The sequence below is a fragment of the Wolbachia endosymbiont (group A) of Rhinocyllus conicus genome (assembly GCF_947250775.1).
Lineage (GTDB): Bacteria > Pseudomonadota > Alphaproteobacteria > Rickettsiales > Anaplasmataceae > Wolbachia.
In genome coordinates, this window is record NZ_OX366349.1 from 1,557,128 (window position 1) to 1,614,798 (window position 57,671).

General features: G+C 34.2%; 43 protein-coding genes, 1 tRNA gene and 5 pseudogenes (2 of these 49 running past the window's edge). 20 read left to right on the forward strand and 29 right to left on the reverse strand.

Features of this window, described 5'->3' with window-relative positions; genetic code table 11:
* Positions 1 to 1,315: pseudogene (gene mutL, locus OOK92_RS07735) on the reverse strand (DNA mismatch repair endonuclease MutL) (it extends 531 nt beyond the left edge of the window).
* A pseudogene (gene rnhA / locus OOK92_RS07740) lies at positions 1,306 to 1,834 on the reverse strand (ribonuclease HI). The pseudogenes mutL and rnhA overlap by 10 nt, the downstream one beginning before the upstream one ends.
* 435 nt (positions 1,835 to 2,269) lie before the next feature.
* On the opposite strand from rnhA, the gene OOK92_RS07745 reads away from it, so the two are divergent.
* Both OOK92_RS07745 and tnpC read left to right on the forward strand, forming a co-directional pair.
* Positions 2,270 to 3,223 (forward strand): Rpn family recombination-promoting nuclease/putative transposase, encoded by a 954-nt coding sequence (locus OOK92_RS07745; RefSeq protein WP_264735766.1) that lies wholly within the window; start codon positions 2,270 to 2,272, stop codon positions 3,221 to 3,223.
* 148 nt (positions 3,224 to 3,371) lie between these two features.
* Positions 3,372 to 4,727 (forward strand): annotated as a pseudogene (gene tnpC, locus OOK92_RS07750) (IS66 family transposase).
* Positions 4,728 to 5,114: 387 nt separating this feature from the next.
* Here tnpC and OOK92_RS07755 read toward each other — a convergent pair.
* From OOK92_RS07755 to OOK92_RS07795, 9 genes are all read right to left on the reverse strand, one after another.
* Positions 5,115 to 8,558: an ankyrin repeat domain-containing protein gene (locus OOK92_RS07755; protein WP_264735767.1), complete on the reverse strand. Its 3,444-nt coding sequence runs from the start codon at positions 8,556 to 8,558 to the stop codon at positions 5,115 to 5,117.
* A 383-nt stretch (positions 8,559 to 8,941) separates the two neighbouring features.
* Complete coding sequence (locus OOK92_RS07760; protein ID WP_264735768.1) at positions 8,942 to 16,462, reverse strand: ankyrin repeat domain-containing protein; 7,521 nt, start codon at positions 16,460 to 16,462, stop codon at positions 8,942 to 8,944.
* 29 nt (positions 16,463 to 16,491) lie between these two features.
* Entirely contained in the window at positions 16,492 to 17,787 is a 1,296-nt protein-coding gene (locus OOK92_RS07765; protein WP_264735769.1) for a hypothetical protein, read from the reverse strand.
* A 97-nt stretch (positions 17,788 to 17,884) separates the two neighbouring features.
* Positions 17,885 to 18,085, reverse strand: a complete 201-nt coding sequence (locus OOK92_RS07770; RefSeq protein WP_264735771.1) for a hypothetical protein — start codon at positions 18,083 to 18,085, stop codon at positions 17,885 to 17,887.
* Between the two features lie 378 nt (positions 18,086 to 18,463).
* A complete protein-coding gene (locus OOK92_RS07775) occupies positions 18,464 to 19,588 on the reverse strand; it encodes a hypothetical protein (protein ID WP_264735772.1) in 1,125 nt (374 codons plus the stop codon).
* Positions 19,561 to 19,986 carry a hypothetical protein gene (locus OOK92_RS07780; protein ID WP_264735773.1) on the reverse strand — a complete coding sequence of 142 codons (426 nt, stop codon included), beginning with the start codon at positions 19,984 to 19,986 and terminating at the stop codon, positions 19,561 to 19,563. The genes OOK92_RS07775 and OOK92_RS07780 overlap by 28 nt, the downstream gene beginning before the upstream one ends.
* 112 nt (positions 19,987 to 20,098) lie before the next feature.
* Positions 20,099 to 20,557, reverse strand: a complete 459-nt coding sequence (locus OOK92_RS07785; RefSeq protein WP_264735774.1) for a hypothetical protein — start codon at positions 20,555 to 20,557, stop codon at positions 20,099 to 20,101.
* 16 nt (positions 20,558 to 20,573) lie between these two features.
* Complete coding sequence (locus OOK92_RS07790) at positions 20,574 to 20,828, reverse strand: DUF1016 N-terminal domain-containing protein (protein ID WP_264688114.1); 255 nt, start codon at positions 20,826 to 20,828, stop codon at positions 20,574 to 20,576.
* A gap of 163 nt (positions 20,829 to 20,991) precedes the next feature.
* Positions 20,992 to 21,678, reverse strand: a complete 687-nt coding sequence (locus OOK92_RS07795) for a TerC family protein (RefSeq protein WP_253309112.1) — start codon at positions 21,676 to 21,678, stop codon at positions 20,992 to 20,994.
* A gap of 351 nt (positions 21,679 to 22,029) precedes the next feature.
* Between OOK92_RS07795 and OOK92_RS07800 the strand changes: the two genes are divergently transcribed.
* Together OOK92_RS07800 and OOK92_RS07805 are read left to right on the forward strand one after the other, a co-directional pair.
* Entirely contained in the window at positions 22,030 to 23,172 is a 1,143-nt protein-coding gene (locus OOK92_RS07800) for a Fic family protein (protein ID WP_264735776.1), read from the forward strand.
* A 185-nt stretch (positions 23,173 to 23,357) separates the two neighbouring features.
* Entirely contained in the window at positions 23,358 to 24,191 is an 834-nt protein-coding gene (locus tag OOK92_RS07805) for an ankyrin repeat domain-containing protein (RefSeq protein WP_264735777.1), read from the forward strand.
* A gap of 219 nt (positions 24,192 to 24,410) precedes the next feature.
* Here OOK92_RS07805 and OOK92_RS07810 read toward each other — a convergent pair whose 3' ends face one another.
* Entirely contained in the window at positions 24,411 to 25,367 is a 957-nt protein-coding gene (locus OOK92_RS07810; protein WP_264735778.1) for an IS5 family transposase, read from the reverse strand.
* Positions 25,352 to 25,546 carry a hypothetical protein gene (locus tag OOK92_RS07815; RefSeq protein WP_264735779.1) on the reverse strand — a complete coding sequence of 65 codons (195 nt, stop codon included), beginning with the start codon at positions 25,544 to 25,546 and terminating at the stop codon, positions 25,352 to 25,354. Before OOK92_RS07815 ends, OOK92_RS07810 begins: the two co-directional genes overlap by 16 nt.
* 335 nt (positions 25,547 to 25,881) lie before the next feature.
* On the opposite strand from OOK92_RS07815, the gene mutS reads away from it, so the two are divergent.
* Positions 25,882 to 28,395, forward strand: a complete 2,514-nt coding sequence (gene mutS / locus OOK92_RS07820) for a DNA mismatch repair protein MutS (RefSeq protein WP_264735780.1) — start codon at positions 25,882 to 25,884, stop codon at positions 28,393 to 28,395.
* A gap of 186 nt (positions 28,396 to 28,581) precedes the next feature.
* Here mutS and OOK92_RS07825 read toward each other — a convergent pair whose 3' ends face one another.
* Positions 28,582 to 29,745 carry a porin gene (locus OOK92_RS07825; protein WP_264735781.1) on the reverse strand — a complete coding sequence of 388 codons (1,164 nt, stop codon included), beginning with the start codon at positions 29,743 to 29,745 and terminating at the stop codon, positions 28,582 to 28,584.
* A gap of 62 nt (positions 29,746 to 29,807) precedes the next feature.
* Complete coding sequence (locus OOK92_RS07830) at positions 29,808 to 30,623, reverse strand: hypothetical protein (RefSeq protein ID WP_253309117.1); 816 nt, start codon at positions 30,621 to 30,623, stop codon at positions 29,808 to 29,810.
* Positions 30,624 to 31,062: 439 nt separating this feature from the next.
* Between OOK92_RS07830 and OOK92_RS07835 the strand changes: the two genes are divergently transcribed.
* From OOK92_RS07835 to dnaJ, 3 genes are all read left to right on the forward strand, one after another.
* Positions 31,063 to 31,263 (forward strand): hypothetical protein, encoded by a 201-nt coding sequence (locus OOK92_RS07835; RefSeq protein WP_264735782.1) that lies wholly within the window; start codon positions 31,063 to 31,065, stop codon positions 31,261 to 31,263.
* Positions 31,264 to 31,469: 206 nt separating this feature from the next.
* Positions 31,470 to 31,547 (forward strand) — tRNA-Arg (locus OOK92_RS07840).
* A gap of 82 nt (positions 31,548 to 31,629) precedes the next feature.
* Complete coding sequence (dnaJ, locus tag OOK92_RS07845) at positions 31,630 to 32,748, forward strand: molecular chaperone DnaJ (protein WP_264735784.1); 1,119 nt, start codon at positions 31,630 to 31,632, stop codon at positions 32,746 to 32,748.
* Positions 32,749 to 32,895: 147 nt separating this feature from the next.
* On the opposite strand, the gene OOK92_RS07850 is transcribed toward dnaJ, so the two are convergent.
* A protein-coding gene (locus OOK92_RS07850; RefSeq protein WP_264735405.1) for an IS630 family transposase occupies positions 32,896 to 33,898 on the reverse strand; the annotation gives its coding sequence in 2 pieces (ribosomal slippage) (positions 32,896 to 33,387 and positions 33,389 to 33,898; 1,002 coding nt in all).
* 170 nt (positions 33,899 to 34,068) lie between these two features.
* On the opposite strand from OOK92_RS07850, the gene OOK92_RS07855 reads away from it, so the two are divergent.
* Both OOK92_RS07855 and OOK92_RS07860 read left to right on the forward strand, forming a co-directional pair.
* Entirely contained in the window at positions 34,069 to 35,703 is a 1,635-nt protein-coding gene (locus tag OOK92_RS07855; RefSeq protein ID WP_253309120.1) for a ribonuclease J, read from the forward strand.
* A 9-nt stretch (positions 35,704 to 35,712) separates the two neighbouring features.
* On the forward strand, positions 35,713 to 36,975 hold the full coding sequence (locus OOK92_RS07860; RefSeq protein ID WP_264735785.1) for a Tol-Pal system protein TolB: 1,263 nt from the start codon (positions 35,713 to 35,715) through the stop codon (positions 36,973 to 36,975).
* Here OOK92_RS07860 and OOK92_RS08505 read toward each other — a convergent pair.
* Positions 36,966 to 37,262: a hypothetical protein gene (locus tag OOK92_RS08505; RefSeq protein WP_386086839.1), complete on the reverse strand. Its 297-nt coding sequence runs from the start codon at positions 37,260 to 37,262 to the stop codon at positions 36,966 to 36,968. The two genes, OOK92_RS07860 and OOK92_RS08505, sit on opposite strands and share 10 nt — an antisense overlap.
* On the opposite strand from OOK92_RS08505, the pseudogene OOK92_RS07870 reads away from it, so the two are divergent.
* Positions 37,224 to 37,493: pseudogene (locus OOK92_RS07870) on the forward strand (IS66 family transposase); the annotation flags it as partial. The gene OOK92_RS08505 and the pseudogene OOK92_RS07870 sit on opposite strands and share 39 nt — an antisense overlap.
* A 60-nt stretch (positions 37,494 to 37,553) precedes the next feature.
* Here OOK92_RS07870 and OOK92_RS07875 read toward each other — a convergent pair.
* The 4 genes from OOK92_RS07875 to OOK92_RS07890 form a co-directional block, all read right to left on the reverse strand.
* Positions 37,554 to 38,147: a Maf family nucleotide pyrophosphatase gene (locus OOK92_RS07875; RefSeq protein WP_064125248.1), complete on the reverse strand. Its 594-nt coding sequence runs from the start codon at positions 38,145 to 38,147 to the stop codon at positions 37,554 to 37,556.
* Positions 38,125 to 38,388 (reverse strand): translation initiation factor IF-1, encoded by a 264-nt coding sequence (gene infA / locus OOK92_RS07880; RefSeq protein WP_264735786.1) that lies wholly within the window; start codon positions 38,386 to 38,388, stop codon positions 38,125 to 38,127. The genes OOK92_RS07875 and infA overlap by 23 nt, the downstream gene beginning before the upstream one ends.
* A gap of 146 nt (positions 38,389 to 38,534) precedes the next feature.
* On the reverse strand, positions 38,535 to 41,456 hold the full coding sequence (locus OOK92_RS07885) for a coiled-coil domain-containing protein (protein ID WP_264735788.1): 2,922 nt from the start codon (positions 41,454 to 41,456) through the stop codon (positions 38,535 to 38,537).
* 247 nt (positions 41,457 to 41,703) lie between these two features.
* Positions 41,704 to 42,981, reverse strand: a complete 1,278-nt coding sequence (locus OOK92_RS07890) for an adenylosuccinate synthase (RefSeq protein WP_264732549.1) — start codon at positions 42,979 to 42,981, stop codon at positions 41,704 to 41,706.
* 180 nt (positions 42,982 to 43,161) lie between these two features.
* On the opposite strand from OOK92_RS07890, the gene OOK92_RS07895 reads away from it, so the two are divergent.
* Positions 43,162 to 44,829, forward strand: a complete 1,668-nt coding sequence (locus tag OOK92_RS07895; RefSeq protein WP_264735789.1) for a hypothetical protein — start codon at positions 43,162 to 43,164, stop codon at positions 44,827 to 44,829.
* Between the two features lie 67 nt (positions 44,830 to 44,896).
* Here OOK92_RS07895 and OOK92_RS07900 read toward each other — a convergent pair whose 3' ends face one another.
* Positions 44,897 to 45,064: a hypothetical protein gene (locus OOK92_RS07900; protein ID WP_264688104.1), complete on the reverse strand. Its 168-nt coding sequence runs from the start codon at positions 45,062 to 45,064 to the stop codon at positions 44,897 to 44,899.
* 71 nt (positions 45,065 to 45,135) lie between these two features.
* On the reverse strand, positions 45,136 to 45,846 hold the full coding sequence (ccmC, locus tag OOK92_RS07905) for a heme ABC transporter permease CcmC (protein WP_264735790.1): 711 nt from the start codon (positions 45,844 to 45,846) through the stop codon (positions 45,136 to 45,138).
* Between the two features lie 150 nt (positions 45,847 to 45,996).
* Here ccmC and OOK92_RS07910 point away from each other — a divergent pair, with 150 nt between their 5' ends.
* The 4 genes from OOK92_RS07910 (at position 45,997) to OOK92_RS07925 (ending at position 47,640) form a co-directional block, all read left to right on the forward strand.
* Positions 45,997 to 46,815, forward strand: coding sequence for a pyruvate, water dikinase regulatory protein (locus tag OOK92_RS07910; RefSeq protein ID WP_253309258.1), 819 nt, complete (start codon positions 45,997 to 45,999; stop codon positions 46,813 to 46,815).
* Positions 46,816 to 46,884: 69 nt separating this feature from the next.
* Positions 46,885 to 47,013, forward strand: a complete 129-nt coding sequence (gene ykgO, locus OOK92_RS07915; protein ID WP_006279631.1) for a type B 50S ribosomal protein L36 — start codon at positions 46,885 to 46,887, stop codon at positions 47,011 to 47,013.
* Between the two features lie 49 nt (positions 47,014 to 47,062).
* Entirely contained in the window at positions 47,063 to 47,377 is a 315-nt protein-coding gene (locus tag OOK92_RS07920; RefSeq protein ID WP_253309259.1) for an FtsB family cell division protein, read from the forward strand.
* Positions 47,378 to 47,493: 116 nt separating this feature from the next.
* A complete protein-coding gene (locus OOK92_RS07925; RefSeq protein ID WP_264735791.1) occupies positions 47,494 to 47,640 on the forward strand; it encodes a hypothetical protein in 147 nt (48 codons plus the stop codon).
* A gap of 326 nt (positions 47,641 to 47,966) precedes the next feature.
* Here OOK92_RS07925 and OOK92_RS07930 read toward each other — a convergent pair whose 3' ends face one another.
* The 4 genes and pseudogenes from OOK92_RS07930 to OOK92_RS08570 all read right to left on the reverse strand — a co-directional run.
* Positions 47,967 to 48,923, reverse strand: coding sequence for an IS5 family transposase (locus tag OOK92_RS07930; protein ID WP_264735792.1), 957 nt, complete (start codon positions 48,921 to 48,923; stop codon positions 47,967 to 47,969).
* A complete protein-coding gene (locus tag OOK92_RS07935) occupies positions 48,908 to 49,036 on the reverse strand; it encodes a hypothetical protein (protein WP_264735793.1) in 129 nt (42 codons plus the stop codon). Before OOK92_RS07935 ends, OOK92_RS07930 begins: the two co-directional genes overlap by 16 nt.
* Positions 49,037 to 49,104: 68 nt before the next feature.
* Positions 49,105 to 50,034, reverse strand: coding sequence for an AEC family transporter (locus OOK92_RS07940; protein WP_253309260.1), 930 nt, complete (start codon positions 50,032 to 50,034; stop codon positions 49,105 to 49,107).
* 306 nt (positions 50,035 to 50,340) lie between these two features.
* Positions 50,341 to 50,484, reverse strand: a pseudogene (locus tag OOK92_RS08570) (N-acetyltransferase); the annotation flags it as partial.
* Between the two features lie 97 nt (positions 50,485 to 50,581).
* Between OOK92_RS08570 and OOK92_RS07945 the strand changes: the two are divergent.
* On the forward strand, positions 50,582 to 51,559 hold the full coding sequence (locus tag OOK92_RS07945) for a multidrug effflux MFS transporter (protein WP_264736414.1): 978 nt from the start codon (positions 50,582 to 50,584) through the stop codon (positions 51,557 to 51,559).
* 133 nt (positions 51,560 to 51,692) lie between these two features.
* Here the strand turns inward: OOK92_RS07945 and prfA are convergent, their stop codons facing one another.
* Positions 51,693 to 52,772 carry a peptide chain release factor 1 gene (prfA, locus tag OOK92_RS07950; RefSeq protein WP_264735794.1) on the reverse strand — a complete coding sequence of 360 codons (1,080 nt, stop codon included), beginning with the start codon at positions 52,770 to 52,772 and terminating at the stop codon, positions 51,693 to 51,695.
* 103 nt (positions 52,773 to 52,875) lie between these two features.
* Between prfA and yihA the strand changes: the two genes are divergently transcribed.
* The 3 genes from yihA (at position 52,876) to OOK92_RS07965 (ending at position 56,894) form a co-directional block, all read left to right on the forward strand.
* Complete coding sequence (yihA, locus tag OOK92_RS07955; protein ID WP_375316731.1) at positions 52,876 to 53,472, forward strand: ribosome biogenesis GTP-binding protein YihA/YsxC; 597 nt, start codon at positions 52,876 to 52,878, stop codon at positions 53,470 to 53,472.
* Positions 53,473 to 53,476: 4 nt separating this feature from the next.
* Positions 53,477 to 54,388, forward strand: coding sequence for an acetylglutamate kinase (gene argB / locus OOK92_RS07960; RefSeq protein ID WP_319803924.1), 912 nt, complete (start codon positions 53,477 to 53,479; stop codon positions 54,386 to 54,388).
* An 826-nt stretch (positions 54,389 to 55,214) separates the two neighbouring features.
* Positions 55,215 to 56,894, forward strand: coding sequence for a recombinase family protein (locus OOK92_RS07965; protein WP_264735796.1), 1,680 nt, complete (start codon positions 55,215 to 55,217; stop codon positions 56,892 to 56,894).
* Positions 56,895 to 57,021: 127 nt separating this feature from the next.
* Here the strand turns inward: OOK92_RS07965 and OOK92_RS07970 are convergent, their stop codons facing one another.
* Positions 57,022 to 57,671, reverse strand: the 3' portion of a protein-coding gene (locus OOK92_RS07970; protein WP_253309764.1) for an IS5 family transposase. It continues 307 nt past the right edge of the window; only the last 650 of its 957 coding nucleotides appear in the window; its start codon lies off the right edge, out of view; the stop codon is at positions 57,022 to 57,024.

Below are 57,671 nucleotides of genomic sequence, written 5' to 3' on the forward strand. Positions count from 1 at the left end.
ACAGCGTGCATATCCTAGAGGATGATCCGCTATTAAATCAATTTGCTTCCTTTCTAAAACCATCGTTCCCTTTTGGGGTGGAGATTCTCCATATTTAAACGTTTCTGGTAAGCTTTGCCTCCTTTCATCTGGTGCATTGAATTCTTTCATTAGACGATTTTCTAAAAGACTTGGCCTCCTTTCGTAAAATTCTTTTTGACCCTTTACTTCTCTGCTTTTTCCATTATTAACACGCTCATTATTCCTTTGACTTTCACTAACATCAAAAGGCGAACCACCCAGTTCTTCCCCAATACCTTGACACCTAGATCCATCAATATCACTCACTGAAGAGGTACCTATTCTCATTGACAACGCTTTTATTAGCCCTCTTCTCACTATTTCATATATTAACCTCTTATTTTGAAATCTTACTTCCGATTTATTTGGATGCACATTTACATCTACTTGGTCATATGGTACTTCTAAATGCAACACTGCAAAAGGATACCTATTGTCTGGAATAAAATCGTGATACGCATATCTAATTGCACCAACAAGTAGATTGTCTTTTATTGGCCTTCCATTAACAAACGTATAAATCTGAGTTGAGTTGCCACGATTGACATTAGGTTTACAGATGTGTCCCTTAAGTTTGATGCCTTCTTCTTCCTCTTTAACTTCCAACGAATTGCTCTGAAATTCTTCTTCTGTTTCACATAATCTGTTAAATAATGAAGTTTGCTTAACATATTTTAAGAGCTTTTTATTGCCGGAAGTGAGAGTAAACCCAATACTATAATTAATTATTGCTAAGTTATTTACAATATCAACTATAGCTTGTGTTTCTGCCCTCTCGGTTTTTAGAAATTTTAGTCTATTTGGTGTAGCAAAAAATAAGTCACGAACTTCAATATATGTACCCTGTAGCAAAGAACAAGGGATAACCTCTCCTATTTTTTCTCCTCCTTCATAACTTATAGACCATGCTTCCTTTGCTCCACTTGCCTTAGACGATAATTTCATTCTACTTACTGCTGCAATTGAATTCTCCTCTAAACCCAAGGTGCTTGATTTCTATTAACTCACTATCGCTTAATTTTGAAGTAGCGTGGCGCATAAACGCAAGTTGCAAATCTTCCTTTTCTATTCCATTTCCATTATCTGTCACAGTTATAAGATTGCGCCCACCACTTTCTATTTTGATCTCTATTTCTGAACTTCCAGCATCTATTGCATTTTCTACTAATTCCTTTACTACACTTGCTGGCCTCTCTATTACCTCTCCCGCTGCTATACGATTTATAGTTTTTGTGTCTAAAAGAATTATTGCCATAATACTCCACCCAATCTATGAAACTTAGAGTTCCCTCTATTTTTTGGTGATTTCTTGACCTCACAATCTCTATATTTTAGCTTTTTAGATTCCTTTCTAGCAAGTCTATCTGCCTCCTCATTGTACATATTATCGTTGTGAGCTCTAACCCACTTCCAATTAATATCATGCTGCAAAGCAACTTCATCTAGTTCCTGCCATAATTCTCTGTTCTTCACTGGCTTTTTATCGGCTGTCTTCCAACCATTTACCTTCCATTTATTGATCCACTCTGTTATACCTTGCTTAATATATCGACTATCAGTGTGTAAAATAACTTTGCAAGAAACTTTCAACATCTTTAGCCCGTTAATCACAGCCTTTAACTCCATTTTGTTATTCGTTGTGTTTTCTTCACCTCCAGAGATACGTTTTTTCACTTTTATTTTCATACATCACCACGGCTGCCCATCCACCAGGCCCCGGATTTCCGGAACATGCTCCATCTGTATATATTGTAACCTTCTTTTTTTCGCCCATACTTACAGGATATAGATTCAACGTAAATTTGCTACCGAAATATGTTGATATTATTTTTTGAATATTTTAAAATGTAAGGTGTGAGAGATTGACAAACCTGTCCTCACGATGTTAGGTAAATCGTAATTGAGCTTTTAGGCTCGTATTTTTATTAGGAGGTTAGTCTCTCACAATGAAAATAAATATTTTTAAGCTCTTAATAGCTCATCAATTCATTTGCTGGGGTTTTAAGGTGTTTTATAAGGCAATTATAAAAAGATGATCATCTCTTCATCTAAAGCCTAAAATGCAATTCTCAGGTCATCTCTAACAGCCGTTCTTTCTTTAACATATCCTAAAGTTTAAAAAAGTAAGGTTTTATAAACTGAATGTAAAAAACTTGAATATTTCTTCACAATTGTGTATAATTACCAATGCTTTTTAAGTGGATTTCTTATGGCTATTTCTAAGTTTCTCGATCCTAAAAATGATATATCGTTCAAGCGCATCTTTGGCACTGAAAAAAATAAGGACATTCTTATTCACTTCCTTAATGATATCCTTGGCTTCACTGGCAAAAGTACAATAAAGGATATAGAGTTCTTAAGTACTATTCAAGACCCTGATATTGCTTCTAAAAAACAAAGCATTGTTGATGTTCTTTGTAGAGATGAAAATGGGCTGCAAGTGATAGTCGAAATGCAGGTCGCTAAAACTAAAGGCTTTGAAAAACGTGCCCAATACTATGCTGCTAAAGCTTATTCAAGACAGGCTGACAAAGGTGATCAATATCATGACCTTAAGGAAATTATCTTTATTGCTATAGCAGATTGTATTTTATTTCCTGATAAGTCTGAGTATAAGTCAAAGCATACCATTCGCGATGAAGATACTAATGAACATGATCTAAAAGATTTTTACTTTATATTTATTGAGTTGCCTAAATTTCCAAAAACCAAAGAAGATCAGCTTTCAAGTATAGTTGAAAAATGGGTCTACTTCTTTAGATATGCAGATGAAACTAGTGAAGAAGAGCTAGAGAGAATAATAGGAAGTGATCTAATAATTAAAAGAGCATATGAAGAACTAAATAGGTTCAACTGGTCAGAAAAAGAATTTATTGCATATGAACAAGAGATCAAGCGTATTCGTGATGAACAGGCTGTCCTTGCTCAAAAACTCGATGATGCTACTCAAAAAGGTAGACAAGAAGGTAGACAAGAAGGCATCTTAATTGGTGAAGAACGCGGTATCAAAATTGGTGCAGAAAAAGGGAGAGAAGAGGGCGAAAAACAAGCTAAAATATCTGTAGCCAAAAACTCACTTAAGGCCGGTGTTTCTATTGATGTTATAGCTCAAATTACCGGCCTCTCTCATTCTGAAATTTTACAACTCAGGGAAAAAGCATAAATATTCCAGCCTATTCACTTCACTTTTCAACATTTATGAAAATCTTTCCTAAGTTAGACATACCCCGTAACCGTTCACGGAGATAAGGTGGTTTACAAAGTAAGTATAAAAGTGTAAAGAGATAGGAAGCTAAATATGGAATGGGTAAATGACAACAGTGCTGCAAGAAAAGGTTGTAGCAGAAAACGCTAATCTCAAGGAAGAAATAAAAGCACTGATCAGAGAAAATGATAGCTTGAAAGCAAAAATAGTTGAATTAGAAGACAAATTGGGCTTAAATTCGCAAAATTCATCGCTGCCACCATCACGAGATATATATCGTAAGAAAGCAAAAAAGAAAAGTGATAAAAAACCAGGAGGTCAGCCAGGACATAAGGTGCATAAGCGTGAATTAATGGCTGCAGAAGAGGTAGTGAGATGCACAATTGATACAATTTGTATGTGTGGAGGTAAGATTACTTTAGAAGATGAAATTATTCATCAGAAGGCAGAGTTGCCAGAAATTAAGCCAATTGTAACTGAGTACAGGTTGCAAAGAGGACATTGTAGAGTATGTAATAAAAGAATTACAGCAAATTTACCCGAAGGTGTTGCAAGAGATTTTCTAGGACCCAATGCTAAAACAGTTATAAGCAGCCTTAGCGGCTTTTTTATTAACTCAAAAAGAGAGGTACAGCAAATTTTGGGCAGTATTTTTAATCTAAATATAAGCCTTGGTTTAGTCTCAAATACTGAACGCAGGGTATCGAAGAAGTGTGCATCTGAATATGAGAAAATGAAGGAAGAGTTGCAAGGAAGCGAGTATTTGCATATAGACGAAACAGGGCACAGAAATCAAGGAAAGAGAGGCTGGAGTTGGGTAATAACAAACAAAGCGTTGACACTTCTGAAGGTAAGCGAGTCTCGTGGTAAGAAGGTGTTGAAGAGTTTACTGCCAGAATATGATGGTATAGTTGTGAGCGATAGATACGCTGTATAAAATTACTTCAATCGTGAAAATAGACAGATATGTTGGGCACATCTGGCAAGAGATTTTGAGAGATTTGCCCATAGTAAAAATGTTGAAGTGAGCAAAATTGGCCAAGCACTAAAATCGCTCAGCAATAAGGTGTTTGTAGTAGATAAGGCAAAAAAACAAAATTTGATAGATAATTTGAGATTTTATCGACTGGTGCGAAAAATTCGGAAAAGGGTAAAACATTTTTTACGTAAAATGACGAGGGTTGCAAATAGCACTCAAGCTTCAAGAATGGCCGCTAAGATGTTACGATCTGAGGATATGATGTGGAAGTTTTTAAGAAAACCTGAAGTGATAGAAACAACTAATAACCTTGCAGAACGGCAAATTAGACGGTACGTAATTTATCGTAAAAACAGCTTTTTCACCTGGTCAGAACGTGGAGAAAGATTCGTGGAAAGAATGTTGTCGATATTTTTGACATCACGTCTAAATGGCCAGAACCCCTTTCAAAAGCTACAGAATCTAGTAGCTGTCACTGCTTAGTTCTTTAATTCATTCTCACAATCCGTGAACGGTTACCTTTCAAAAGCTACAGAATCTAGTAGCTGTCACTGCTTAGTTCTTTAATTCATTCTCACAATCCGTGAACGGTTACCATACCCCTAATCAAGAGTCTAGTGAACTATCTAAAATAGCTATAAAGATTACACATAGAATTACATAGATTACTATCATAACGAAACCCTCCTATTCAGCCTTCCATATCAAAAATACATACTGTAAGTTAACATGGAGAGTACATTACCACTTATTTCCTAATCTCAGTCTTGTACCTCTAATTTCTACTTTATCTATCTATAACCCTCAAACTTGCTACTGATCTCCCTTCTGATAAAATTAAAGAGTTAAAAGAGTGACATCCTTTTTTACCTATTTGGTAAACCATAAAGTACCTTCAATTCTTTCTCCAACTTTTCTTCCTAAAGCCTCAGCTCTAACTTTTTCAGCATGCAGCATTCCCTTTTGAATTTTCTTAGGTAATGGCGTATTGTTAAATTTCTGATTTGTCGCTTTCATGGCCAACATGTTCAATGCAAACAATGTACTTGGTACATCAACTTGCGCCGTAGCTCTTGTTAAATGCGCATGTTTAGAATTATGAGAACTTTGCTGGTTTTGATGAAAACCTTGTTGTTTTTGATTTGCACCACCTATCATTTTTCTACTATCTATTCTCTCATTACTAATCCTTTCAGACCATTTATTGTTTGCACTAATCGTTGGTTTGTGTTGGTTACTATGTTTATAGGAGCTGTCATCACACCGTTTATAATTTACTATGTGCTCCTTTCTTTCACTAATTTTTTTAGGTTGACCATCAAAGTAACTATGATTTTTATTGCTATGGTGAGATAAAGTAGGTTTTGGTCCATTATGTAAAACTCCTAACTTCTGCTGTTTTTCATTACCTACAACTCTCGATTGATTAACACTCTGCTCATTGCCCATTTTGCTTCCATATTGTTGTTTTGCTTGCCTGTCATTGCCACGTTTTTTGCTGTAGGCACCGGCATTCTTATCATTACTTTTACGAGCATCATACTTTGACATATATTGAAATTCCATCTCTTGTGCTTGATCATAGCTAGGCTGTTTTGATTTCCATTGATTGCTTGAGTCCATTTGAATATCTGTAAGTTTAGAATCTTTTAATTCTTTAGCTGTACCTCTGTATAACCCATTTACTAAATCTGATGCCAATTTTCCACCTTTTTCTTTTGCCCAACCACACAAACCATTTATCCATGAAGATGATCTTGTGCCACTACTTGCTACTGAATTTAGGGATTCACTTGGCAAATGACGGCGTTCGCGTCGTGCAGATCTTTCTTCCTCGAGTCTTTCTTTTAAATAGTTCACAATACTACTATGTCCTTTATCTTTAGCAATATCTAGTGGTGTTTTACCGTAATCATCTGTAGCACTGAGATTAGCACCAGCATCTACAAGAGACTTCACTATATCAAGTCTATCGGTGCCAGCAGCATAGTGTAAAGGTGTCCAATGACCTTTGTCTTCAGCATTAACATTAGCATCATGACTAAGAAGTAACTTGACTGCATCTAGCCTGTAGTTTGCAACTGCTCCATGTAAAGGAGTTGCTTGATATTCCCCATTTTCAGTTTCAATATTAGAACCATTGTCAAGAAGGAACCTTATTCTATCTAAATCACCTATTTCAGCAGCTGAATACAGTAGTGTACTGCCGTCCTCGTCCTTAGTATCAATGTTAGCACCCTTGGCAATGAGACCTTTAGCTTCATTAAAACCACCACCTTGCACTGCAGCTAACAATTGTCTATTTAGACTTGACTGTGTTTGTTGTAAGTACTCTACAACATTATTATGTCCTTTATCTCTAGCAATGTCTAGAGATGTTTTACCACTATTATCTTTAGTATCAACATTAGCTCCACTATTTATAAGATATTGCAGCACATCTAAATGACCACCCCAAGAAGCCAAGTGTAGTGGCGTCTCGCCATTTCTATCAGCCTCATTAATACTCGCTCCTTTCATGAGGAAAAGTTCTATAATTTCTTTATCATTGTTCTCAGCAGCAGTATACATAGGCCCCCTACCATAGACACCTTGAATATCCTTGTGATTATTCATAACAGCAAAGTGCATAGGAGTTCTGCCAAGTATATCTTTAGCATTCACATTAGCTCCCTTATCAACTAAAAACTTAGCGATATCTGAATGACCTTTCAATGCAGCCCAGTGTAGTAATGTGCAGCCATATTTATCAGTCGCATTAACACTCACATCTTTACTAACAAGAAACTCCACTGTGCCTAAGTTACCACTCCAAGTATAATAAAACCCGCCATGCGTTCTGTCGTCAATATCTTTAGCAATAAGATCATTGATTGTCTTTAGATCCTTTTCATTTTTTACAGTAAGTAACAATTCTTTATCTAAGCGTGTTTGCATAAAAACTTCCATCATTGTATTAGAATTAGTATCATCTGCCTCATTTTCGGGAGTTCTACCACTGTTATCCTTGACATCGATGCCAGCTCCTTTACTTATAAGATACTTTACCATACCTAAACGATGATAAGACTGTGAAGCATAATGTAGAGGAGTTTTACCATCCTTATCTTTAATATTAACATTAGCACCCAGATTTATGAGATCTTTTACTTTACTAAAATCACTATCTTGCACTGCAGCCAGTAATTGCTCATTTAATTGAGCTTGTTTTAAGTATTTTACGACGCTATCATACTTTCGGTTGATGGCGATATCTAGCGGTGTTTTACCATCCTTATCTTTAGCTTTGATATCTGCTCCCTTACTTGCAAGATACCCCACTACATCCAGATGGCCGCCACCAGAAGCCATGTGCAATGCTGTCTGCCCATCACTATCTTTTAGATTAACATCAACTTTCTCCTCATCTATAAAATACTTTACCACATCTAGCTTACCATTGTAAGCAGCATAGTGCAGGGGAACTCTACTGCCATTATCTTTAATTTCTAAGCTATTTTTTGCATCTGCTACAAAATATTTTACTATATCCAGATTACCACCATAAGCAGCAGAATGCATAACAGTTATCCCATTACTATACTTAGTATTCAAGCTAGCCCCTTGACTTACAAGATCTCTAACTTCATCAAAATTACCATATTGTGCTGCAATAAGTAATTCTTGATTTAGCTGCACTTGTTTTAAATACCCTACAACATCGTCATGTTTTTGATCAGTAGCAGCATCCAGCGATGTCTCACCACCTTTGTCCTGAGCATTAATGTCAGCTCCCTTTTCTACAAGGTACTTCACTACACCTAAGTGACCATTCCAAGAAGCACAGTATAGTGGCATTCTACCATACCTATCAGTATCATCAACGTTCATTCCCTTACTGAGAAAAAACTCTATGATGTTTGTATTATTACTTTCAGCAGCAACATGTATAGGTTTTCTACCAAATATATTCTCAGCATTAATATCAGCTCCCTTCTCTATTAATAATCTAGCATTGTCTAATTGACCTTTCCATGCAGCTAAATGTAGCGGTGTCCAACCATTTTCATCTGTTGAATTAACATCAACACTTTCTTCAAAATGATTATTCACAGAAATATTGCAAACAGGAGGCTCTATTAGGCTTTGATTAAAACTAAAAGCTCCACCAGTATTGTCCACAGCGCTTGTACCTTCAACCCGACTTCTACCTTTTCTTACAGTAGATCCACAATCTTCTATTCTCCATACACCTTGTGTAACCTTGCCCCCCGGAACCCAAGTAAATACTCTTCTCCTATCTTTGTCATATTTAGCATAATCAGCAGCATACAAATACTCATTATGCTTAACATTCCTTATATTACATTTATCACCGTTAGGCTCAATCTTCCATACACCTTGCGTAACTTGTCCCCCTGGAATGGCTTTGTTGCATCGCTACTTATGAAAGGCTAACTATAGCTAGGATTATAAGCAACCTATTGAAAATCTTGTTTTTTTGCAATCAATCTGATCAAATTTAAGAATAGTAATTTATTATTTATATTAATAAACTTAATTCTATTGAAAATAGCTAAAGCATTGAAATTCTTGAATTTTAGCCGGATTAGTGAGTGGTAGTGAAATTTCTTTTACTCAAATTTAGGTATTCACTGACCGTTCTTGTTATAAATACCAGAATAATAAGCTACTGATATTCTCCATCTTTTTTATCTTTAATCCATCATAGCTAGCGATGCAACAAAGCCCCCTGGAATCCAAGTAAATACCATTCGTCTATCATTATCATAATTAAAATAATTACTAGCAGCATATAAATGTTCATTAAACTCAACATTTACTATACGAAAGCTATCACCATCAGGCTGAATCTTCCACACACTTTGTTTATCATTTTTCCCAGGAACCCAAGTAAACGCTCTCCTCCTTTCTGTGTCATAATTAAAACAATCAACAGCAGCATATAAATATTCATTTTGATAAGTATTTTTAATACATACTTTTGATGCAAATACTATATTCTTTACTGATTCTGGTAATTTACTTTTTAGCCTTTCAAGATCAGATCTTTTTTCTGAATCGAGACTAGAATATTTATCAAAACTCATTGCCTCTTTAATAGAGTAAGCTAACTTAAATATTGCACTATTATTTAAATCATCATTTCTTTGCATTGCATCAAACACAGCTACATAACCTGATATACGCTGACCAGCATTATTATGACTGCGTACATAACTTAATGTTTCTTTCGTATCTACCCTCCCATACACATCATTTATAACTCCTTTAATTATATCATCAAACAGCTTTCCATCTGATTTATAAATTTCATTAGCAAGTTCATTAACTGAACTATACCTATTACGCAACATGCCATCCTTTAGCTTCTCTTTTGCTACACTTTTTATTGAATATCTTAACTTCTCTACAAAAAACTCTGCCCATCTTTTTACATTAGGTGCAGTATCTGCTTGGTTAATAATTTCCTTCTTTACGCCCTCAACTACTCCCATCATCTTATATGGGTCGTTACCTTTAGCTTCAATACTAGCATTCTTATCAAGGAAGAATTTGACCATATCTAGATTACCATTGCAAGCAGCTACACGTAGAGGTGTTCTACCATTATTATCTTCAGCAATAATATTAGCACCTTTATCAACAAGAAGCTTAGCTATATTTAACTTGCCTTCTTGAGCAGCCCAGTGTAAAGAATTACAACCATGAATATCTTTGTCTTTAACATTAACGGATCCTCTATTAAAAAGAAGTTTAACCAGATCTAATCTACCTTCTTGAATAGCTACATATAAAGGTGTTAATTCGTGCTTATTTTCGGTATCAACACTTCCAATTCTTCTGATTAAGTCTTCAGCTTCACTGATATTATTTTGTACTATAGCGTTAAACATCTGATTTTTTAATACAACCACTTTTTCTTTATTAAGGTCCCCTATAATATCCTCTGGGTTACAAGTAGAAATTATGCATTTTGAGTTAGAGAGCATTGTATCGTTAAAAGCAAATATCATCTCTCTTGCTGGCTGGTAGGTATTCCAATTCTCTACTTTTATTAGAGTATTATTTTTGTGTAATAGAACTAAGCTATCATTAATAACTTCTGCATCAAAACCTAATATAGACTTATCTCTGAAATCGACTAAACCAATATCATTATTATTAATTGGCTGATTATGGTAAATCTGTAATCCTTGTTCATCTGGTTTGTAATATCTGAAAAAATTAGGATTTGTTTCTATATGTTTAAGTTCTAGATTTGCACTATCGATTTTGTAAAATTTATTGTTTATCCGCAATACAATATATTGATATTCTGGACTTTTTAAGTAATCAATTAAACCAATAGATAAAGACCATTTGATACCATTACTATCTAATACTGTAATATTTTGTATCTCTAAACTGTCTTCCGTAAGATCAGAAATTGGTTTGTTATAGCATTCGTTTATATAATTCCTTTCACCTTCCCTTATATTTATACTATTAATATCCATTACATTTAATTCAGCAAAATCGATAATGTCATAAGATATACTTTGATGAAGCACTGCTCTGTTTTTTATTTTTAAATTAAGCCTTATAGTAGATGAAAGGGTATCATACTTTAATGTATGATTATATTCTGGTAGTTTGATAACATACTGATGTTGTCCTTTTCCCCCTTCTACCATGATGTCTTGATAGTGATTACATTCTATCATATAGCGATTATAATCATACTTTCCTTTATTGTCGTGGTATTTTTGATAACTACTACTAAGATCGGAACTATTGTAACTAAAATCAACAATTATCTGATCTGAATATACACCACCAATTATCACTTTTTCTGCGGGTATTCCCATGTAATTTCTAGTGACTTCTATTTTAGATAATGGAATGTTTAAATTATTATTGTTAGCAATATCTTTTGTAATTTGGTATGCATTAGGTAACTCTAGATTTAAAATATTTGCTTGTATAAATGCTTTTAACTTTTTTTCACCATTTTGTACAACTTCTCCATCAATATCCTTTCCTAAACCATTTAACTCTTGATACCAGATATCCTTTACTATATCAGATAAAGACTTATCTTGTATTACTACAGATTCTGTTATTCCCTGATATTTTGCTTGAATTACTAAGTTTTTAAAATCATCTATTTTAGTACTCGAAACAATACTTTCCATATCATCAGCTAAAAGATTTAAACTATAGCCACCTTTTCCTATATCTTCACTTATCTCCAACTGTGTAATATTAGCACCTTGAATATCTATTACATCAAAGTTTTCTTTTCCTGTATCACTTAAATCACTCACTATCTTAGCGTTATCACTATTCTCATTAACAATAAATACTGTTTGTTTTAACCCTCTATAATGCACATTTTCTTTATTTACTACTCTGACTTCATAATCTTGACCTTGACAATCAAATGAACCCTGATGCACTTCTGTATTTTTTACGTTAATTAACCTTGTTTTACAGTGAGTAGTAATATTTTGTTTGCTATCAGAGTTTGACACATAGTTATACGTGTTAACTAGTTTTATATTACTACTACCATAATGTATCACTCCTTCATGCAAATCTACAGCAACATTATTAACTTTAACATTCATTACTAGAGTATTTTCTTTTCCTGCTCCACCTTCAAGAGCACCAGATATAGAACTATTAACAATAAAAATAGTTTCATTATTTTTAGAGCCAATATAACGTATATTACTGCCCTCTGGAATATGCATTACTGCTGGATAATTTACAGCTGCTGTTAATGTCCTAGGCCCTGAAATATATAACACCGAATCCTTGGGAAACATTTTGTCTTTTTTACTGTTAGAATTTTTTCTTGTTGGATTAGTAAAAATAAAAGGCTCTCCTGAGAGTGTAAAGGTTTCTTGACACTTCTTATGAATCTTACCAGTATTACATGGAAAATGTAGATCATAGATACCTCCATATCCTTTCGATACTTTACTAATTTCATTGCATTGAAATTTTTGTAGCGGGTTTCTTAATGGTGCATCTACAATTCTTAAACCAAGGTTTTCATATTCATATTTTGTTAGATGAGGGATGTGTTTTGCATCTGTATTAACAATGTAAACTTTCTTTTCATCTATATCTTGATGACATTGAGAACTACTTTTTACATTACAGATAAATCTTTCCCAACCTTCATTCATGACCAAAGTATAAGGCCTTGTAGGCAGTGTTTGAGATATATTGAGGGAAGATAAATCACTCTTCAAATTAGAAGCTAGGTCGATTTTACCAAAAAAAATATCATCGTACCTCTTTTCTAAACCACACTCTTCCGTCACCATGCCTCTACAACCTAAAAATGCTTGCCTCTTACACATAGACCTTGTTCCAAAGCTTTTAATCACCTCACTATATTTCTCTTCAATGGAGATTACGTATTGTACAACTGCAGCTATATTATAATTATCATTTAACAACTGAATAGCTACTTCTTTTACATGATTTAAGTAACCTTTTACTCTAATCTTATCTTCATATTCCTTTTCTACATCTCTCCCTGTAAAAAACCTAATTACCTTTGCAAAAAAGACTTCTGCCTGCTCATTACCAGGTAACAGAGGTATTTGCTCTGCTATTGCTTTGGTATACTCTACTCTCTCATGAATTTCTACGCCAATTGTTATTAATATATCAGCAACCATAGTAACTGTTGCCACTTTGCTTAAAACTTTGCTTGCAGCAGATAGTCCTCTTAAAATCTTAGTAGTAGCACTTACACCCTTCATTGTAGAACTAATTCCTATACTTATAGGTTTTATACTCATGCTTGCTAACTTTACACCACTGCTAGCTGCCCAATAATAATTTAATGGATGATGATTACCTTTAGTTATTTCATCTACACTATATCCAAACTGATAAGCAATAGTTGCAAATGTAATACCCTGAACTACTGGATTACTAATAACCTTAATAAAAGCCTGACGTATAGGTTGTGGTATTTTACTGACCAATTTTCCTATTTTACTATTATGAGAAATACTTATACTCTCTCTAACATCATCCATAGCATCTAGTATGCCATTGATACCAAACACTTGCTTCAGAGCATCATTATCATGCCGTCCAAGTGTTGTTGCATCACTTATGCTATCAAACAAGTCATATATGGCCATGAGGGAGAAAAATTTTCCACTTTTAGCCCCTTTTATCTTTGCTGAATCAAACTTATTATGATCAAATTCAATTCCTCGCTGCTCAAGATTTTTTCTTACATCGTCAATATATTTTGCAAAAACTTTTTTGTTAATGTCACTAAAGTGATTTTCAAATTGGTTAAAAGTATTCTCTCTAACTCCTTTTTCCAATAAATTCCGTTTAATCTCACTTATAACATTATCATAATTTTGATTAGCTATTTCAATACTACCTACATCTTCAATGTATTTTTTATTCTCTAACAACTGCTTATCATTTGATAGTTGATGTAATTTATTATGAATTTTCTCTCTTTCTGGATCTGTAATAAAATCTTTAATTATACTATCAAGTTTTACTTTGTAACCATCGATGTTTAAATAATGTTCAATACCTTGTCCTTTAATTTCTTCTATTATCGCATACTCTTTATCGCTACTTACTTTTAACTTTATCTCAAGATTTTCCTTATCCAGTATATAATTTTCTATACTCTTAATATTTGTAGCGTTATCTATTATTAATTCTTTATCATTACCGTTATTGTCTTTGAATTTTATATTTACTTTACCACTATCAATACTCACTTGAGGAGAATCTATAGTTATAATTTTTGTGTCATAAGCTTCAATACCAAACAACTCTTTAATAAGTTTTTCCTTTTCTTTCTCTGTAATCTTTTCTTCATCACGTGAATCTATACAGACCATACCTGTACTACGCTGTTTCCTTCCTTTGGAACATTGCTGCTGGCTAATACTAAAGATAGAACTATGAACTACCTTAACAGGAATAAACGCATCTTTGCTCATTAAGATAAGGGAATCTGCATTATTCGCACCTTTATCAAATACAACACCTATAAAATCTACTTTTTTCCCATCTGTCAGCGTCTTATAAGTTACACCTTTCTTATACTCATCGGCTATTTGTTTGTTTGCCTCATCTTTTAATGCATCAGCTGTCTTGCCTTCCCTTGGTCCTTTAAGCTCTAACCCTACTGGATCGTATTCTTTAGCACTGCTAGCTTGATCTGCAAATTTGATACCATGAACCAGCATATCAATACGTTTTCCTCTGCCTGTTTGAAACTCAGTTAATACTAATGCCCTGTTTTCTTGTAGTTCTCCTAGCTTTATATCACTATAGTGGCTAAATGCTCCGTGAGATATAGCTTGAGTATGCGCTTCCTTTTCTATTAGAACCTTAAAAGGTAGCACTGTCTCACCTAATTTTCCAAATAACTCCTTATACTTGCCTATTGATTGAGATTGATCTTGTGAAGAAGCAAGCTGAGACTTCAATACCTCATCAAATGTTTCCTTTAACCCAGCAGGATAAGGAATGTTTTTCCACTCTCCACCAAAAAAACTTTTTCCCTGCCTATACTTATCCAAGGAATTATATCTATTAACCTTCTCTACATCGAAAAAATCTGATCTTCTTTCCTCTTGTAAACTTATACATACTTCTGTTATTTTACTGACTGTTGGTAGGTTAATGGGTATTTTTTTCTCACTAAACTCTCCTTTTCCTCCCTCTCTAATGTGAAAGATAAACACCTCTTTATTCTGCCCTTGATTTCCTTTAGTCAGCATGAATGTTGTCACAGGCCTTTCAGTTGATTGTGCACCAGACCTTGTAGAAGAAACAAGTGGGTACTCATTATATAAAAATACAGATTTCTCTAAATTAATTCTCTCGAACTCATTAGCAAGAAGGAGTTGCCCCAAGAGAAATCTACTAAAGTAATTACCTCCTTTCTCTGGTGTACCGGGAAATGTATGATAAATACGTTCTAGTGGCTGTTTTATTTTTTCTTTAACATTAGTGATCGTATCTTGTCTTCCATCCCAATCTGAAGCTTCCTTCAAGAGTGCTTGCATTGTAGGTAGAGCAATTTCTCTGTCTTCACGAGGTGATATATACATTGAAAACTTTTCAGTTGAATCCAAATTTAACCCTACACAAAGCACATTATCTGAAACGGTTAAAACACGCATTGTGTTTGGCTGAAAACCTTTTGCATAATCTTTTGCTTGCTCTAATGCATTACCTGGCGTTGTACCAGCAGCTGTTCCTGCTTTTAATTCAATAATAATTGGAACAGCGTTTAATGACCTATCCTTGCCACGAGGCACTAGAACAATATCAGCATAACCTCTCCCTGCAAATTGCTCTAAGTAAACCCTGAGATTATACCTATAGCGGAAATTCACTAAAGCTCCTGCTACAAATCCATGATGTGCTGCTTCTTTTACTTCTTGACCATAGACAAGTGAATCCTTATGTTCAGAGTGAATTTTACTAACTTTTTTTAGAATATTTTCAACAGGTTTTTTCACTTTTTCCACATCAGGATTAGTCAGCTTTGCTATATCACTTTCTGGATTATTCCATAATCCCTTTTTTATTTCCTTAAACTCATGTATTGTAGAAGCATCATTGTCCAATTTATTATTTTCCACATTAACAGATATTCCTGCCATTTTCCCTTTGGCATCTTTTTCTTTAGTGATTTCTACTAATCTCACACCTAGCTTACCTTGATCTCTAGCTAGCCTCACAACATCATTCCTGGCAACTTTAGTATTGCCTAATATTTTATCTAGCTCACCATAACTAAACTTTTTTCTTGTGCTACCAGATTCTGCAATAACAAAGAGCTTTACTTTATCAGCAGCATCTTCTGGGCTTTTGATTTCTCCTTTTTTAATAACAGCTACTTTTAGAGTCTTTGAACTGTCAAAACTAAAATATATTTTCTCAATGTTCAGCTTTGCTGCAATTTCTGTGTCTATCAAAGTAGAAAAACTTCCTAGAAAGAAATGAGGAAAAAATTCTTCTTTACCTACTGAATGTAAATACGATGGAACCTGGTCAACATACGATTGAAACCTTGCTTTGAAAGATTCAAAATCACTCCCTTTTGGAACTGAAGTACTTGGGCCAGCTTTTACTGACTCTCGAATTAGTAGCTCTATTAATTCAAAATCCTGCACTCCTTGATTATCGACTTCTCCTTGTTTTCTTTTAGGCATATAACCCTCCTTTTAGACATATAATATTTTTAATGATCACCTAACCCCACATAAGACTGTTTACTAATCCCTACCTCAGCTAAATCACTACTTGGGCCAGGTATGTTTTTTTGATCGAGTTTTTCACCAGCAGACTTACCATAGCCTAAAAACTTATTTAATGATTGATTATCTCTTTGTTCTAATATAGAATGTATACAGTTTGCTTTCTCAGAAGACATAAACTCCTTGATTTGCTTAGAATTAGCCTTATCTAACATTGCCCACACTGGCTTCATAAAACCTTTTTCAACCAAATGTACTGAAAATTTTCCTTGAAAAGAAGAATCTTCCATCATTTCCTCGTCCAATGTGAAGGTACAATGATTATCAAATCCTTCTTTTTTCCACATATGCATAAAAACCTCCACACCAGCACCTAAATAATGCTCTGGACAGTCCTTTATCATGAATTTCAACCAAAGAGAATAATCATCTTCTGAAATTTCACTTGATTTTAAACAATCAAATAATTCCTGAAATTTATCAAAACTAAGCACGTCCTTCATTCTATTTAAAGATCCATAATAACCATTCTTTTCTAAATCTCTTTTCAAAAGCTCTGGATATTTATCAGGACTTATCTGACTTAAACAAAATTCAAATACATCAGGATAGCCATTATCATGTGCTGCATGCACTGCAATTTTCATAAAAACCTCATCTTTCTCCCGAGCACTTAACTCACTTTCAGGTAATGATTTTATCTTATTCCAAAAGAATTCCACCGCTTCTACACGTCTTCTCCTCGAACTTATTGCTGCACGGTGTAAACCAAAGACATAAGGATGCTGATCTTTTAGATCTAACTCTGAAATGTATCCACTAATGAAATGTGACCAAAATTGCATCATTGCATCTGTACACCAATTTCCACTTACTGATTTGACTAATTTTTTTATTGCGTCTGAATCTCCATCTTTTATTTTATCTTCCTGTTTAAAATGTTCAAATAGAGAGATTATATCCTCTTCTAAGCAACACCAACATGCGATTTGGTAAAGATAAAAGTCCTTCAGTGGATTACTTGTACCCTTCCAACTCTGAGGTTCTATCATCTTTTTAGCAACTACTCTTCTATTGAGTTTAATGCCATGTATTGTATCGGTTTTTTCCCAACATTCTTCATCTGATAATATATCAAGAAAAAAGGGAAGATTTCCGGTATTGATAGTCTCCAAATACCCCCGCCCCCAATTTCTTATTTGAAGTTGTTTAGATGCTTTATAAGGATCATCATCCTTAACAATAGAGAAAGCTACCTTAGTCAGATCATCTAAATCCATAATTCCCCCCATAAACAAAAGCTTATTAAGATACAGAACTATGATGATTTATACATTCTATATCACTTTCAACATGATAATACATCTTTGTAACCTGTCAATCACTATTGTAGAAAAATTTTCTAACTAAAATAATTTTCAATAAAAGCTTCTTGACAGGCTCAATATAAGATCTTTTGTTTGCTTTTATATTCTGTTTTTTGTCATAAGCTTGCCTTAATTCTTCTTTGGTTATTCTAAAACAAATTACTATTAATTTAGTAGCGTGTCTTATTAAAAAACTAAACAATACACCCATTTCCAGCACTCAAAACCAAGGGTGGTGAGAAGTGTTTTTCTTGGGATGTGTTGGTCTACCAAACAATACGTTCGAACTTTTCTATATAATAATTCTACTATACTATAAAGTCAGCTATATTAACCTACTTTTGCCACATTTAGATATGAACTAATTTGTTTGGCTTTGTTGCAACAATTTTGCGTTTTTATTTTCACAACGCTGCTTTTATTTAAATTGTTCTCACAAAGGTAGGTACTATTTTTGGAGAAAGTAAATAATTAAAATTTTTGTGACGCTAAAGGGACTTGTGTTTTTATAAAAGTAATACTTTTTATGATAAAAAGAGCATACAAAATAATAGCCACAAATCCAAGTTTTTCACAAACTTTAAAACTCTTATCTCCTACAAGAAGGTCCTGCAATTGCTTCATTAGTTACATTGTTAAATACAGAGCTTGGCGCTTGCGTTTGTATAGCTCTTTTTCTTTGTTCTTCCTGCATATCTTGCAAAACAGTACTTATAACTACTTCTATCAATTCATCACTAACAGCGCCTTCTCTTACAACTCGTTCTTCATTAAACTTTATTTCTTCCATTATTGCACCTAGCACCTGCTCTAGAGAAAAGTTGTACTCTATAATACACTTCACAATCTCCCGTTTAATCTTTCTTTGATCTTTCAATATTGCTTTCCCTAATTTACTATCCATGTTGAAGTCAGATAACCTTTTCGTAAAAAGATCCTCCACTTCCTCAATAAGTTTTGCTTTGTGTTTTGCTTGTCTTAATTCTTCTTCTGCTTTCTCTCGTTCTTCTTTCAATTGCTTAGATTCTTCTCTTTGCCTTTGGAAAGCTGTTTTCTTGCTTTGAAATCTATTACTCAATAATTCCTCTAAGCGTTTTAACATGAATACTATTACATTTCCTATTTCTTCTTTAGTCGGTACTTTACCTACCTTCGATTCCTTATAGGATCTCTTTACCTCTTCATTTAATTCATTATCATCATTCTTAACATAGGAATTTACCATAGCTCTTGTATGAAATAGTAATTCTCTGTAGGATAACTTATCCTCCTTTATGTTATCTTTATAAGATAATTGATTTTTCTTCTCTATTCTCTCTTCATGCGATGATTCACCCTCTACCTCTTCTTTGCTTTTTTCTTTCAAAACTTCCTTGCTATCTTTACTTTCTTTCAGTATGGAACTTATCTTATCAAGAGCATCTGAGTCGAAACGATAACCCTGAAGACTATAGCAATTCTTTTTGTCCTTAAGTAGTTTAGTAGCAAACTTATAGTATGCTTCCATCAAAGTAAAATAGTCTAACATAGGTAGTACAAAATTCTCATCTGGATTCACGCCATAAGATTGCCCTACTAGCATTTCATATTGTTCCTTGCTCTCTTTTAAGAACTTTTCTACTGCTTCCTTTATTACCTCAAGCAACTCAGATTTTTCACAACGAGCATTCAAAGACTCTAAGTAATCTACCCAACATTTATAATATTCCTCCACATCCCATTATAAGCACTATCAAACTCCTTCCATCTTACTTCTATAACGTTGCTTAAAGACTCAATTTCTTTATATGTTATGTTCTTTATTGCCAACAACTTTTCACAAAGGAATTCAACAGATGCCTTTGCATCTTTTAAGTACCTATTTCTTGCCCTCATCAAAAATTCTTCTTCCTGATCAGTCAAGCGACTCAACTCAAACAAAGCAGAATTTCCATCTATGGACGACACCTTTATGGTCCTGACTAATTTATCAATCCTACTTGCCTCTTCTAACCTATTTTCTTCCCTATATGCTTCCTGTGCAGTTTCAGGTACTTTTTCATCACTAGAAATAAGATTGTTGCTTTGTAGTAATTTTTTACATGAACCTATTATATCAAACCCTAATACCATTTTCCCTCCAAGTTTATGATAACTATAAAGATAACTTAGCCTTGCAACGTAAAGTTGATGCAACGCAACGTTAGTAAATAAGGAATAGATTAAGCGTGAAGCAATCGAGTAATCATTGTAGTTCACCTGCTCTATTTATTTGTTCTTCAGTGATCGTAATATCCTCTATCTGTTTACTCCATGGCCACCACCAATACTGCGGCATTCTCTCTAGTGCTTTCAGCAATTTAACACAATCCTCTTGGCTTACCACCCCAGCCTTTCTTTTTGTCATTTGATAGTCAACGGCAAGTGTAGTTATAATCCCTAGTACTATTAGGCTAGAAGTTACTACTGCAGCAAGATATACCCTGCGTGTTGATACAAATGAAACAAGCCCAGCAGAAAAAGCAACTATAGGAGTGAAAAAAGCTCCAACTCTTATATAGTCTGTGCGATAATCCCTTATCCCATATAACTCATCAAGTAAAATTGGACCAAACTCCCATCCAAATAACCGATACTTTCTACGACTAGATAAGAACTCAACAACATTTTTTTGCCACTCAGGCAAACTGGATGCATGTTTCATCAATTTCTCCCCATTCCTATATTTGCACCATCCGAAACAATGAAGCTCTATCAAACCCACGTCCATATTTAATCTGAAGTTCTTTTGCAAGTTGGGAGATGATTCGTTTGCCATAGTCTGCACGTTTGTGCTTTAAGATATCTTGACCAATTCTGAAGCCAATTTCCCAATTTAACAATACTAGAGTAGAATTGAAATGTGTAGCAAGATGATTCTTTGCTCTATCTATTAAATTACTAATATCCCCTAATAAGCTAGTAGTGATATCCATCAACGCTATTTTCAATAAAGAACCATTATAGCACAAAAACTAACTTTCCTAGATTTTAATATGTATGCAAGAGGTTACTTTCACCCCGAAAAAACATTACTACTTCCTCTTATTACCTTAAATCCACAGGAAAATCTCGCTTGAGTGAGGCTATATCTACACACTACGTTTTCTTTATTTTGCTTATAACTTCCACAAGCAGTGCAAACATAAATGAAGAATACAAATATCCTTTTGGTAATTCTATATGAAATCCATGAAGTATGAGGTACACACCGACAAGTAAAATAAATAAGATAGCAATTACTTTTAAGCCTGGGTTAGATTTGATTAACTGGGCGGTATAACTTGATAAAAACAGCATTGCTAGCATGGAAAATGTAAATGCTGTAGCAATTATTATCATGTTATAAGTTAATGCTATAGCAGTTAATATCGAATCAACTGAAAAAACTAAATCTATTAATATAATTTGTAGCACAACTAAAAAAAATTTTGATTTAACGTTTGCTTTCTTTTTATTTTTCTTACATACAAAGATGTCATCCCATAACTCCATAGAGCTTTTAACAATAAGAAATAATCCCCCTGCGATCATAAGTAAATCTCTTGCTGAAATATTTAGCGATGCAGTGTGAAATATAGGTTTTTGCATTGACAATATAGATGATGTAAAAAATAGTATTACAAAACGCATTAATAGCGCTAATCCAAGGCCCATAAGGCGCACTCTTTCTCTCAGCGCATTTGGTACCTTATCTATTGCTAGAGAAATAAAGATTAAATTGTCTACACTAAGTATAGTTTCAAGTAGTGTAAGTGTCAGTAAAGTCCAAGCATCAGCTAGCATTTTTGTCCCAAATTCGGCTCTTCTTACTCTACAATAGATGTGTAAAAATTAAGTGACTTCACTCAGAAGTTTTATAGCAGCTCTCCAGAAAAACAGGATAACTGCTAATATAAAGTTCAGCAGCTTCTTCTATTTTCGTTTTTGAGCAAAATCAATAATAAGAGAGTTTCTTATTTTCATACACGCAAACAAGATAAAGCCTTATTTTCGTTTTTGACTTTATTTGAAAATAATACATATACTATGAACATTGTGTGCTGGGTTGAATGATAAGATAAAGCCTTATTTTCATTTTTGACTTTATTTGAAAATAATACATATACTATGAACATTGTGTGCTGGGTTGAATGAATGGATATTAAAGAATCACCTCCGGGTAAAGTTGTTAGAGCATTCGCTGGTTATCAGGCATTTCCCTTGCCACCAAAATTTGAATGGGACAATGATTTAGTTAATAGTCTTTCCAGAGCAGATCATATTTTGGGTATGTTATCCAGGGAAGGAGCTAAATTGCCTAACCCTCATCTTCTCATACGACCCTTTATAGCACGTGAAGCAGTTCTTTCAAGTAGAATCGAGGGAACTCAAGCAACTCTTGGTGAAATTTTGGCTCAAGAAGCAGGTGCTAATGTAGATCGCAATCCCGATGATTTACAAGAAGTACGCAATTATATATCAGCGCTTGATTATGGCCTAAAACGTTTACAGTCCCTTCCAGTGTCGCTCCGATTAATTAAGGAAATTCACGGGAGGCTGATGCAAAGTGCAAGGCCAGGGGAATTTCGTCTAGTACAAAACTGGATTGGAAGTCCAGGGTGTACAATAAATACGGCAAAATATGTCCCGCCAGCACCAAATGAATTGATAAGTTGCTTGCGCTCTTTTGAAAAGTTTCTACATGATAGAACATTACCCCCACTTATACATATAGCTCTATGTCATTATCAATTTGAAGCGATTCACCCATTCTTGGACGGCAATGGACGTATTGGACGTTTATTAATAACATTACTTCTGATCGAAAGAAAATTATTACCATTACCTCTGTTATACTTAAGTGCATTTTTTGAAGCTACAAAAAGTGAGTATTATGACCAACTTTACAATATAAGCAACAGAGGCACGTGGCATGATTGGTTCTCTTATTTCTTAAATGGTGTAGTACTGCAATCATTGGATGCATTGTCAAGAGCAGAACGAATTAACATTTTGATTGCAAATTGGCAAACTGAAGTTAGTTCTAAAACTGAGGGAGTTGCGAGTGGTATTGTAAGGTATCTCGCTGTAAACCCTTACTTTACTATAAGGAAAGTGGTTGAAAACTTAGGTGTCGTATTTACAACAGCCCAAAGAGCAATCGTAAAGCTTGAAGATTTAGGCATCGTTTCACAAACTTCTCAAGGAAAGAGAGATCGGGTTTATTGTGCAACTGATATTTTGAATATTCTAGAAGAACCAACTAAGATTACAGAGAACTTCGATAGCACATTATAGCTATTATGATGAATAAATTCAGCAAACAGCAAGCTTAAAGAGCCTGATCCAATGGACATGCTGAACAAAAAGTAAGGAGCTCCTTTTGGAGGATTATATTAACTTATTAATTAATTGCTTGACTTTTAGCAGGATTTATTATATTATTTATTAATGAGTAATGCAATCAAATCAAGGAGGATAGCATGACTGGTGACGATAACAGAAAAACTTTACAATCGATAATTGCTAGCGAAAATCACAGTATAAATAGAGTTGGAAAGTTAAAAGATTTCCTTAAACAAAACAAAGAAATAACTATTAATAAAGACACATTTGCATATGCTTTACGATACCAAAAAACTACAAAGGAAGCAATAGTACACGAAATTCTGCTTCATTTTATACAAAATCCTGGCGAGCAATCACTAGAACAAGTGATACAATGCTTAGATAGAGCAATAAAACCTAGGATATATGCAAAAAACAACCCAATAAGAAATCTAGATGAGGAACTTCGTACTCATATAAACTTTAAAGATGAAAAGGGAAATACATTACTACATCATGCAGTTATAGGTAAGAAAACTGAAGAAATAATCACCCTTCTTGTTACATATAGTGCAAATCCTTTGATACAAAACGCGGATAATAAAATTCCTTTAGATTTAGCTCAAGGAGAAACAAAAAAAGTGCTTATTAAAAGTATGAAAGAACAAGCTAATACGAAAAAAGAAAGCGCTATGATAGGCAGTTTGGTGCCTGGCGTAATAATTGGTGGTTTTCTTGGTGTTGTACTTGGAGCTGGTGTGTGTGTTGCAGTAAGTCTTTCTGGTGGTATGATACTAGGTGTAATGATAGCACCTGTTCTTGTTGCTAGTATAGCTGTTGGGCTGGCCATGTATTTTTTGAGTCAAGACTATGAACAGGCTAAAGCGATAGAAAAAACTATTAGCACTGTTAGCTCTGAAATATCTGTTGATGATACAACTGCCGCTAATAAAAATAATAAAGAAGGGCCACAACTTACATATAGCTGACCCAAGCAACACGTCATACCGCGATTCATTCGCGGTATAGATTCCGCTAACTAGTAGCGGAATGACGAATGTGTCGTTTTTCAAATTGTCGTAAGTCACTTTAGCTATAATACACACAAGGAGGGTGTCATCCCAGCGCCCCTATGATGTCATCCCAGTGCTTGACACTGGGATGGCTTTGTTGCATAGCACCTTAAGCAGTGATGGTTTACGACAAATTTATGTAATGATTTCAAATTTAGCCATACCAATATCAGTGAATTTGTTGAGCAAATAGCACTTAATTAGTAATTCTTTTTCACGATTTACTTCAGATTTATTCCTAAAGCTAAATCCAAATACTTGCCTCAACCTTGAGAAAAATCCTTCTATGTAAGATCTCTTTCCATAAATTGCTTCCTTTTTCCACTCTTTTACACCATCTTGTCCATATAATTTTATTAACCTAATAGCAGCATTCCTGTCAGACATATAATCTATTTTTGAATGTTCTGCTGCATCCTTTTTTGGTAGAACTTTTGTCTTTATATCGTATTTCTTACACAATTTATAAAGTTTGTGCCTATCGTATGCCCTATCTGCATATAATGCTTTTATTTTGTGCTGAAAATTAACTTCTTCAAGCAAATCGCAAGCTCCATAGTGGTCAGAGTAGACGCCATTACTGTATCTTGCAGCTATAGCTTTTTTACTATTCACACTTAACATAACATGTAACTTTCTTACTTGCTCGTAGCTTCGGTACTTTCTATCTGCACTGTTTTCCTTACTGTGGCCAGGAGTGTTACTGTAAATGCTGATACTTGTGCTATCTATGATAATTTCAATATTTTCCATGTTGCTTTTATCAACCCTGCAATCATTTATCTTAATATTAAGTTTTTTAAACCTTCTTGATGCTTGTGAATAGCTGATAACTGCCAAATTTTTTCCTATTTGTTGCAGATATCCTTTTATAAACCCCACCGTTTGTCTTAACCCAATTCTAAAAAGATTGACAATTATATGCACCAAAATTACGACTTTATCACTGTAAATATAGTTGCCGCCCTGCATTTTTGGACTATTTTCATACCAATTTTCGATAGCTTCATCGATGTAACGAAAAATATTTCCCCTTTTTTCAAGGAATTTGTTATATTCGTTTTGGTTACTGACTTTCATTTTCTGTGGCATATTTTTTCTTCAACAGTTAAATGGTTATTTATAATGAATTTTGTCAGTAGCCACCAGATTTTTTCGGTTGCTATGCAACAAAGCCCACTGGGATCCAGAAAAGTTTGCTTGTGAACAAGCAAACTAGCATGGAAAGTAGCTGATCTTACACTAAATGAATGTTTTTGATGAGGTTGCATAGAAGCTGGATTCCAGTGTCAAGCACTGGAATGACACCATTTGCTGTGCAATTTACCTTCAAAAATGAATGTTCGTACAGCTATGCGCGGTATAGATTCCGCTAACTAGTAGCGGAATGACGAATTTGTCGTTCTTCAAATTGTCGTAAGTCACTTTAGCTATAATACATACAAGGAGGGTGTCATCCAAGTGTCCTGACTACTTGGATCCAAGAAATTTAATTGTTTTAAATTTTCCCCTCTATACACCTATCTAAAATTTATGTTATTCACATGTGCAATATAATCTATAATAACATTGAATTTATTACCAATACAATATATTAAAAAATATTATGAGCTTCGTAAGAGAAAAAAACACCCCTGTGATGGAGCAATATTTGAACCTGAAAGCTCAATACAAGGATCATCTGCTATTTTATAGGCTAGGAGATTTTTATGAGTTGTTTTTCGATGATGCTATTAAAGCTGCGAAATTGCTGAATATAGTGCTAACCAAGAGGGGCAATTCAAATGGGCAAGAAATACCAATGTGTGGAGTGCCAGCACACAGTAGCGAATCTTACCTACACAAGCTAATAGATTTAGGATTCAAAGTAGCAATCTGTGACCAATTAGAAACTGCTGATGAAGCAAAAAAGAGGGGCTATAAATCCATAGTAAAACGTGATGTAGTACGAGTTGTAACTCCAGGTACAATTATAGAAGATTCGCTACTGGAGGATAAAAGCAATAATTATCTCGCATCCATAGTTGAACAAAATGACGAATATGCTATTAGTTGGCTTGAATTATCAACGGGAAAATTTTTTCACACTTTAACGAATTTGAAAGCTCTAGATAGTGATTTATTGCGTATATCACCAAGAGAATTATTAATTTCTGAAAAATTCACTGAGGACGAAAAAATTAGATCGATTTTAAAAAATTATAAAATATCAATTACACAACACGCACAGAGTTTTTTTGAGTATAGTAAATCTCACAGAACGTTATGCGAGTTTTATAAAATCAGGGAACTTGGGAGTATAGGAAATTTCAGCAAAGTAGAAATCATGGCGTGCGGTGCACTGCTTGAATATGTCAGAGTAACACAAAGGGGCTCCATTCCAAGGCTTGAATTCCCAAAAACCTATAAGCAACAAAATTTCATGCTTATTGATGCTTCAGCAAGGAGAAATCTTGAGTTGTTTTCAACTCAATTTGGTGAAAAGAAAGGTTCACTAATTTCAGTTATTGATCACACAGTTACAGCCTCTGGTGGACGCCTGCTCAAACAAATGCTCGCTTCACCACTTGCTTGCTCCAAGGCAATCAATTTGAGGCTCAGCACCGCTCAATTTTTTGTAAATAATCATGAGCCACGCAGAAAAATACGAGAGATATTATCTAACATTCCGGATATTGAGAGGTCTTTATCGCGCTTAATACTAGGACGTGGTTCACCAAAGGATATGAACCTATTAAAAATAGGCCTAGGAAAAACTTTAGAGTTATCTGAGTTCTTATGTAAAATTGAATCAGGTGAAAATGGATCTCTCCCACAACAATATGTCATCCAAGTAGCTGACACTGGAATCCAGATGCAGATTCCAGCGTCACGCGCTGGAATGACAGTAAAATCAGACGAGAGTGAACTAAGCACAATACATAAAAGTCTTGGTAATCATAAAGATCTATTCGAGCTTCTAAACAGCGCTATACTTGATAATAACCTCAGTTCCGTGAAAGAAGGAGGATTTATCAATCCAAAATACAACTCAGAATTATCTGAGTTATCTTATATATTGAACAACAGTAACAAGTTGGTAACTAAGCTCCGTGAGTCTTATCGCAACCTAACTGGCATTGCCGCACTCAAAATATTACACAACAATATACTTGGTTATTACGTTGAAGTGTCAGCAAATCACAAAATAACTTCGGACATATTTATTCATAGGCAAAGCTTAGCAAATAGCATGCGCTACACTACTAATGAATTGAAAGAACTAGAAAATAAAATTCTTACGGCACGTGATGCTGCAATCGGCTTAGAAGTGAAAATTTTTAGTGAACTGTGTAGTGAAGTCGCTAAAGAATCTGAAAAAATTGCTCTTGCTGCAAATGCTTTGGCAAAACTTGATATTAGAGCCACGTTTGCGGAGCTTGCAGTGCAAAATAATTACGTAAAACCCATTATCGATGACAGTAAAGAGTTCAATATTCGCAATGGAAGACATCCAGTGGTTGAAGTTAACGATAAATTCATTGCAAATAGCATCAATTTAGCTGGTATACATCTAATTACTGGTCCTAATATGGCTGGAAAAAGCACTTTCTTGAGGCAAAACGCTCTCATTGCAGTTTTAGCTCACATGGGGTCATTTGTGCCAGCAGAGAGTGCGCATATTGGAGTGATTGACAAGATATTTAGCAGGGTTGGTGCAACAGATAATATAACAGCTGGTTATTCTACCTTCATGGTAGAGATGATCGAAACAGCAACGATAGTAAATCAGGCAACAGATCGTTCCTTGGTGATACTTGATGAAATTGGTAGGGGCACAGGAGTGTATGATGGCTTATCTATTGCTCAGGCGGTGATTGAACATATTCACAATGTAAATAAGTGCCGCGCCATTTTTGCAACTCATTATCATGAATTAACTAAAGTAAGCAAATACTTGAAGAACGTGAAATGTTTTTGTGTAAAAATAAGAGAGTGGAACGGAGAGGTTATCTTTCTACATGAAGTAATTGAAGGCATTGCAGATGAGTCATATGGAATACATGTGGCAAAACTTGCTGGTTTTCCTGATTCTGTTTTAAATAGAGCAAGTGAAGTATTTGAGGAGCTAAAGGCTTAAGAGGAAATTCTGATCTTACCCAGAAAAAGTAGAGAGAACCCTATGATATTATTTTTTGTAACATTGTTATACACGTCACGATAAGGGGGCTGGCAAAATGTGTCAAGTAAGTTTTTCGTTTCTATGTTATCCGCTACTTGGATGACAGAAAAGAGTGCTGGGATGACAGGAGGCAATGTAACCTCATTAAAAACTTAATTTCAGTCCAGTCAAGAGCACATAACCAGAGTTGCTATTTTCTACTTCAGGCTCTTTGGTACTAAATTTTACAATATCGAGATAGTATGAAGTGCCCATAAAAAATGGATATTCAAGGCTTAAAGCATATGATGTTAACTCGTTTGCTGCAATATCCCTACCACTATTGAAATATGTTAAGCTCAATTTACGAGAATCAGAATGGTAAGCAATACCTGCATTCATATAATACGTATTATTTATTTCAGGATTACGCTTCTCACCAGATTTACCGCCATTACCATACGAAAAAATGCAATCAAGATCGAACAATTTTAGCTTCAAACCAAAATTCCAGTGCAGTAATTGATTACGACATTCATAATTTTTAGAAGTTCCATCTGAGCAATCAGTTAAATTTTCTCTTGCAAATTCACCAGTTAAGGCAGTAGTAAAATTTATATCATCTGATAGGCCATTTTTATAGGAAAGGCCAGCAGCAATTAAATTGCTGTACTGTAAGTTATTTTTTCCTGGGACATAACTGAACCCGAGTTGAAAGTTATAGATTTCAGGGGAGATGTAGTTAATTGATGATTGTTTTAACCCTAGTTCGAGTCCATTATAATTACTGTAAATGTTGGGTTTTACCCAAAATACCTTGTCTTTATCATATCCAGGGCCATTATCTCTGTTTTCGTTACCACGCAAATTTGCATAGTTTGTCCAATGACCATTTACTCCTCCAGCAGCTGTATAAATTTTTGAAGTGTTAATTAACATGCCCTGACTAACTAAACTTCTTTTACCATATTCAATTGATCCAAGCACCTGATTTTTAATGATGAAATACCATTCCTCCATGTCTAACTTTTCTATGTCTAACGCTTTTAGGTTTGCAATACCAGAAACTCCTGCCTTAACATTAAACCCCATTTGAGTATTTGGATAAACTTGCTGTAAATAAAGAAAGCGCAAGTATGAATAACTTGAAGTTTTATCCTTAGCCTTAGCATTGAAAGAACCTCTGTTGAAGGCGTAGCCGAATCTCAAATCTATTTTTCCGTCTAGTTCTACATAAAATATTTCCTTATCCAAAATTGTTCTAGAGCTAGCACTACTCTGCAAAAATAATGATGAAAGCAGTGCTACCAGGTAGTACCTTAACTTCATAAATAAACTTAAATTTTTATAAAAATTTAAGTTTAAACTCAATATAAATAAAAAACAACTTTTCAGAAGGCGCCGCTGGTAGATTTTGCTGCCCGTTTTTGAGCTATATTCCCATAAATTATTGATACACTTGGTAATTTTCGCTTTAATAACTGCTTATTAATGGCAGAATGTATACGATTAATTATTTTAGACGTACTTTTTACATCGCAGTTAATCAAAACAAAAAGCACTTTATTCTCATCAATATACCCTAGAAAATCATCACTACGGCAATTTTTACAAAAATGTTCTATGATAACTTTCAGTGCATCATTTGTCTCACTACAGCTACTATTTAAGCCAATCACTCCTATAGCTGCATTAATTTGATGTTGAAAGGCAAAATTTAATATAACGTATAACTCTAGAATAGTAGACTCATTGTTTGGTATATCGAATAAGTCATGGTTTTTATATTTTTTACCCATTAGATATTCATCTCTAAAGATTCCTAATTTATGAGACAAGCTGATATCACGTATCAATAGCTCATAATTTATTTTATTACTAGCAAATTGTGCAGTGCGGAAAACTTTTACTTTTGTCTTTATATCTTCTCCTTTAGCATCAGTTAAGGAAAAACCTATCACTTTAGGTAATACATCAAGTAAATCGTGTCCATTTTCGGTATACTCTAAATAATTCTTCATGTCGTCAGCTGCTCTTGCACTTAAAATATTGATTAACGGCTTATTAAGTAAATTCCCTTCCTCGTATTTTAACAAATTCCTTGCGGCTTGATTGAGCCCTAAAATTAATACGTTTTTTTTCTTATTATCCTGACAAACAGATACTACAGCATCATCTTTCCTTCTTGCAGTTATGAAATCATCCATACTTTCATTCTATACAGCATATTTATAAGTATAATAAGATTATATTAAAGTTTACTTACTTATTAATATGCTTGATTAGATATAGATAAAATGTCATACGGGATGGCTTTGTTAGCTATTTTAGGTGGTAATAAATGGATAGTCAAGCAAAGTTACAAATGTAATTTTGCTTGACTTATCCGTTTTTTTTATATCTTTATTACAATCATAACCTCTAGCTCTGAGTTATACCCCTTTGTTACATTGTATTAGATGGAAGTAGAACAAGTCACGTTTAGTTGTTCTGAAAGATCTACTATAGCTAACTGAAAAAAGGTTACCCCAGAAGGGATAAAAAGGTATAAAATGGCTTTAGATAAGGTAGAATGATGCCAAAGTGAGAATCTGAGGGGACGTGTTTTGAAAGTAGGTAGCTTGTGCTGTTTACCCAGTCTTACCAGTGTGGGGTTTAGCTATCCTTGGCGTTAATTCTCTCGTATGTTTTGCTGGTGGTTTAGCTTTTCATATGAAGCATGAGAAAGAATCAGACAATATTGAGGAGGCTGAAGAAGCAGTTAGGAATTATGGACCACCTCCTCCTTATAGTGAATTTAATAATTCTAATTCGGAACAGCAGTTTGGGAATTGTGAGGGGTTCTAAACCCACAACTATACGAACATTGCAATTTCAGATCCAGTGCCTTGACTACAAATGTTCGTATAGTTGTGAGCTTGACCATAAAATGATTCTTAAGAAAACAAATGCAATTTTTTGCAGGTTTCACGTATGATAAAAATTAACAGTTTTATTTTTAGCCAAATTAATTGAATCAAGCTACAAAACCTGCTAAAGTTAACTTTATGAAAGCACCCTTAGCTCAGTTGGATTAGAGCATTTGACTACGGATCAAAAGGTCGGGCGTTCAAGTCGCTCAGGGTGCACCACATTTTATAGGAAACAGAAGTCACACTTGAAATTAATATATGCAATACCTATCTTTAGAGGTTAAACACTAAACTATTATATATGAGCAAAAAAGACTACTATGATCTGCTGGAAGTAGGAAGAAATGCCAGTATTGATGAGATAAAAAAAGCGTATAAAAAATTAGCGTTAAAATATCATCCTGATAGAAATCCTGGCAATCAAGAAGCAGAGGAAAAATTTAAAGAAGTAACAGCTGCATATGAAGTTCTATCTGACTCTGAGAAAAGGGCAAGCTATGACCGTTATGGCCACGAAGGTGCTTCTGGTGGGTTTCAAGGCTTTAGCTCTGCAGGAGATTTTAGCGACATATTCAATGACTTCTTTGGTGGAGGATTCGGTGGTGGTGCAAGTAGATCAAGAGCAAAGAGGAGCACAACAGGAGTGTCTGGAGCAGACCTACGTTATGATCTTGAAATTACCTTAGAAGATGCATTTAAAGGAATACAAGCGCCTATACATTATGTGACAAATGTAAAATGTGACACATGCCAAGGCACAGGTAGCGAAGGAGCAATTAAACCAGTTCAGTGCCCCACATGCCAGGGAAGCGGTAGGATTAGAACTCAACAAGGCTTTTTTACCATCGAAAGAACATGTACTACATGCTATGGGGAAGGAGAAATAATACAAAATAAATGTAAGAAATGTGGTGGAAGTGGACGTAGAAGAGATGAAGTAAATATATCCGTTTCAATTCCAAAGGGCATAGAAGAAGGAGCTAAGGTAAGGATAAGTGGTAAAGGAGAAGCTGGAGCAAGAGGTGGAAAAAGTGGAGATTTATACGTATACGTGAAAATAGCTCCCCATAAAATCTTTACTCGAAATAAGGCAGATTTACACTGTAAAGTACCTATAAGAATGACACTAGCTGTGCTTGGTGGTGAAATTGATGTTCAGTCAATTGATGGAGCTAAAACAAAAGTAAAAGTTCCAGAGAGCACTCAAACTGGTACCAAGTTACGTTGTAAGGAGAAGGGTATGCCATATATGAACTCACATGTTCGTGGTGATTTATATGTACAGGTAATAGTTGAGACTTTAAATCCAAAAAATTTAACTAAAAAGCAAATTGAACTATTAAAAGCACTTGAAGAAGAGGAAAATGCAAATGTACAACAACGATCTGAAGGGTTTTTTAGTAAAGTAAAAAAAAAATAAGAAATCTGCTAAATGACATGAAGGAGTAACTGTTTACGGGTTTTCATTTAATCCTGCAATTCTTTGACCTTATTAATGGAAAACTTAACAATAGTGTTGATATCAACATTATTAGCCAACAGAAACTTCTTATACCAAATTCCATTACTAATCGAACAAATAAGAAACATTACAAACTCGTTTAATAGTAGTGCTGGAAATACTGACAATAAAATTACACACAACATCTTCAAGTAAGCCTATGGTATCGTAGACTCTGTTGCGTAAAGTATTGTGTTTGATATATTGCCACAACCTCTCAACAGGATTCAGTTCAGGTGAATAAGGAGGCAAGTATATAATGGTAATGTTTTCCTGAAATTTCAAACTTTTTGATCTATGCCAACTTGCACAATCCATTACAAGAAAGGCTTCTTTCGTGCCTAAATCTTTCGACATCTGCTCCAGAAATATATTCATACAATCAGTGTTTACATATGGAGCAAGTAGGCTAATTTCCTTACCACTTCTTGGATTTACCGCACTGTAGATATAGAAATTTTGTCTACCGATTTTTATTTTAACCTGCGTTCTGATCCCTTTTTTGAACCATCCGTGTCCGATTTTTGAATGAGTTCCAAATCGTGATTCATCAAAAAAATACCTCCTTTTCAGGGTGGGAATTGACTATTTTATTGAAGTATTTTTTAAACTCTTCTTGCTTGTTTTTATCTTGTTTATGGTGCATTGGCCTTGGTGTTATGTAAGAAAATTTCATCCTTTGTATCTCACGGTGCACTGTTGATTTACCGATGTTTAGGTCAAATTCCTCTGAGATTTTTATTCGCACTTCCTTAATAGTAATATTTGGATTTTTTTCTACCCATATTTCAATTTGCTTACGTTGATTTTTGTTTAATTTGCTTTTTCTTCGCCGCTGAGACGGGGCAAATAGTTTTTCTACTCTACCAAATTTTAGATGCTTTATCCATTCAGTCAAAGCAGTCCTTGAAATTTTACATATTCTTGCTACAGCGCTTATACTACTTTCTTTTCCTGCTATTACCGCTTGTAACTTTTTTGAAACATATGCATTATTTCTGACCTTTTTTAACATTTCTTTCGCCAAATTTACAACTTTTTCGTCTAATAGTTTTGACCTTAATGCCATTTAAACCTCGCTATTTCACTTACTTTAGTATAGCTTTTTTTCCATTATCTTCTATCTGTTCTTTGTATAGTGGGAATTGGTATTAGTTCCTTAAAATTATGTAAAAGCAATAAATTTCTTTATTTAAGGTCAAAGTTTTGCTATTCTCAGGTTTTAATAATTTAAATTTAATGAATATAAACAAAAATGAGTTTTTATTTCTTCCGCTTGGGGGAGTAGGAAGAATCGGGATGAATGTTAGCCTATATCATTATCAAGGTAAGTGGATTATGATCGACCTTGGTGTTGGTTTTGCAGATGAAACTATGCCAGGTGTTGAGCTGCTCATTGCTGATGTAGATTTTATTGCTCAAAGAAAAAAAGATTTGCTTGGAATAATAATTACACATGCACATGAGGACCACTGCGGTGCAGTGCCCCACTTGTGGGAAGAGTTGCAGTGCCCCATATATACAACAAAGTTTACGGTTAATTTTCTTAGGGAGAAACTAAAGGAGTTTCGATTAGAAGATACAGTACCTGTGAAAGAGGTGGACATAAATGGCAGCACAAATTTGGGTCCTTTTACCGTCGAGTTTATAAATATAACTCATTCAATTCCTGAGGCAAATTCAATATTAATTAGCACTGAAATGGGTAGTGCACTCCATACCGGAGACTGGAAATTTGATCCAAAACCTGTTGTTGGATTAACTTCTAATATAGAGCGTCTAAAAGAAATTGGCGATAAAGGTGACCTGCTTGCAGCAATTTGCGATTCAACCAATATATTAAGCAAGCATCACCCTGAGTCAGAAGGTGAAATTTATAATAACATTTATAACATAATAAAGCGGTCTAAAAAATTAGTTGCTGTTTCGCTATTTGCTTCAAATGTGGCACGAATTGAAACGATAAGCCAAGCTGCAAAAGCACTAAATAGAAAAGTAGTTTTACTTGGTAGATCTTTATGGAGAATAGTGAAGGTTGCGCAAGATAGTGGTTATTTAACTGATTCTCCTCAGTTTCTTGAAGCAAAGGAAGCAGTAAATTTTCCAAGGGAAAAACTGGTGCTACTTTGCACAGGTTGTCAAGGTGAGCCACTGGCAGCAACTTCAAGGCTTGCTAATAAGAGTCATCAAGCATTTAAAATGCAGCAAGGTGATACCATGATCTTTTCGTCAAAAATCATTCCTGGAAATGAAACTCGTGCGCACAACATGCTCAATGCCTTTATTGAGATGGGGGTAGAAGTTGTTACTGAAAAAACAGAGCATGTTCATGCTTCTGGGCATCCAACAAGAGAAGAGTTAAAGGAAATGTATTCTTTAATAAAACCGAAGATGTCTATTCCAGTTCACGGCGAATATATTCACACGCATGCACATGTAAAATTTGCTAAAGAGTGCGGTGTGGCAAAAGCAATAATGATTGCACCAGGTGATATTGTTAATTTGGAGAACGGAGAAAAAGTTGATTCAATCGATGTTGACTACTTTGGTATTGATGGTATGCTGCTACGTCATCCGGAGAGCAGTGTTATAAAAATGCGTAAAAGAATGAGAGATGCCGGAGTTATTGTGGTAATAGCAGTTGTAAACAAGAAAAATAAATTGCTTACTAAACCGAAAGTATTTGTACCTGGTGTTTTTGAAGTGCTAGAAGATGCAGCTATTATACAGAAAATTGTCAAGAAAGTTGAGTCGTTGTTTAGTTTGCAGCCAACAAAAAAAATTAAAAATAAGATTGAAAGTTCAATATTGAGTATCTTAAAGGAATATTTACTAAAAAGACCTATAATTGAAGTCCAGATAGAACAGGTATGAAATGAAAGAATGAAGTTATTCGTTCAATTAATATTGCTTGTTTCGTTATTTATTCCTTATTTTACAAAAGCTGCTTTATATGTTGATATAAAAAAAAGCAGTGTTGGTAACATTGGTCTTGTTGTATCTAAATGTACATGTAAAACAGCGCTGGAAAGCGAATTAAGCGAAAATATTGCAAAGGTAATAGGAACAAATTTATCTAATTGTGGCTTATTTAATGTAAAACGTGGCGCGGAAGCTGAATTTAAATCTTGGAAAAGCGATACTGTAGTCACAGTAAGTTTAAGCGAAGTATCTGGTAGTGCATTAGAGCTATCATTTCGTTTATTTGACACTTTTACAAAAAGAGAATTACTTACTCAGTCAGTTGTTTTTCCAGCAAAAGACTGGAGAAAAATTGGTCACCTCGTTTCGGATGTGATACATGATAGATTGATTGGTGAGAAAGGGCACTTCAACACAAAAATCACGTATATTGCTGAAGAAAAAGATAGCAATTATAAATCCGTACGTAAAATTGCTGTGATGAATCAAGATGGAAGTAATATAAAATACTTAACAAATGGCGATAGATTTGTGTCAACACCGAGATTCTCACCAAATGGAAAGGGTATTGTTTATATCTCATACGCAAATGGTAAAAGTTATATAGTATTAAAAAATTTAAAAGACCACACTGAATCAATAATCAGCGCATTTGAAGGAGTTATTTCTGCACCAAGATTTTCTCCTGATGGTAAATCTCTTTTAATTTCCCACTCATTGGGTGGTGAAACGAATATATTATCTTTGGATTTAAGTAGTAAACGGACAAAAAAAATTACTAAAGGTTCAGCTATAAGCACTTCTCCCTCTTTTTCTCCAGATCAAAAGTATATGGTTTTTAGTTCCGATATGAGTGGGAGTCAGCAGCTGTATGTTATCGATTTTACTAACAAAAGTAAAAAACCTAAAAGAATTAGTTTTGGAAGTGGAAGATATGCTACGCCTGTTTGGTCGCCAAAAGGAGATCTGATAGCTTTCACAAAGATTCAGTCAGGAAAATTTTACATAGGAGTTATGAAGCCAGATGGCAAAGAAGAACGTCTACTTTCAGAAGGGCATAAAATTGAATCTCCGGCATGGCTACCAAATGGTAGAGAAATCATTTTCACAAGAACAGAATCACCAAGCAACTCTAAACTATATTTAGTAGACTTAGTAAAGAAAAATCAAAAAATGGTTTCCACTCCCACAAATGCTTTTTTACCGGATTGGTCTTATTCTTGAACTACTGAGCTGCATGCTCCACAGCATTGATTTATTGCCACATTAACAAGATATCCCGCTACACCACCTACTATAGTACCAGCGATTCCTGACAACACAACAGTTGCAATTACTCCAATAGCAGCAATTTCAGGTATAATTCCCATTGTAGCCATTGTGGCTCCTATAGCGCCAAACAATAATGCTGAGCTTATAATTATCCAGCTCCTCCCTGAAGATTGTTTTTGTGGAGAATTATGTATTAAGATGTATATGAACAAGTAGAGAGAGCAAGCAAAGTTTTGCATATTGATGAAACTAGCCATTATTCTAAAGGTAAACTTGGCTGGTGCTGGGTGTTTGCTAATAATGAAGCAAGCCTTATTAAATTAGCAGACACAAGAGGAGTTAAGTTTCTAGAGAGTAGTACATTTTCTAGTTATAAGAATTTGGTTGTTACCGATAGGTATGCGGTTTACAACTACTTCAGTGACGAAAAAAGACAGATTTGTTGGGCACACTTGTTAAGGGATTTCGAAGGCTATCTACCCACTTTAAATGGTGCTATATTGGGCCTTAACTTGACGCGTATGGTTTATTTAACACTCCCGGTTAAAATAATTACTTAGCAAACAATAGGTTTCATGTAATGGTAACCCTATAACGGAAGAGTAGGAGCCGCGTAAGAACAATACGAACATCCCAGCTAGGCCTTGTATATTGCATCCCCCTGCCCTATTTTTCCACTCTTCTGATGCTAAATAATACTTAATTTCTTGTTCACTGAGACGTTTAAATTTCACTATTGTAACCACAGTTCTAATATGTTGTTTAGATTGATCGGGAGTTAATAGACACACACTGGTATATACTCTATGCCTTCTTCCTGATAACAAGCGGATGCATTTTTCTGCTTGCTCAACGTTTTCAGCTTTAAGCAATATCCTTCTACCACAAGCAACAACTGTATCAACACCAAGCACAAAGTAATTTGGATTTGAACTTTGTATTTTCTCAGCTTTACTTTTTGCCATACGGATTGAGTAATCCTTCGGAAGTTCCTTTTTTAAAGGGGCTTCATCTATGTCTGCTGGCAAAATTAAACCTGGCTCAATATTTATTTGTTTTAGTAAAGCTATACGCCTTTTCGATGATGAAGCAAGAATAAGATTATTTAGAGATCGTTCTGTCACTTGTACCTTTAAGCCTTCTAATGATCCGACCTTTTTTCGCATTCCTATCGTAAATGCTCATCTCAACTAACACCCTATCCCCGATAATGATGCGTATTTTACTTCTTCTCACTTTCCCTGATACATGACAGATAATCTCATGTTCATTGTCCAGTTTCACTCTAAATTCTGCTGCAGGTAGTAAAGCAGTTACTGCCCCTTCCACTTCAAAAATTGTTTTCGATTTCTCGCCTTTTATCATATGTTATATTATAATTTAATAATCTTTTTCAGTCTACTATAGATTTTAAATTATTATCAACACAAAAGACTTTTTGCACCCCACTTAAGTATTTCTCTTGCAACTTAACCCCAACCATCTTCACAATAATGCGAGAGGAAGGTGAGCTACCTACCTACGTTTCTACTCCTTGCCTGTGCTCTGATAGGACTTACGGACCCTAGGACTAGAACTGAACTACAAGGATGATTATCACAATTCTCCTCATTGCTATCATATGCGCTATCATTGTCCCCTTCCTGTGGAACATAAGACTTATTATCAGATTCACTATCAAAGCTTAAAGATCTGGATAACTCTATCTTCTTTCGTGGAACATTATCAGGCTCACTAGAAATGTCTCCTGTTAGAGTATAAAATTGATTGTTGAAGCCTTTTTGTTTATCAGCAAACGTTTCTTCACTTAACTCTTCTACTTGACCACGGAAAAACTCTTTTTCTTTTTCACTGTTTTGTAATTTTTTCATCAGACCTTCAATATCCAAAACTTTACCTGCAATGATGTCGCTCAATGCATCAAGGTTCTCTTCCAATTCCTTAATCTCATCTTCATGCTCTTTTTCCAACCCTTGCATTTGACATTTTAAATTGCTTATAAACTGCTCCTTTTCCTCCATTATTTGTGCTTCTTGGTCTATCTCTTTTTCACGTTCTTTTAATTTTTCTTCTAATTCCTTCTTTTCTGTATTAACAACTTTCAGCTTGTCCTCTAGCTTTCTTTTTTCTTCATGCACACTTTTAAATTCTTCCTCATTCCTCTTCAGGTTTTCTTTAAGCTGCGTTAACTCCTTGCGCATTGCATCTATTTCTGCCTTTGATCCTCGCTCCTTTTTTTCAAGTTTATCTTGTAAATCGCTAGTCCATTTTTTTAATGTTTCAATTCTTTGCCCAGCTTCTGCAAGTTTCTGATTCACTTCTTTTTTTTCTGCTTCAGCACTTTTTAACTTATTGATTAATTCTTGGGTTACCTCTTTCGAGCATGATAATTTTTTTTGCAGATCTAATACTTGTTCTGAAAGCTGTTCTTGGTTTCCATCCATCTTCTTATTCAAGTGTTCTAAATGGTCAAACTTGTCCTCTAAATCAGATTTTCCTTCCTGCACATGATATAGTTCTTCTTGCGATTTCTTTAATTCACTTTTTAACTCCTCCTTTTTTGCATTAGCAACTCCCAGCTCTTGCCTTAGCTTTCCTTTTTCTTCATATACACTTTTAAGTTCTTGTGCTTTCCCTTGTAGCTCTGCTAACGCACTTGCTAACTTTTTATCTTTTTGTGCCAGTTCAGTTTGCAATTCTGTGTTTTTTTGCTCTTGCTCAATTTCTACAGGTCTCTGATCCGATACATAATGCTCATCACCAAGTCCACTATCAACGCTTGAAAATCTGCGTAATTTTTTCTTCTCTGGTGTAACATTAACGTTATCTTCATCTTCAGTGAGTTTAAGTATAAGCATTGTATCTCCTGGAAATTCCTCGTACTCGTTTTCTGGAATGTCGAATTCTGGTCTCTCTTCTCCAAGTTTATCTTGTAAATCGCTATTCTGCCTCTCTTTTACAATTGTTTGATTATCTTCTGCTTGGGTTGTTTCTAGTTTCTCCTGTAGTTGCTGATTTTCTTGTGTTAATTCATGGTGCTTTTTATTTATCACTTGCAACTCTGCTTCTTCTTGCCTCAATTCAACGTTTTCTTCGGACAGCATCTGATTATTTAAAATCAATTCATCCATTTGTTGTGAAGCAACTTCTGGTTGAGTTTCAGTGTGCTGTAAATTGACTTCTGTTTGAATTAATGCATTGCTATTAATAGAAGGAGAAGAAGGAAGGCTATTGTCATCATCAACTTTAGGGTCTGGACCTTTCGATTCCCCCCCTGGTTCCTTATCTTGATAGGCCACTATAGATTCGTTTTGAAAATTATTATTAGCAGTAGGTACAACATCAGCAGCCTTACCCTTTTCTAGTGATTTCATTACAGCATCATGTAAGACGAGGCCTTGAATATATAATTCATCATTTTGCTTTATTAATTCTAGGATCTCCTCCGATGACACAAAATCTTCACCATCAAATTTTAGTACTTCAGTTATGCCGCTACTACTCACATTCATAATCATGGTACACATTCTGGATCCATTCTCTACAGGCCAAGTGCTTGTCATTTCATAATATGCGCCTTCTTTAAATTCATAATATCTTTTCTTATCTTCTTGATGAGCGCATATTTCATGTTTTTTATTGCAATAGATATTCAATTCTTTAATATCTTTCTCTTGCTGTAAAATGTCACTAATTCTTGTTGGCTCACTTCTATTGTAATTAATAAGGTTAACATTCAAAACTCTATGAGCGTTATCAGTTTCTGTGTAATAAGCTTGAAGCTCTACGTCTTTCCTCTCAAAATATTTACTTGCAGCTTTTTTTCCCTGCTCTGCCAACTCTATGCATTTATTTATATCTTCCTTAAAGCTCTTATTAGCAGACTCTGTTACTGCTTTATCTATGTACGTTTGTTTAAAATCTCTATCGTTTATTAGGTCATAAAAACTCCACTCATCCCTATAAGCCTTTTGTATAGCAGTGAAGTCACTTTCTTCTTTTAAAAGTACTAAGAAGCCTACCTTGTCTTCTAGATCTTTTAGTTTAAAACCTGTTATTATCTTCTCTAATTGAGAATCAAATTCTTTATTGGCAAAATTTTCAGCAAGATTATTTAAATTTCTTAATTCTTTGCATAATTTATCATTTTCTGCAATTGAGCGGCAGAACTTTATTGTAGCAGAGTCCTTAGTGGAAGGATTTTCTTTTTCCACTTCATTGATACGGTTCTTGAGAGATATAAAAGGTAGTGTAAACCGTGATGAATAACATAATTTTTCTTTTTCTTCTCCATACAACACCAGTAGGCGATGTATTGCATACCAGGTACATGATGCTGCCCTTATAACTGATTCAACATCATAATTCTCTGACTGATCACTTGTTTTTCCTGCCTCTGCTGTTTTGTCTCCCTTAGTCAAACCTCCAATCATAACACACCTCCTTTGACTATATTTATATTATACTAATTAACATATATTCAAAAAAATCAAACCACGTTCTACACTAACTTTTATTATTAACTTAATTGTGTTGAAAATAACTGCAAGTGTTAAACTTAAGCTTTTGTCTTTCATTGTACACTACTCACTATAAGTTTATAATATATCTTATATAATAGACTTAGTATTTTGAGTTATGCAAGTATTTTTTTTATTGGATAAAAGTTAAAAGACGTTTTCAGAAATCTTTAAGCTCAATAACATCCTCTCTTTTTGGACTAGTTGAAATTAGATGAATTGGTACACCTATTAATTTTTCTAACTTGTCTATATATTTTATTAAATTGATAGGCAATGCTTCAATCGACCTTTTACCTTGAGTATTTTCTTTCCAGCCAGGAAACTCTTCATATATTGGCTCTAATTCCTCCTGTATTGAATGCGATGCGGGTAAATAATCATACATTTTCCCGCTATACTTGTAACCAGTGCATATTTTAATTGTATCAAAAGAATCAAGCACATCTAATTTGGTTAATACAATGCTTGAAACTCCAGAAAGTTGCACAGCCTGGCGCACTAAAACTGCGTCAAACCATCCGCAGCGCCTTCTTCTATTGCTCACTGTTCCAAGCTCCTTGCCTATAGTAAATAAGCTATCTCCAATCTCGTTTTTTTGCTCAGTAGGGAATGGACCATTGCCCACTCTTGTTGTATAAGCTTTTACCACACCAATAATGTAAGCATTGGAGGCTAATCCTGAGCCTGTTATTGCTTGCGACGCTACAGTATTACTTGAAGTAACAAAAGGGTAAGTTCCGTGGTCGATATCTAAAAATGTGCCTTGGGCGCCTTCAAATATTATTTTCTTACCTTCTTTCACAAAGTCATTTAATATCCTCCACACAGGTTTTTTATATGAAAGAATTTTTTTTGAAATCCCTTGAATTTCTTTTAATATTTCTTCTTTTTTAACCACCTGGTAGTTAAGGCCTTTTCTGATAGCATTGTGGTAATTCAGAAGAGTATCCACTCTTTTATTGAGCTCATCTGCGTTTTCTAAATCACAAAGGCGTATAGCTCTCCTTCCAACTTTATCTTCATAACATGGCCCTATCCCTTTGTTTGTTGTACCAATTTTGTGATTTCCGTTTAAATCTTCAAATAGCTTTTCCTTGTCCTTATGTACGCTAAGTATTAATGGACAGCTCTCGGATACCATCAAGTTGTTATAGTTTACGTCCACTCCTTTAACTTTCAATGACTCTATTTCTGAGATTAGAGCATGTGAATCAAGAGCAACACCGTTTCCTATGATGGATATTTTGCCCGTTCTCAAAACAGCAGAGGGCAGTAAATTTAATTTATAAACCTCATCATCTATTACTATAGTGTGCCCTGCATTATTTCCTCCCTGAAATCTCACAACTACATCTGCATTCCCAGAAAGATAATCTACTATTTTACCCTTGCCTTCGTCACCCCATTGCAGACCAACAATTACAATGTTATTCATCATTATTTTCTAAATTAATACATAAATATTAATGCAGTACGCTACAAATGGAAAGAGAAATCTGCGCCTTTCCTGCACCTCTTAAATAAAGAAATATACTGTCGATTTTCTTAATATATTACCAAACTATTCATCATTATATGATATAACTTACAGCATATTTACAGTAAGGTGTTATTTATGAAAGAGGCAAAAGGAAAAAATAATAAGAGTCCAGTAGTTAGATTAAAGGCCACAGCTAAAGAGTTCAATTTTAGTAAATTAAGAGCAGGTCAAGATAATGAATTAGCAAATTCTGGTGAAACAATGTTCTTAGATTTTCAAAGGATGAATTTTATTATTAACGGAAAAGAAATAGATAAAAATCTTATTATTGCATTTAAGGAAGGAGCTAAGCACCACAAAAGCGAACTTTTTAATAGTGATGATATATATAATGACGAAATATTTAACAAAAAAGGAACAAGAGAAATAGATACGGATCATGGCAAAGCTTTTGTTGCTTCAGTACTCGAAGATATTGAGAAAGAGCTTGTAAGTAATGCATTGGGTGAGCTATGGAAAAATCACTGTGAAAATCCCAAAACTGCCAATCATCAAAAAACCGATTCATATAAGAAAGAATTTGAAGAATTTTACAATGCTGGCCAACATCTATTACCAACAGAGAAAGATGAAAACAAAGACTACCGTTCCTTTGCAAAAGAAGTTTTCAAGAAAATGTTCAGATACGCTGGGGCAGAAGTTCCAAGTAATGCTATTTTAGAAGAGCTAGTCACCAATTGTAATCAAGCAGGGTATGAGGCTGCTCCATTTATACAAACCCAACTTGCACTTGGACAGTCGTTCATAGTAGAAAATCCTAAAAAAGTAATAAATATTGATTGTGCTAACCAAAATAATGTAAGAATTAGATCTGACATGAGGCTACCAATACTCTCTGTTAAAAATCAAGTTATGCATGGTGATAAGATATGTGATCTGTCTAACTCATTAGAATTTACACTTGAGTCTCAAGATGGTAAAGACTTTGTAACATACAGAGATGGTAAATTGTCACTTACTATTCCTAAAGAGTTAAAAAATTATAAAGATAATGGCAAGAGCTTGTTTGACATTATTAAAGAATATTTTCAGAAATTCTGTGCAAAATTAGGATTTAAACCTGAGACAAAAATACAAATAGAGCATAGCTTAGGTACTCAAAGTAACTATTTAGATGGTACAATATCTGCTACAGGATCGGATGCAAATAAAGAGTTTATCAATCTTTTAAGCAAAAATCTCAGAGGGAGGTTATTGGAATCAGGAGTTGCTTTAGGAAATGAAGATGTTGATGGTATTGTTGAAGTCAGAGTATCTACAGTTATGGATCTGTTGAGTAATTATGCTAAATTGGAAGATAATAAAGAAAACAGAGAGTTATTAACAAGTGAAGTAGCAGATAATTTAGGGCTTTCCACTCAAGATAAAACAGCATCAGAAGTATTGAAAGAATTTGATGATGAAATAATAAAGTTAATGCATACAGAAGGTATAAAGAATAACATAGGTCAACATATAATGGAATTAGGATCTTTACCTTCTTTGATAAAAGGTCAGGTTAATCATAATCAAGTGCAGTCTGTTGTAAATACTTTTATTAAGTTAATTATTGAAGGGAAAAGCGAAGTATACAAAGAAAAAAATGCAATTAATGCAATTGATGCAATTTATCAGAAGGTAGATAAGGCAATTGTTGAGCAAGAAAAAAGAGCAACCAACAAACAAGATATAGAAAATGATAAATGGACAGATAGAATCAAAAAACAGAAATTATCTGTGGAATCACATGAACATTTACTTTAAAGATACTGGTAGGCTCCTTGAATATTTTAGAGTTCATGGTTGCAACGGTTGCTATTTTACAATGCACCTAATCGTAAAAACTACGTGCCGTTGCATCATATGTTTCAAGAACGTTGGTAAAATGTTCAAGTTGATCTCGATTCAATACCTGATCTATTCTAGTTAGTTGGTCATTGCTGCTTTTAAAATTAGTTAGATCACATAACATAGCACGTTCTTCAGTTTCAGCAGGCAAGTATTTAAAGTGACCAAAGATATTTTACCTAATTTTCTCTAGCATATTTACCTGTATACTTACAAAGCTACCTAATACCGCATACTGATTTCTCTCTTTATTTTGTACAAATTAATTAAGTGAAGTGAGTATAGTATCCACACTACTAAAAAAAATGTGGCACAAAACATAAACATTACAATGAGTGGCAACAGCAAAGAACTTTCTATTGCTACTCCACCTCTTCTCAAAATGCTTGCTGGCTGATGGAGAGTAGACCATAAATTCACAGAAAATTTTACTACGGGAATATTTATAGCACTAAAAATGGCAAATACTGCTGCTGATTTTTCTGCCCTCGCTTCATTATCAAAAGCGCTCCACAATGAAAGGTAGCCAACATATAGGAAAAATAAAATTAGCATTGAAGTAAGCCTTGCATCCCATACCCACCAAGTGCCCCAGGTTCCTTTTCCCCAGATGCTACCTGTGATTAAGCATATTGCAGAAAAGACTGTCCCTGCAGGAGCAGCAGCATGTGCCAAGACACTAGCAATGCTATTGTTCCACACCAATGAAATGAAACTAAGTGATGCAATGAGTCCATATATTCCAAGAGCAAGCCATGCAGAAGGCACATGAATGTACATAATTCGTACAATTTCTCCTTGTTTATAATCTTCTGGGGAGAAGAATAACGCTAAAAACATTCCAATTAAAAAACATGCGAAACAAATAATCCCAAGCCAAGGTAGTGCTTTTTTAGAAAAAGAAGTGAAATTTGTAGGCTTTAATAAAAACATTCGTTTTGAGAATAATTGCGTTAAGAATTTACCAATTAGTTTGAGTTTTATCAACAGGATAGTTTTTCTGCATTGACATAGATTAACAAATTAGCACAATTTCAGTAGCCGATTGCTTGCTATTATTTTTAGTATAACACTATATAAAACATGACCCTTAAAAAGCTTAATTTACACTTAGTATCAGATTCAAGTGGTGAAACTGTTATATCAGTTGCAAAATCAGCTCTGAAACACTTTCGTTCTGTAGAAACAATCGAATATGTTTGGTCTTTTGTGAAAGGAGAAGAGCAGATTGACAAAATTCTGGAGGAAATTAATAGGAAAAGTGATGAGCATAATTTTGTTATATGCACTATTACTGATGATGAGCTAAGAAAATATCTAAAAGATAACTGTATAAAGTTGAAAATTCCCTATAGAGCAATATTATCACATATTATTAGAGAAATTTCGTCCTATCTTGAAATTGAAAAAGACGAAAAGCTTGACTTGCATACTGAGATAAATAACGAATATTTTCAGCGCATTGAGGCAATAAACTACACTATTAATCATGATGATGGGCAAAATATTCAAGATATTGATAAAGCAGATATAATTTTGGTTGGAGTTTCACGTACATCAAAATCTCCCACCAGTACGTATTTAGCTTACCGAGGCTATAAGGTTGCAAATATTCCTTTTGTTAGTGGAGTACCCTTTTATGTCGACTTGGCAAAATTAAAAAATAAACTAACAATAGGGGTAACAATAGACGTAAGTAGGCTAATAGAAATACGCAAAAATAGACTTACTTCAATTAACAACGAAGATAATAATATATATGCTAATCCTAGAAAAGTAGAAAAGGAAATTAAAGAAGCAGAGGAACTATTTAAGCAGAATAACTGGCCAATTATTGATGTCACGCAAAAGTCAATCGAAGAAGTATCAGCAACAATTATACAGTATTTTAATAAAATGTGAAAAATTTATCAATTGACTAACTCTCTGTAAGTGATCATAATGTAAGGTAATTTAATTCTTACTATAGATATGAAAGTCAAAGGGTCGCTAAAATCTCATCGTAACAGAGATAAAAATTGTAAAGTTGTGAAAAGGGGTGGTAAGATTTACATTATAAACAAGGTAAAGCCAAGGTGTAAAGCGCGTCAAGGTTCTTAGCTTTTTGTTCACCTTTTCATGTTATACATTTCTTGTATGTGAAAGTACGGTGTTTATACCTAAAAAGAAGCAAAAGTTATTGTGTTTAAGCGCAGCCTTATTCATTTCTTCTCTTACATTATATTTTAGCATTAGCACAATTACAGGTAAACGTGGCTTATTGACGTTAATCGACTTAAAAAAAGAGATTGAGTACAATAAGCTTTTGCTAAAGGATGTCTCTTCTGAAAAGGAAAAGTTGGACAATAAAGTATTTGGCTTATATGAAAAAAGCTTAGATTTAGATCTGCTTGATGAGCAAGCAAAAAATGCTTTAGGTTATGTGAACCCTAATGAACTTATGGTTGTTCTTGACGTGGAATAGCAGTAGACTTCTTGCGTTACCTCCTGTCATTCAAGCCCCTTTCTTGTCATCCGAGTAGCCCCTATGATGTCATTCCAGTGCTTGACACTGGAATGACATCATTATAGAGTGAACCAGTGTCAGCTACTTTCATGACACCATTCTTTTTTCTGGATTCCAGTGGGCTTTGTTGCATCGCTACTTATGAAAGGCTAACTATAGCTAGGATTATAAGCAACCTATTGAAAATCTTGTTTTTTTGCAATCAATCTGATCAAATTTAAGAATAGTAATTTATTATTTATATTAATAAACTTAATTCTATTGAAAATAGCTAAAGCATTGAAATTCTTGAATTTTAGCCGGATTAGTGAGTGGTAGTGAAATTTCTTTTACTCAAATTTAGGTATTCACTGACCGTTCTTGTTATAAATACCAGAATAATAAGCTACTGATATTCTCCATCTTTTTTATCTTTAATCCATCATAGCTAGCGATGCAACAAAGCCATTCCAGTGCCAGTTACTTTCATGACACCATCATAAAGTGAAACTAGATTCCAGCGGGCTTTGTTGCATAGCACCTTAAGCAGTGATGGTTTACGACAAATTTATGTAATGATTTCAAATTTAGCCATACCAATATCAGTGAATTTGTTGAGCAAATAGCACTTAATTAGTAATTCTTTTTCACGATTTACTTCAGATTTATTCCTAAAGCTAAATCCAAATACTTGCTTCAACCTTGAGAAAAATCCTTCTATGTAAGATCTCTTTCCATAAATTGCTTCCTTTTTCCGCTCTTTTACACCATCTTGTCCATATAATTTTATTAACCTAATAGCAGCATTCCTGTCAGACATATAATCTATTTTTGAATGTTCTGCTGCATCCTTTTTTGGTAGAACTTTTGTCTTTATATCGTATTTCTTACACAATTTATAAAGTTTGTGCCTATCGTATGCCCTATCTGCATATAATGCTTTTATTTTGTGCTGAAAATTAACTTCTTCAAGCAAATCGCAAGCTCCATAGTGGTCAGAGTAGACGCCATTACTGTATCTTGCAGCTATAGCTTTTTTACTATTCACACTTAACATAACATGTAACTTTCTTACTTGCTCGTAGCTTCGGTACTTTCTATCTGCACTGTTTTCCTTACTGTGGCCAGGAGTGTTACTGTAAATGCTGATACTTGTGCTATCTATGATAATTTCAATATTTTCCATGTTGCTTTTATCAACCCTGCAATCATTTATCTTAATATTAAGTTTTTTAAACCTTCTTGATGCTTGTGAATAGCTGATAACTGCCAAATTTTTTCCTATTTGTTGCAGATATCCTTTTATAAACCCCACCGTTTGTCTTAACCCAATTCTAAAAAGATTGACAATTATATGCACCAAAATTACGACTTTATCACTGTAAATATAGTTGCCGCCCTGCATTTTTGGACTATTTTCATACCAATTTTCGATAGCTTCATCGATGTAACGAAAAATATTTCCCCTTTTTTCAAGGAATTTGTTATATTCGTTTTGGTTACTGACTTTCATTTTCTGTGGCATATTTTTTCTTCAACAGTTAAATGGTTATTTATAATGAATTTTGTCAGTAGCCACCAGATTTTTTCGGTTGCTATGCAACAAAGCCATTCCAGCGTCACGCGCTGGAATGACAAAAAAGAGTAGGTTTTTTATGTGATTATGCAAGAAGCTAGTGTAAATTTAAGTTTTATCTACCGCTTGATCAAAAAAGAATAAGTTTAGTAAAAAATAATGATATTATTAGTGGAACATAAAATAGTCCCACTGCAGTACTAATTAGAAGCAACAGAGTAGCTTTATCTGGTTGATAATTCAAAATATTAGCAAGTATTATACTGGACCCAGAAACTGGAATAATAGCCAGCAACATCAGTGCTTTATATATACTCTCGTCGTATACACCTATAACATGTTTGTCTAGAAGGACAATTCCTAAAACAAACAGTGGCCAGAATACGTACTTTGCTGTAATAGTGATCAAAGCAAGCTTCCAATCTACTTTAAAGCTTGTAATATTTGCAATGCTCACTCCAAGTAGCATCATCCCTAATGTGACAAATGTACTTCTAATATTCATCATAACATCTGTTAAAAAAGTAGGTATTTGTATATCATATATACTTAAAAAGAAGCCAAGAACCATCGCATAAAGCGAAGGAAGTTTGAACAACTTTAATATGCATTCTTTTGCGGTATAAATACCATTTGCAGCTATGTAAAATCCTAAGCTATTTTCAAACAACGCCATTCCTATATAACAAACAACATATACAGATACTGAATCTTCATCAAACAAAGCCATGGCAATCGGCAGGCCAAAATAACCCATACTTGTGCTGCCCGAGCTAAACGCTAATATGTTTCTCGTGTTATCCTTAAATAAAAAAGAAGAAAGATAATACACTGATAAGGACATAGTGCTACCTATAAACCATATCAAAATCGGCAGAGAAATTACTTTTAAATTAACTTCTGTATGAGAGACTCCATATAAAATCACTATTGGATTAGCTATATAAAAGAGTATTTGAGATATAGTGTTTCTGTCAATTTTAAGACATTTTCCTGATAAATAACCAATAAATATTGTAATATAAATAGGTAATATTTTTAGGAAAAGAGTAAGGAACATACTAGCCTATTGTGATACTTTTGACTGATAAAGTGATATTAGATCTTAAGGTATTATAAAAGTAAACAAAATTTATTTTCCAATTTATCCAGCTCATAGTTAATTAAAAAAGATTCACTTAGTGTCAAAATTTGTTTTTACATAAGACTTAAGAATGACATTTTTATGATAAAATTATGTTAAGTTTCTATAAAGCTCCTTGCATATTTTTGAATAATGATAAAAAATTAAACTGCTTGTGGTAATTTAGACGGACTGTTGAAAAAGTAAGAGGAAATAAGTAAAGTTAGGACAGAGAGTAAGGGCTTTAACATAGTTGTCATATTTTTCTTTAATTAACCCTAGTGTCCAATTTACCCACCATAGCTTCACATGAGGTGTTTCTAACCATTTTAATAACAGTAAAAAATGTTCTTCTTTCAACGCTTTAAATGTGATATTTTTATTCATTAATTAAAAATTTCAAATGTTACTACCCTTTCTATTAATCCTGTCTCTAATTGCTAAGTTCATTGAAATTGACATTTCCGTACCTAGTTTTCCTGATATGGTGCACTATTTTAACGTATCAGAAGGCACAATTCAATTAACTATTGCTTATAATTTCCTAGGCTTTTGCATAGGAGGGTTGTTTTTTGGTCCATTGTCTGAATGCTATGGCAGAAGAAGGATTATGATCATAGGTAACACTTTGTTATTAATCGGCGCTGTTGGTTGTGTTTTTGCACCGTCGATTTTTTGGCTTTTAATTTCTCGCTTTGTTCAGGGCATTGGTGTTAGCACATCTGTAGTTGTGTTTGCAATCGTTGCAGACAGCTACAAAGGCGACGAAGCGGTGAAATTTATTGGAATCATGAATTCTGTTCTTACAGTTGTCATGGCAATTGCGCCAGTGTTAGGCAGTTTCATTAATGAAATTGTAGGATGGCGTGGTAATTATGCAACTGTTGCAATACTTTGTTTGATCTCTTGGGTTTTGCTGCTTTTTCTGTTACCAGAAACAAAAAAGGATCGCGATGCTTTCAGTTTGAAAAAAATAATGAAAGATTACAGAAAACTACTATCTAGTCCGAGGTTTGTTACGTTGTCTTTAATGTCAAGCCTCTTTTCTGCCGCTTATATGTCATTCATCACTTGTGGACCTTTTCTGTATATGAAGACTTTTGGTTTATCTAGCACTATTTATGCACTACATCAAGGTGCAATAGTTGGGTGCTTCTCACTCATTAGTCTATTTGCTGGCAAAATCTTACAGAAACTTGGAGCAATATGGTGTGTAATTTCTGGTACGAGCGTGGGTGCTATTGGGTCTCTATTGCTTGTAATATTCAGTATAATTGTACCCCACTCTTTCTACTTAGTAACACTGTCTATGATTATTTTTTCTATCGGTTGTGCAATTTGCCAGCCAGTGATTTTTAATGCATCAATAAATGTTTTCCCTGAAATTAAAGGCACAGCTTCTTCTGCAGTCTCGTTCATTAGAGCTTTTATCATGGCTATTTTTATCGGCTTAACAAGCTAAGTTTACAACGGTCAAGCAATTAGTGTAGCTGTTCTTGTTCTATCCGCGATAGTACTAGAACTTGTTTTTACTGCCTGTTTATTGTTTTTAAAAGATCCGGTATAATTAATGATCTTTTTACAGACGTGAGCGATTAACTTTCCCCGGCCAATCTTTCTGCTTCATTACGTGAAATTAATGCCTCAATAAATTCATCTAGTTCACCTTCTTTTATAATCTGCTCTAGCCGATGTGAAGTTAGATTAATTCTGTGGTCTGTTATTCTTGATTGTGGAAAATTATATGTTCTTATGCGCTCGGAACGATCACCAGAGCCAATCTGACTTTTTCTCATTGTTGACCTTTCCATTTCTTTTTTTTGTCTTTCAATTTCGTATAGCCTTGCCCTCAATACTTTAAGCGCTTTAGCTTTATTTTTGTGCTGCGATTTTTCATCTTGCTGTATTACAATTATCCCTGTTGGCAAGTGGGTGACCCTTACTGCGCTGTCAGTTGTATTCACTGATTGCCCTCCAGGACCACTGGATCTATAAACATCTATTCGTAAGTCTTTTTCTTCTATTTTAAAGTCAACTTCTTCTACTTCAGGTAATATCGCAACAGTAGCGGCAGAGGTATGTAACCTTCCTGAGGATTCAGTTTCTGGCACTCTCTGTACTCTGTGTGCTCCTGATTCAAATTTCAACCTTGCAAAAACTTCTGTTCCATTAATGAGTGCAGAAGCTTCCTTATAGCCACCTATACCTGTATTAGAAATGCTTATTGGCTCGAACTTCCAATTTCTTCTTTCTGCATATTTTTGATACATACGAAATAACATTGCTGCAAATAATGCTGCTTCTTCTCCTCCTGTGCCTGCTCTAATTTCTAATATTGCATTTCTTGAGTCATCTTCATCTTTAGGCAATAATGCTAACTTTAGTTTTGCTTTTACTTTTGGTAATAATACCTTGTGCTTTTCGAAAAATTCTTCTTTTGCTAACTCTTTTATATCACCTTCGCTGTTTTCATCTTTCATTATTTCTTCTAAATCTGAAATTTCCTCTTTCAGCGTGTTATATTCATCAATTATCTTGATTATTGGCCTGAGCTCAGAGTATTCCTTTGAAAGGGTAATGAATTCTTTTTGACTTAAATTGGTAAGGTTTTCCAAGTTCCTTTCTATATCACTAAATTTTTTCTTTAAGTCTTGTAAATTATTCTCTATATTCATATAGCACAGATCTAGTATTTTAACTAAGTAATATATACTGAAATAAAAAATTTCTTATATCAAGCAATAACACTATAATATATCTACTACCTTCTAGTTGAATATAATGGCAAGACAGATAACATCAAGCTGCAATTTCATATTTGGAGCTTCGGACATGAAATCATTACCAGATGAGTCGGCTCCAGAGATTGCGTTTGCTGGTAGATCAAATGTAGGAAAATCCAGTCTGATCAACTTACTGATAAACAGCAAAAAAGCTGCCAGAGTTTCCTCTAAACCTGGATGCACTAGACAAATAAATTTTTATTCTATGTACAATGATAAATTCAGACTTGTTGACCTACCAGGGTATGGTTATTCTCATGCAGGTAAGGAGGAAATTATACAATATTTAAACTTAATTGAGTATTATCTAATTCAAAGAAAAAATCTAAGAAGAGTGTTTGTGTTGATAGATAGCAAGGTAGGATTAAAAGAAATAGACAAAGACTTCATTTATTGGTTAATATATAATAATATTAACTTTAACGTTGTGCTAACAAAAATAGATAAAGTGAGTCAAAAAAGCCTAGATGCCATTCTAGAAGATACTCAAAAATGGATTAATAATGAGAATGTGTCAATTCATCAAATAAGCATCCGTGTTAAGCATAAAATAATCAAGGTAAGAGATGAGTTTTTCAAGTTTACAAGATAAAAAAATGAAAAGTAGTGAATTTTTAAAGGGTGAAGTATCATTTGAACAAAAAGCAGAAATATTACTTGAAGTGCTGTCTAGCATACCTAGCTTTGTGGGTGAAACTTTTGTCATTAAATGTGGCAGCGTAACGATCTCAGATGAAACACTATTCTATACTTTTGTGCATAATGTTGTCTTATTAAAGCAGCTTGGTATAAATCCGGTGATAGTTCATGACGGAGAATATGAAATTAACTCAGTGTTAAAAATGCTGGGTATGGACAGTAAGTTTGTGAATGGTATCAGACTTACAGACAAAGACACTATAAAAATCATTGAAATGGCACTGTGTGGTTCAGTTAATAAAAAAATTGTTCAGCATATAAATTCTGCTGGTGGTTCAGCTATTGGATTATGTGGAAAAGACGGCAACTTAATAAAAGCTGAAAAGATAAGCGCTACGCTTAAGGAAGACAGATCAAATAACATCGAAAAAATACTAGACATGGGATTCATCGGTAGGCCCACTGAAATCAATCCTGATATATTATTTTTTATTGAAGAATCAGATTTTATACCAGTTATTGCACCAATTGGTCATGGAAAAAATGGGGAAACATATCATATTGATGCCGATAGCACTGCAAGCACAATTGCAATTGCAGTTTCTGCATCTAAAATGATAACCTTTAGCGATACAGGTGAAGAAATAGATAAAATTGGTGGCAGGAAGATATCTGTTAAAAATTTAAATGCATCGATTGATTGTGGCAAAATTCAAGGAGAAAAATTTATTGGAAGGCTTATGGCATATACTAAAATGGTAGAGGAATGTGCTGGAGTTGTTCACATAGTTGATGGTAGAATACCTAACATTATGCTTGATTTATTTACTGAGAATAATTCAAGCATATCAATTGTGAGTGATTTATAACTAGACAACTACACGAATAGACTTCTTGCATAACCATATGACGAACTTTTCTTGGGAATAGAAACGAAAAAACTTACTTGACAAACTCCGCCAGCCCCCTTATCATGATAGTGAAGGTATTCAGTTATCTTCATCTGTGCAGATTAAACAGCAAGAAAACAACGTAGTTGGCGTCTTATTTTTAATTTTTTGCACTATGTGCACCTTATGTCTTCACAACATTTCTGGGTTTTTACCTATATAAGCTGAAACGCGCTTATAAGTCGTTTAAGACAGTATAGTACGCCAATTTGCAGGATTAGAGAGTGACAACTAGCTAACACGGGGTTTCTTTTGCCTTTTTTTCTGCTTAGTAAATTTCTTAAACATTTAAACTAAGGTGAGTTGCATTTAAAAGCAGCTAAATTGCAGTGTTTAAGACTTAAAAAACGCCAATACTGAAAATAGACAATGACTAGGGCTTCTTTTGCCTTTTTTTTCGTTTGGTAAATTTCTTAACGTTTGTAGCTAAAAGAGCCCAAGAGAGGTGTCATTACCCCGCCAACAATGTTGCAAAAAACGTAAAATTAGAGAAAAGCATTTCTCGAAAACTTCTATGTCCAAAAACAAGAGTGCCATTTATTTATAGTGCCAACAATCAATTAACCATCAGTTTCAATGAATGATATGAACATATTATTTCAAGGAAAGTTCATGGGAAATAAGAGATTAGCTATACGGATTAGCTGTAGCTATGAAACTAACCGGTTGGCAGAAAAGTATTTGTTAGATGCTTATGAAAAAGCCGTGTCAAAGCAAGTAAGCCAAAAAAATTTAAAACATAAAAATGGGATTCAAGGAGGATCAAATGGTAACAGTGAGTTTATATGCAAGAGTTTCTTCGGGGAAACAAGCACAAGAAAATACAATAGCAAGTCAAGTTGCAGCTTTAGAGAAGCAAATTAGTACGGATGGATACAAATTATTAAGTGAGTATAAATTTATTGATAATGGCTACAGTGGATCTAATCTAGTCCGTCCTGATCTAGAAAAGTTACGTGATAAAGTAACAGAAGGTAAAATTGATAGAATTTACATTCATTCACCTGATCGCTTATCTAGAAAATATGCATATCAAATGGTATTACTTGAAGAATTTGAGAAAGCAGGAGCAGAAACGGTTTTCTTAAATTATGAGATTAACGATAATCCAGAATCTCAATTGCTGTTACAAATGCAAGGTATGATAGCAGAATATGAACGAGCGAAAATTATGGAACGAAGTCGTCGCGGAAAGATTTATGCAGCTAATAAAGGTTGTGTAAGCGTAATGGGAGGAGCTCCTTATGGTTATCGTTATATAGATAAATATATGGGAGGAGGACAAGCTTTATTTGAAATAAACGAAGAAGAAGCTAATGTTGTTAGGAAAGTATTTTTGTGGATAGGAAGAGAAAGGACAAGTATTGGGGAAGTGTGTCGTCGGCTAAACACTATGTCTATTATAACACGAACAGGAAAAAAGTACTGGGATAGAAGTGTGATTTGGGGTATGTTAAAAAATCCTGCTTACAAAGGACAAGCGGCTTTTGGTAAAACAAAAGTAGGTATAAAGTTACAACATATCAGACCACAGAAACATTCTTGTGAACAACCGAAAGATAATTACTCTACCTATTCTGTTGAAAAAGCAAATTGGATTTATGTTAAAGTGCCAAATATAGTGGACGAAGATGTATTTGATATAGTTCAAGAACAATTAGCTGAGAATAGAAAAATAGCAAGGACAAGAGAAAGAGGAGCAAAATATTTACTACAAGGTTTAATCGTATGTAAGCGTTGTCGTTATGCATATTACGGAAGTCCTGTAAGAAATAAGCGAGGAGAAAAAATTGATCATTATGCTTATTATCGTTGTATTGGTAGAGATTCTTACCGTTTTGGTGGTAATAAAATTTGTGATAATAAACACATTCGTACAGATGCATTAGAAACAGCCGTTTGGGAAGAGGTTAAGCATTTATTGAAAAATCCAAATAGGGTTTTAGAAGAATACAGGCGTAGACTTTCAGAGCTTAAAAAATCATCATGGGATCAAAAAAGCGATTTACTAGAGAAACAAGAAAATAAATTAAAACGTGGTATTGCTAGACTTATTGATAGTTATGCTCAAGAATATATTAATCAAGAAGAATTTGAACCACGAATTAAAGCAATGAAACAAAGTTTAAAAACAATTGAAGAGGAGAAGAAAAGGATATTCGATCAAAAGAAATTAAAACAGGAATTAACTTTGGTTGTAACCAATTTAGAAGACTTTTCTTCCAATATTACATCAAACCTTGATAACGCAGACTGGCTAACTAAACGTGATATTATTAGAACGTTAGTCAAGAGAATTGAAATTAACCTTGAGGACGTAAATGTGGTATTTCGTGTAAAAGAGCTACCAAACTCTCCTGGAAATAATCGAGAAGAAAAGAAAAATTTGCAACATTGTTGGCGGGGTAATCCCGCTGCTTGTTAGCGGGATCTATGTTAAGAGATACCGCGAATGAATCGTGGTATGACGTAGGACTGCTGTCATCCCAGTGCCCAGACACTGGGATGGCTTTGTTGCATCACACTTTATGAGATGGTGATTTATGGTAAATTCATGTAACTATCTCAAATTTAGCCATACCAATATCAGTGAATTTATTAAGCAAATAGCATTTGATTAGCAGTTCTTTTTCTCGATTTATCTCAGATTTATTCCTAAAACTAAATCCGAATATTTGCTTTAATCTTGAGAAAAACCCTTCAATATAAGATCTTTTCCCATAATTTACTTCTTTTTTCCATTCTTTCATGCCATCTTCACCGTATAATTTTATTAACCTAATAGCAGCATTCCTGTCAGACATATAATCTATTTCTGGATGTTCTGCCGCATTGTTTATTGGTGGAATTTTTGTCTTTATATCATATTCGTTACACAACTTATAAAACTTGTGCCTATCACATGCTCTATCTGCATATAGTGCTTTTATGGCATGCTGAAAATCAACTTCTTTTAGCAAATCACAAGCTCCATAGTGATCAGAGTAGACACCGTTACTGTATTTTACAGCTATGGCTTTTTTGTTGTTTATATTCAACATTACGTGCAATTTTCTCGTTTGCTCATAGCCACGATATTTTCTGTCAGTGCTATTTTCCTTGCTGTGACCAGGAGTGTTGTTGTATATACTAATTCCTGTACTGTCCATAGCAATTTCGATATCTTCCATATTATTTTTATCAATTCTGCAATCATTTATCT

Bases quoted from the DNA above. Each gene is read 5' to 3' on its own strand.
- OOK92_RS07745 (WP_264735766.1), top strand. From the start codon at position 2,270: ATGGCTATTTCTAAGTTTCTCGATCCTAAAAATGATATATCGTTCAAG.
- OOK92_RS07760 (WP_264735768.1), bottom strand. From the start codon at position 16,462: ATGCCTAAAAGAAAACAAGGAGAAGTCGATAATCAAGGAGTGCAGGAT.
- OOK92_RS07765 (WP_264735769.1), bottom strand. From the start codon at position 17,787: ATGGATTTAGATGATCTGACTAAGGTAGCTTTCTCTATTGTTAAGGAT.
- OOK92_RS07770 (WP_264735771.1), bottom strand. From the start codon at position 18,085: ATGGGTGTATTGTTTAGTTTTTTAATAAGACACGCTACTAAATTAATA.
- OOK92_RS07780 (WP_264735773.1), bottom strand. From the start codon at position 19,986: ATGGTATTAGGGTTTGATATAATAGGTTCATGTAAAAAATTACTACAA.
- OOK92_RS07785 (WP_264735774.1), bottom strand. From the start codon at position 20,557: ATGAAACATGCATCCAGTTTGCCTGAGTGGCAAAAAAATGTTGTTGAG.
- OOK92_RS07790 (WP_264688114.1), bottom strand. From the start codon at position 20,828: ATGGATATCACTACTAGCTTATTAGGGGATATTAGTAATTTAATAGAT.
- OOK92_RS07795 (WP_253309112.1), bottom strand. From the start codon at position 21,678: ATGCTAGCTGATGCTTGGACTTTACTGACACTTACACTACTTGAAACT.
- OOK92_RS07800 (WP_264735776.1), top strand. From the start codon at position 22,030: ATGGATATTAAAGAATCACCTCCGGGTAAAGTTGTTAGAGCATTCGCT.
- OOK92_RS07805 (WP_264735777.1), top strand. From the start codon at position 23,358: ATGACTGGTGACGATAACAGAAAAACTTTACAATCGATAATTGCTAGC.
- OOK92_RS07810 (WP_264735778.1), bottom strand. From the start codon at position 25,367: ATGCCACAGAAAATGAAAGTCAGTAACCAAAACGAATATAACAAATTC.
- OOK92_RS07815 (WP_264735779.1), bottom strand. From the start codon at position 25,546: ATGCAACCTCATCAAAAACATTCATTTAGTGTAAGATCAGCTACTTTC.
- mutS (WP_264735780.1), top strand. From the start codon at position 25,882: ATGAGCTTCGTAAGAGAAAAAAACACCCCTGTGATGGAGCAATATTTG.
- OOK92_RS07825 (WP_264735781.1), bottom strand. From the start codon at position 29,745: ATGAAGTTAAGGTACTACCTGGTAGCACTGCTTTCATCATTATTTTTG.
- OOK92_RS07830 (WP_253309117.1), bottom strand. From the start codon at position 30,623: ATGGATGATTTCATAACTGCAAGAAGGAAAGATGATGCTGTAGTATCT.
- dnaJ (WP_264735784.1), top strand. From the start codon at position 31,630: ATGAGCAAAAAAGACTACTATGATCTGCTGGAAGTAGGAAGAAATGCC.
- OOK92_RS07855 (WP_253309120.1), top strand. From the start codon at position 34,069: ATGAATATAAACAAAAATGAGTTTTTATTTCTTCCGCTTGGGGGAGTA.
- OOK92_RS07860 (WP_264735785.1), top strand. From the start codon at position 35,713: ATGAAGTTATTCGTTCAATTAATATTGCTTGTTTCGTTATTTATTCCT.
- OOK92_RS08505 (WP_386086839.1), bottom strand. From the start codon at position 37,262: ATGCAAAACTTTGCTTGCTCTCTCTACTTGTTCATATACATCTTAATA.
- infA (WP_264735786.1), bottom strand. From the start codon at position 38,388: ATGATAAAAGGCGAGAAATCGAAAACAATTTTTGAAGTGGAAGGGGCA.
- OOK92_RS07885 (WP_264735788.1), bottom strand. From the start codon at position 41,456: ATGATTGGAGGTTTGACTAAGGGAGACAAAACAGCAGAGGCAGGAAAA.
- OOK92_RS07890 (WP_264732549.1), bottom strand. From the start codon at position 42,981: ATGAATAACATTGTAATTGTTGGTCTGCAATGGGGTGACGAAGGCAAG.
- OOK92_RS07895 (WP_264735789.1), top strand. From the start codon at position 43,162: ATGAAAGAGGCAAAAGGAAAAAATAATAAGAGTCCAGTAGTTAGATTA.
- ccmC (WP_264735790.1), bottom strand. From the start codon at position 45,846: ATGTTTTTATTAAAGCCTACAAATTTCACTTCTTTTTCTAAAAAAGCA.
- OOK92_RS07910 (WP_253309258.1), top strand. From the start codon at position 45,997: ATGACCCTTAAAAAGCTTAATTTACACTTAGTATCAGATTCAAGTGGT.
- ykgO (WP_006279631.1), top strand. From the start codon at position 46,885: ATGAAAGTCAAAGGGTCGCTAAAATCTCATCGTAACAGAGATAAAAAT.
- OOK92_RS07930 (WP_264735792.1), bottom strand. From the start codon at position 48,923: ATGCCACAGAAAATGAAAGTCAGTAACCAAAACGAATATAACAAATTC.
- OOK92_RS07940 (WP_253309260.1), bottom strand. From the start codon at position 50,034: ATGTTCCTTACTCTTTTCCTAAAAATATTACCTATTTATATTACAATA.
- OOK92_RS07945 (WP_264736414.1), top strand. From the start codon at position 50,582: ATGGTGCACTATTTTAACGTATCAGAAGGCACAATTCAATTAACTATT.
- prfA (WP_264735794.1), bottom strand. From the start codon at position 52,772: ATGAATATAGAGAATAATTTACAAGACTTAAAGAAAAAATTTAGTGAT.
- argB (WP_319803924.1), top strand. From the start codon at position 53,477: ATGAAAAGTAGTGAATTTTTAAAGGGTGAAGTATCATTTGAACAAAAA.
- OOK92_RS07965 (WP_264735796.1), top strand. From the start codon at position 55,215: ATGGGATTCAAGGAGGATCAAATGGTAACAGTGAGTTTATATGCAAGA.